Origin of the sequence: Streptomyces sp. AC550_RSS872 (assembly GCF_019049285.1) — a bacterium.
Taxonomy (GTDB): Bacteria; Actinomycetota; Actinomycetes; order Streptomycetales; family Streptomycetaceae; genus Streptomyces.
In genome coordinates, this window is record NZ_JAGMUL010000128.1 from 57,394 (window position 1) to 113,345 (window position 55,952).

The 55,952-nt window shown below is 70.4% G+C and carries 54 protein-coding genes and 6 pseudogenes (1 of these 60 running past the window's edge); 28 read left to right on the top strand and 32 right to left on the bottom strand.

From position 1 onward, the window contains the following. The first annotated feature begins 115 nt into the window (after positions 1-115). From KUM44_RS35325 to KUM44_RS35340, 4 genes are all read left to right on the top strand, one after another. Entirely contained in the window at positions 116-574 is a 459-nt protein-coding gene (locus tag KUM44_RS35325; RefSeq protein WP_217213848.1) for a hypothetical protein, read from the top strand. A 178-nt stretch (positions 575-752) separates the two neighbouring features. Then, positions 753-1,184, top strand: coding sequence for a hypothetical protein (locus KUM44_RS35330; RefSeq protein ID WP_308402798.1), 432 nt, complete (start codon positions 753-755; stop codon positions 1,182-1,184). A 138-nt stretch (positions 1,185-1,322) separates the two neighbouring features. Continuing rightward, on the top strand, positions 1,323-2,450 hold the full coding sequence (locus tag KUM44_RS35335) for a PLP-dependent cysteine synthase family protein (protein ID WP_217213849.1): 1,128 nt from the start codon (positions 1,323-1,325) through the stop codon (positions 2,448-2,450). After that, a complete protein-coding gene (locus KUM44_RS35340; protein WP_217213850.1) occupies positions 2,447-3,748 on the top strand; it encodes an MFS transporter in 1,302 nt (433 codons plus the stop codon). The genes KUM44_RS35335 and KUM44_RS35340 overlap by 4 nt, the downstream gene beginning before the upstream one ends. Positions 3,749-3,896: 148 nt before the next feature. On the opposite strand, the gene KUM44_RS35345 is transcribed toward KUM44_RS35340, so the two are convergent. Next, positions 3,897-4,109, bottom strand: coding sequence for a CbtA family protein (locus KUM44_RS35345; RefSeq protein ID WP_217213946.1), 213 nt, complete (start codon positions 4,107-4,109; stop codon positions 3,897-3,899). After that, complete coding sequence (locus KUM44_RS47380) at positions 4,097-4,540, bottom strand: tyrosinase family protein (RefSeq protein WP_374202110.1); 444 nt, start codon at positions 4,538-4,540, stop codon at positions 4,097-4,099. The genes KUM44_RS35345 and KUM44_RS47380 overlap by 13 nt, the downstream gene beginning before the upstream one ends. Between KUM44_RS47380 and KUM44_RS47770 the strand changes: the two are divergent. The 5 genes and pseudogenes from KUM44_RS47770 to KUM44_RS35370 form a co-directional block, all read left to right on the top strand. Continuing rightward, positions 4,540-4,677: pseudogene (locus KUM44_RS47770) on the top strand (sensor protein KdpD); the annotation flags it as partial. The gene KUM44_RS47380 and the pseudogene KUM44_RS47770 overlap by 1 nt on opposite strands. A gap of 254 nt (positions 4,678-4,931) precedes the next feature. Beyond that, on the top strand, positions 4,932-5,450 hold the full coding sequence (locus KUM44_RS35355; RefSeq protein WP_217213852.1) for a toxin-antitoxin system HicB family antitoxin: 519 nt from the start codon (positions 4,932-4,934) through the stop codon (positions 5,448-5,450). A gap of 95 nt (positions 5,451-5,545) precedes the next feature. Further along, positions 5,546-6,388 (top strand): DUF4097 family beta strand repeat-containing protein, encoded by an 843-nt coding sequence (locus tag KUM44_RS35360; protein WP_217213853.1) that lies wholly within the window; start codon positions 5,546-5,548, stop codon positions 6,386-6,388. A 59-nt stretch (positions 6,389-6,447) separates the two neighbouring features. Beyond that, positions 6,448-7,449, top strand: a complete 1,002-nt coding sequence (locus KUM44_RS35365; protein WP_254390582.1) for an ATP-binding cassette domain-containing protein — start codon at positions 6,448-6,450, stop codon at positions 7,447-7,449. After that, positions 7,446-8,237: an ABC transporter permease gene (locus KUM44_RS35370; protein WP_217213854.1), complete on the top strand. Its 792-nt coding sequence runs from the start codon at positions 7,446-7,448 to the stop codon at positions 8,235-8,237. The genes KUM44_RS35365 and KUM44_RS35370 overlap by 4 nt, the downstream gene beginning before the upstream one ends. 15 nt (positions 8,238-8,252) lie before the next feature. Here KUM44_RS35370 and KUM44_RS35375 read toward each other — a convergent pair whose 3' ends face one another. Next, positions 8,253-9,011: a hypothetical protein gene (locus KUM44_RS35375; protein WP_254390583.1), complete on the bottom strand. Its 759-nt coding sequence runs from the start codon at positions 9,009-9,011 to the stop codon at positions 8,253-8,255. Between the two features lie 85 nt (positions 9,012-9,096). Between KUM44_RS35375 and KUM44_RS35380 the strand changes: the two genes are divergently transcribed. Then, complete coding sequence (locus KUM44_RS35380; protein WP_217213855.1) at positions 9,097-10,056, top strand: helix-turn-helix transcriptional regulator; 960 nt, start codon at positions 9,097-9,099, stop codon at positions 10,054-10,056. Positions 10,057-10,089: 33 nt separating this feature from the next. Here the strand turns inward: KUM44_RS35380 and KUM44_RS47775 are convergent. Together KUM44_RS47775 and KUM44_RS46205 are read right to left on the bottom strand one after the other, a co-directional pair. Continuing rightward, positions 10,090-10,820 (bottom strand): annotated as a pseudogene (locus KUM44_RS47775) (Tn3 family transposase); the annotation flags it as partial. Positions 10,821-10,822: 2 nt separating this feature from the next. Next, a pseudogene (locus KUM44_RS46205) lies at positions 10,823-11,332 on the bottom strand (IS5 family transposase); the annotation flags it as partial. 182 nt (positions 11,333-11,514) lie between these two features. Between KUM44_RS46205 and KUM44_RS35400 the strand changes: the two are divergent. Further along, a complete protein-coding gene (locus KUM44_RS35400) occupies positions 11,515-11,892 on the top strand; it encodes a nuclear transport factor 2 family protein (RefSeq protein WP_217213936.1) in 378 nt (125 codons plus the stop codon). A gap of 202 nt (positions 11,893-12,094) precedes the next feature. Here the strand turns inward: KUM44_RS35400 and KUM44_RS35405 are convergent, their stop codons facing one another. The 4 genes from KUM44_RS35405 to KUM44_RS35420 all read right to left on the bottom strand — a co-directional run bounded on the left by KUM44_RS35405 (position 12,095) and on the right by KUM44_RS35420 (position 14,642). Beyond that, a complete protein-coding gene (locus KUM44_RS35405) occupies positions 12,095-12,607 on the bottom strand; it encodes a hypothetical protein (RefSeq protein ID WP_217213859.1) in 513 nt (170 codons plus the stop codon). Between the two features lie 63 nt (positions 12,608-12,670). Then, complete coding sequence (locus KUM44_RS47780; protein ID WP_217213860.1) at positions 12,671-12,982, bottom strand: hypothetical protein; 312 nt, start codon at positions 12,980-12,982, stop codon at positions 12,671-12,673. After that, positions 12,979-14,478, bottom strand: coding sequence for an ISL3 family transposase (locus tag KUM44_RS47785; RefSeq protein ID WP_374202108.1), 1,500 nt, complete (start codon positions 14,476-14,478; stop codon positions 12,979-12,981). Before KUM44_RS47785 ends, KUM44_RS47780 begins: the two co-directional genes overlap by 4 nt. Further along, complete coding sequence (locus KUM44_RS35420) at positions 14,475-14,642, bottom strand: hypothetical protein (RefSeq protein ID WP_217213862.1); 168 nt, start codon at positions 14,640-14,642, stop codon at positions 14,475-14,477. Before KUM44_RS35420 ends, KUM44_RS47785 begins: the two co-directional genes overlap by 4 nt. Before the next feature lie 449 nt (positions 14,643-15,091). Here KUM44_RS35420 and KUM44_RS35425 point away from each other — a divergent pair, with 449 nt between their 5' ends. Further along, positions 15,092-15,799, top strand: coding sequence for a hypothetical protein (locus KUM44_RS35425; protein ID WP_217213863.1), 708 nt, complete (start codon positions 15,092-15,094; stop codon positions 15,797-15,799). Positions 15,800-15,886: 87 nt separating this feature from the next. On the opposite strand, the gene KUM44_RS47385 is transcribed toward KUM44_RS35425, so the two are convergent. Continuing rightward, entirely contained in the window at positions 15,887-16,345 is a 459-nt protein-coding gene (locus tag KUM44_RS47385; protein ID WP_217213937.1) for an Lrp/AsnC family transcriptional regulator, read from the bottom strand. 210 nt (positions 16,346-16,555) lie between these two features. Between KUM44_RS47385 and KUM44_RS35435 the strand changes: the two genes are divergently transcribed. Next, positions 16,556-17,029 (top strand): hypothetical protein, encoded by a 474-nt coding sequence (locus KUM44_RS35435; protein ID WP_254390585.1) that lies wholly within the window; start codon positions 16,556-16,558, stop codon positions 17,027-17,029. A gap of 136 nt (positions 17,030-17,165) precedes the next feature. Here KUM44_RS35435 and KUM44_RS35440 read toward each other — a convergent pair whose 3' ends face one another. After that, a complete protein-coding gene (locus tag KUM44_RS35440) occupies positions 17,166-17,459 on the bottom strand; it encodes a hypothetical protein (RefSeq protein ID WP_217213864.1) in 294 nt (97 codons plus the stop codon). A 180-nt stretch (positions 17,460-17,639) separates the two neighbouring features. Beyond that, on the bottom strand, positions 17,640-18,053 hold the full coding sequence (locus tag KUM44_RS35445) for a hypothetical protein (RefSeq protein WP_217213947.1): 414 nt from the start codon (positions 18,051-18,053) through the stop codon (positions 17,640-17,642). A gap of 670 nt (positions 18,054-18,723) precedes the next feature. On the opposite strand from KUM44_RS35445, the gene KUM44_RS35450 reads away from it, so the two are divergent. Both KUM44_RS35450 and KUM44_RS35455 read left to right on the top strand, forming a co-directional pair. Continuing rightward, positions 18,724-18,975 carry a hypothetical protein gene (locus tag KUM44_RS35450; RefSeq protein ID WP_217213948.1) on the top strand — a complete coding sequence of 84 codons (252 nt, stop codon included), beginning with the start codon at positions 18,724-18,726 and terminating at the stop codon, positions 18,973-18,975. A 97-nt stretch (positions 18,976-19,072) separates the two neighbouring features. Further along, the gene (locus tag KUM44_RS35455) at positions 19,073-19,222 is read left to right on the top strand and encodes an integrase (protein ID WP_254390586.1); all 150 of its coding nucleotides are present in this window, start codon (positions 19,073-19,075) and stop codon (positions 19,220-19,222) included. A 160-nt stretch (positions 19,223-19,382) separates the two neighbouring features. Here KUM44_RS35455 and adh read toward each other — a convergent pair whose 3' ends face one another. The 5 genes from adh to xylB form a co-directional block, all read right to left on the bottom strand. Continuing rightward, positions 19,383-20,906, bottom strand: coding sequence for an aldehyde dehydrogenase (gene adh / locus KUM44_RS35460; protein WP_217213865.1), 1,524 nt, complete (start codon positions 20,904-20,906; stop codon positions 19,383-19,385). A gap of 105 nt (positions 20,907-21,011) precedes the next feature. Further along, a complete protein-coding gene (locus tag KUM44_RS35465; RefSeq protein WP_217213866.1) occupies positions 21,012-22,328 on the bottom strand; it encodes a GAF domain-containing protein in 1,317 nt (438 codons plus the stop codon). A gap of 93 nt (positions 22,329-22,421) precedes the next feature. Then, a complete protein-coding gene (locus KUM44_RS35470; RefSeq protein WP_217213867.1) occupies positions 22,422-23,021 on the bottom strand; it encodes an N-acetylmuramoyl-L-alanine amidase in 600 nt (199 codons plus the stop codon). 255 nt (positions 23,022-23,276) lie between these two features. Then, entirely contained in the window at positions 23,277-24,485 is a 1,209-nt protein-coding gene (locus KUM44_RS35475; RefSeq protein ID WP_217213868.1) for an ROK family transcriptional regulator, read from the bottom strand. A gap of 14 nt (positions 24,486-24,499) precedes the next feature. After that, on the bottom strand, positions 24,500-25,945 hold the full coding sequence (gene xylB, locus KUM44_RS35480) for a xylulokinase (protein ID WP_217213869.1): 1,446 nt from the start codon (positions 25,943-25,945) through the stop codon (positions 24,500-24,502). A 201-nt stretch (positions 25,946-26,146) separates the two neighbouring features. Here xylB and xylA point away from each other — a divergent pair, with 201 nt between their 5' ends. After that, positions 26,147-27,313 (top strand): xylose isomerase, encoded by a 1,167-nt coding sequence (gene xylA / locus KUM44_RS35485; RefSeq protein ID WP_217213870.1) that lies wholly within the window; start codon positions 26,147-26,149, stop codon positions 27,311-27,313. Between the two features lie 402 nt (positions 27,314-27,715). After that, complete coding sequence (locus tag KUM44_RS35490; protein WP_217213871.1) at positions 27,716-27,985, top strand: hypothetical protein; 270 nt, start codon at positions 27,716-27,718, stop codon at positions 27,983-27,985. A 6-nt stretch (positions 27,986-27,991) separates the two neighbouring features. Here the strand turns inward: KUM44_RS35490 and KUM44_RS35495 are convergent. The 3 genes and pseudogenes from KUM44_RS35495 to KUM44_RS35505 form a co-directional block, all read right to left on the bottom strand. After that, positions 27,992-29,339 (bottom strand): annotated as a pseudogene (locus KUM44_RS35495) (esterase-like activity of phytase family protein). Between the two features lie 127 nt (positions 29,340-29,466). Further along, complete coding sequence (locus KUM44_RS35500) at positions 29,467-30,753, bottom strand: SWF or SNF family helicase (RefSeq protein ID WP_217213872.1); 1,287 nt, start codon at positions 30,751-30,753, stop codon at positions 29,467-29,469. After that, positions 30,750-33,614: a DEAD/DEAH box helicase gene (locus tag KUM44_RS35505; RefSeq protein ID WP_217213873.1), complete on the bottom strand. Its 2,865-nt coding sequence runs from the start codon at positions 33,612-33,614 to the stop codon at positions 30,750-30,752. The genes KUM44_RS35500 and KUM44_RS35505 overlap by 4 nt, the downstream gene beginning before the upstream one ends. A gap of 289 nt (positions 33,615-33,903) precedes the next feature. Here KUM44_RS35505 and KUM44_RS35510 point away from each other — a divergent pair, with 289 nt between their 5' ends. Then, positions 33,904-34,086, top strand: coding sequence for a hypothetical protein (locus KUM44_RS35510; protein ID WP_086731275.1), 183 nt, complete (start codon positions 33,904-33,906; stop codon positions 34,084-34,086). 5 nt (positions 34,087-34,091) lie between these two features. Here the strand turns inward: KUM44_RS35510 and KUM44_RS35515 are convergent. From KUM44_RS35515 to KUM44_RS35530, 5 genes and pseudogenes are all read right to left on the bottom strand, one after another. Continuing rightward, positions 34,092-35,485: pseudogene (locus KUM44_RS35515) on the bottom strand (tannase/feruloyl esterase family alpha/beta hydrolase). A gap of 181 nt (positions 35,486-35,666) precedes the next feature. Next, entirely contained in the window at positions 35,667-36,542 is an 876-nt protein-coding gene (locus KUM44_RS35520; protein ID WP_217213874.1) for a hypothetical protein, read from the bottom strand. A gap of 135 nt (positions 36,543-36,677) precedes the next feature. After that, complete coding sequence (locus tag KUM44_RS35525; RefSeq protein ID WP_217213875.1) at positions 36,678-36,992, bottom strand: hypothetical protein; 315 nt, start codon at positions 36,990-36,992, stop codon at positions 36,678-36,680. A gap of 114 nt (positions 36,993-37,106) precedes the next feature. Next, positions 37,107-37,199: pseudogene (locus tag KUM44_RS46210) on the bottom strand (PadR family transcriptional regulator); the annotation flags it as partial. A 38-nt stretch (positions 37,200-37,237) separates the two neighbouring features. Further along, the gene (locus KUM44_RS35530; RefSeq protein ID WP_217213876.1) at positions 37,238-37,846 is read right to left on the bottom strand and encodes a class I SAM-dependent methyltransferase; all 609 of its coding nucleotides are present in this window, start codon (positions 37,844-37,846) and stop codon (positions 37,238-37,240) included. 143 nt (positions 37,847-37,989) lie between these two features. On the opposite strand from KUM44_RS35530, the gene KUM44_RS35535 reads away from it, so the two are divergent. From KUM44_RS35535 to KUM44_RS35555, 5 genes are all read left to right on the top strand, one after another. Further along, positions 37,990-38,763 (top strand): MHYT domain-containing protein, encoded by a 774-nt coding sequence (locus tag KUM44_RS35535; protein ID WP_217213877.1) that lies wholly within the window; start codon positions 37,990-37,992, stop codon positions 38,761-38,763. A gap of 64 nt (positions 38,764-38,827) precedes the next feature. Beyond that, positions 38,828-41,350 (top strand): nitrate- and nitrite sensing domain-containing protein, encoded by a 2,523-nt coding sequence (locus KUM44_RS35540; RefSeq protein ID WP_217213878.1) that lies wholly within the window; start codon positions 38,828-38,830, stop codon positions 41,348-41,350. Next, positions 41,347-41,820: a roadblock/LC7 domain-containing protein gene (locus KUM44_RS35545; RefSeq protein ID WP_374202109.1), complete on the top strand. Its 474-nt coding sequence runs from the start codon at positions 41,347-41,349 to the stop codon at positions 41,818-41,820. The genes KUM44_RS35540 and KUM44_RS35545 overlap by 4 nt, the downstream gene beginning before the upstream one ends. Before the next feature lie 22 nt (positions 41,821-41,842). Continuing rightward, the gene (locus tag KUM44_RS35550) at positions 41,843-42,256 is read left to right on the top strand and encodes a DUF742 domain-containing protein (protein ID WP_217213879.1); all 414 of its coding nucleotides are present in this window, start codon (positions 41,843-41,845) and stop codon (positions 42,254-42,256) included. 119 nt (positions 42,257-42,375) lie between these two features. Further along, positions 42,376-42,981 (top strand): ATP/GTP-binding protein, encoded by a 606-nt coding sequence (locus tag KUM44_RS35555; RefSeq protein WP_062725136.1) that lies wholly within the window; start codon positions 42,376-42,378, stop codon positions 42,979-42,981. An 18-nt stretch (positions 42,982-42,999) separates the two neighbouring features. On the opposite strand, the gene KUM44_RS35560 is transcribed toward KUM44_RS35555, so the two are convergent. Then, entirely contained in the window at positions 43,000-43,428 is a 429-nt protein-coding gene (locus tag KUM44_RS35560; protein ID WP_217213880.1) for a PPOX class F420-dependent oxidoreductase, read from the bottom strand. A 96-nt stretch (positions 43,429-43,524) separates the two neighbouring features. On the opposite strand from KUM44_RS35560, the gene KUM44_RS35565 reads away from it, so the two are divergent. Both KUM44_RS35565 and KUM44_RS35570 read left to right on the top strand, forming a co-directional pair. Next, a complete protein-coding gene (locus KUM44_RS35565) occupies positions 43,525-43,938 on the top strand; it encodes a roadblock/LC7 domain-containing protein (RefSeq protein WP_217213881.1) in 414 nt (137 codons plus the stop codon). A gap of 123 nt (positions 43,939-44,061) precedes the next feature. Further along, entirely contained in the window at positions 44,062-45,027 is a 966-nt protein-coding gene (locus KUM44_RS35570; RefSeq protein ID WP_217213939.1) for a DUF6397 family protein, read from the top strand. On the opposite strand, the gene KUM44_RS35575 is transcribed toward KUM44_RS35570, so the two are convergent. Both KUM44_RS35575 and KUM44_RS35580 read right to left on the bottom strand, forming a co-directional pair. After that, a complete protein-coding gene (locus KUM44_RS35575) occupies positions 45,014-45,883 on the bottom strand; it encodes an acyl-CoA thioesterase II (RefSeq protein ID WP_217213882.1) in 870 nt (289 codons plus the stop codon). The two genes, KUM44_RS35570 and KUM44_RS35575, sit on opposite strands and share 14 nt — an antisense overlap. A gap of 28 nt (positions 45,884-45,911) precedes the next feature. Continuing rightward, complete coding sequence (locus KUM44_RS35580) at positions 45,912-48,425, bottom strand: DEAD/DEAH box helicase (protein ID WP_217213883.1); 2,514 nt, start codon at positions 48,423-48,425, stop codon at positions 45,912-45,914. A gap of 145 nt (positions 48,426-48,570) precedes the next feature. Between KUM44_RS35580 and KUM44_RS35585 the strand changes: the two genes are divergently transcribed. Beyond that, a complete protein-coding gene (locus tag KUM44_RS35585) occupies positions 48,571-49,365 on the top strand; it encodes a metal-dependent hydrolase (protein ID WP_217213884.1) in 795 nt (264 codons plus the stop codon). A 167-nt stretch (positions 49,366-49,532) separates the two neighbouring features. On the opposite strand, the gene KUM44_RS35590 is transcribed toward KUM44_RS35585, so the two are convergent. The 4 genes from KUM44_RS35590 to KUM44_RS35605 all read right to left on the bottom strand — a co-directional run bounded on the left by KUM44_RS35590 (position 49,533) and on the right by KUM44_RS35605 (position 54,613). Further along, positions 49,533-49,793, bottom strand: coding sequence for a type B 50S ribosomal protein L31 (locus KUM44_RS35590; RefSeq protein WP_217213885.1), 261 nt, complete (start codon positions 49,791-49,793; stop codon positions 49,533-49,535). Between the two features lie 123 nt (positions 49,794-49,916). Then, positions 49,917-50,387, bottom strand: coding sequence for a DUF5709 domain-containing protein (locus tag KUM44_RS35595; protein ID WP_217213886.1), 471 nt, complete (start codon positions 50,385-50,387; stop codon positions 49,917-49,919). A gap of 648 nt (positions 50,388-51,035) precedes the next feature. Beyond that, positions 51,036-52,823, bottom strand: coding sequence for an ABC transporter ATP-binding protein (locus KUM44_RS35600; RefSeq protein ID WP_217213887.1), 1,788 nt, complete (start codon positions 52,821-52,823; stop codon positions 51,036-51,038). Then, complete coding sequence (locus KUM44_RS35605; protein WP_217213888.1) at positions 52,820-54,613, bottom strand: ABC transporter ATP-binding protein; 1,794 nt, start codon at positions 54,611-54,613, stop codon at positions 52,820-52,822. The genes KUM44_RS35600 and KUM44_RS35605 overlap by 4 nt, the downstream gene beginning before the upstream one ends. A gap of 200 nt (positions 54,614-54,813) precedes the next feature. Here KUM44_RS35605 and KUM44_RS35610 point away from each other — a divergent pair, with 200 nt between their 5' ends. Further along, a complete protein-coding gene (locus KUM44_RS35610) occupies positions 54,814-55,605 on the top strand; it encodes a L,D-transpeptidase family protein (RefSeq protein ID WP_217213889.1) in 792 nt (263 codons plus the stop codon). Positions 55,606-55,656: 51 nt separating this feature from the next. Further along, on the top strand, positions 55,657-55,952 hold the 5' end (the start) of the coding sequence (locus tag KUM44_RS35615) for a peptide-N4-asparagine amidase (protein ID WP_217213890.1). The gene runs 1,357 nt beyond the window's last position; 296 of the gene's 1,653 nt are visible here — the first part of the coding sequence; the start codon lies at positions 55,657-55,659; its stop codon lies off the right edge, out of view.

The window sequence follows — 55,952 nt, forward strand, 5'->3', positions numbered from 1 at the left end:
TTCTGGGGGCCGCGCGGAACACTCGCCGCAGCAAACAAGCCATTAATCTGACGAGTTAACCCAGTGTTTCGGGACTGGTGGTCGATCACAGCCGGCGAGCCGCTAGGATCACGGCATGGTTACGGCTTGGTCGCCCTGGCGCATCGTCAGGACCCGCTCCGGTGCGGGTCCGCTGCTGCGCGTGCTGGCCTTGGCCGTGCTCCTGTCCGGCTTTCTCGTGACGCACGGCATCCACGTGGAGAGTGTCCAGGGACACCTCTCCACCAGCGCAACCACTCCCGCCGCACTGCCGGTCGATGGCGTTCACCGCGCAGCCGACGAGCCCGCGCGGCTGTTGACCACCGACGCCGACGATCACCATGGCGGCCACGAGACGCCACACCCTGGCGAGCACTGCGCATCCGGGCAGCCTCAGCAGGGTTCTGCCCTGGTGTCGCCCTGCTTTGCAGCGTCGGTTCGCGAATCGGCCAGTTCCTACGACGCCTCGATCGTGCGCGGGCCGACCGCTGGTAGGCCCATGGACGGTGCTTCTCCCGTGGCTCTGAGAGCGGCCTCCGTGGTGCAGCAGGTCTAGGAGTACGGACTCCTCCAACTGGCCTGCCGACTGTCACCGGTTCGGCTGGTATCGCGCGACGAGCGTCCTTTCCCGTGCTCATGATGGGTCGTCACGTTCGTCGAAGCCGTCCTGCCCCCACCCATGTCTGTGCCTCACTCCGTCCTTGCCGGAGACGTGGCAGCAGCACGGAGGACCTGTGCCGACACACTCCCGTACGCACGCGCACGCCCCATGGGCCCCCTGCGCCGCACCCTCATGGCGCCGACTGGTCTCGGCGATCCGCGGCGCCTTCGTGATGGCGCTCATTCTGTGCGCCGTCCTGCATGGCGCCTCTGAGGAGACGTACGCGTCAGTGTCCGTCACGGCCGGATTCTCGGTGATGGCGGCAGGCGAGGACCCTCATGGCCCCCACGCTCCCCACGGGGCCGAGGACTGTGCGGCGGACGTGATCGTGCGTACCGCGGCTCAGTCGAGTGAGGACCTTCCCCTCGGCGCGCTGGCCGTCGCCGTACTTCTTGCCGTGTCCCTGTCGCCGGGACGCCCCCTCGTACGGCAGGAACGCCGTAGACGTCGCAGCGCACGCAGTGGCCGCGTGGCGCTCGTCGTCACGTCGCGCTGGCGGATCTAGGCCGCTCGCTCGCAGCCGACTGACTTCGCGGCTGCCGCGTGCCCATGCCTGAGCGCGGACTCTTGGTCTGCCTTATGGCCATGACACGCGAGATGAACCCGCACCCGGTATTCATCGAGCGAGAGTGAACACACAGACATGCAGTCATTGACCAAGGCCGCGGTCGACCCGGGCCGGTCCGCCCTGTCCAGCCTGGTGGGCAACACCCCTCTGCTGCGGGTCTCGGAGCCGCTGGCCCCTGCCGGACGTGGCTTCTGGGCCAAGCTCGAGGGGTTCAACCCCGGTGGCATCAAGGACCGTCCGGCGCTGCACATGGTGGAGCGGGCCCGGGCCCGGGGCGACCTGCGGCCCGGCGGACGGATCATCGAGTCCACCAGCGGCACCCTCGGCCTGGGGCTGGCCCTGGCCGGGATGGTGTACGGCCACCCGGTCACCCTGGTCACCGATCCGGGCCTGGAGTTGTCCATGACCCGGCTGCTGACGGCGTACGGCGCCCAGGTCAACGTTGTCTCCGAGCCGCATCCCACGGGCGGCTGGCAGCAGGCCCGCCGCGAACGCGTGCAGCGGCTGCTGGAGCAGCACCCGGACTCCTGGTGCCCGGACCAGTACAGCAACCCCGACAACGTCGCCGCCTACACCCCACTGGCCCTCGAACTCGGCTCCGAGATGGGCCACATCGACGTGCTGGTGTGCAGTGTCGGCACCGGGGGCCACTCGGCCGGCGTCTCCCGCGTGCTGCGTCAGCTCTACCCGGAGCTGACCGTCGTCGGCGTGGACACGACCGGTTCGACGATCTTCGGCCAGCCTGCCCGGCCCCGCCTTATGCGCGGCCTCGGCTCCAGCATCTACCCCCGCAACGTCGCCTACGAGAACTTCTCCGAGGTGCACTGGGTCGCCCCGTCCGAGGCGGTGTGGACGTGCCGTCAACTGGCCTCCTCCCACTATGCCACCGGCGGTTGGAGTGTCGGCGCGGTCGCGATGGTGGCCGGCTGGCTGGCCCGGACGATGTCGGCGGACGCACGGATCGTCGCGATCTTCCCCGATGGCCCGCAGCGGTACCTGGGGACGGTCTACGACGACGACTACTGCGCCGCCCACGGCCTGCTGGACGCCCCACCGGCGCCCGAACCGGAGCTGCTCGGCCGCCTGGACGAGAAGGAGGTCACCCGCTGGACCCGGTGCACCACCGTCGTCGATCCCCTCACTCTGCAAGGCGCTCAGGGCGCATCCGACGTCGAGTCCCACGCTGCGGAGGAGGACCGGTGAAGGGGCTGCTCACCCAGGTTCGGTCGTACGAACGCAGCGTCCAGCTGTTGATGGTGAACCAGTTCACCATCAACCTCGGCTTCTACATGCTGATGCCGTACCTGGCCGCTCACCTGTCCGGCACGCTGGGCCTGGCCGGATGGATCGTCGGACTCGTCCTCGGCGTACGGAACTTCAGCCAGCAGGGCATGTTCCTGGTCGGCGGCACGCTCGCCGACCGGCTCGGCTATAAGCCGATGATCGTCGCCGGATGTGTGCTGCGAACCCTCGGCTTCGCGACCCTAGGGCTGGTGGACTCCCTGCCCGCGCTGCTCGCCGCCTCGGCGGCCACCGGGCTGGCCGGGGCGCTGTTCAACCCGGCGGTACGGGCGTACCTCGCGGCCGAGGCGGGGGAGCGCAGGGTCGAGGCGTTCGCCCTGTTCAACGTCTTCTACCAAGCCGGCATCCTGCTGGGCCCCCTCATCGGCATGGTCCTGACCGGGGTCGACTTCCGCGTCACCTGCCTGGTGGCGGCCGGGATCTTCGCGGTGCTGAGCGTTGTACAGATCCGCGCGCTGCCCGCCCGGCGGGCCGAGGACGCCAAACAGCGGGAGAGCGATGGCGGCGAAGGTGTGCTGGCCCAGTGGCGCGGCATCCTCGCCAACCGGCCGTTCCTGCTCTTCTCCGTGGCCATGATCGGGTCGTACGTCCTGTCCTTCCAGGTCTATTTGGCGCTGCCACTGGAGGTGCGCCGGCTCGGCGGGGACGGGAACTTCGGCACGGGGGTGGTGGCGGTGCTCTTCGCCGTCTCCGGGCTGAGCACGATCCTCGGTCAGACGCGGGTGACGGCGTGGTGCAAGGCGCGGTACGAGCCCGGGCAGGCGCTCGTGCGGGGGCTGGCGGCGATGGGCGTGGCCTTCGTGCCCCTGCTGCTGGCCACCGCCGTACCTGTGCCGGAGGCCGGAGTCGGGCTGTGGCTGCTCGCGGTGGCTCCGCCGACGCTCGCCGCGCTGCTGCTGGCCATCGGCACGATGATCGCCTACCCGTTCGAGATGGACACCATCGTCCGCCTCTCCGGTGACCGGCTCGTCGCCACCCACTACGGGCTTTACAACACGATCTGCGGCCTCGGCATCACCGCCGGGAACCTGGGCACGGGCGCCGCGCTCGACGCCGCCCGCGCGGCCGGGATGCCCGCGCTGCCGTGGATCGCGCTGATGATGCTCGGCCTGGCGTGCGCCGTCGCTCTGTACGGCCTGCATCGCACCGGCCGACTGGCAGCACGGCCCGCTTCCGAGCCGCTGGCCGCGAGCGTCTGACCATCGTCCCCAGGACCAGGGGCGGGGCACCACACGGTGGCCCGCCCCTGCCGTGCCCTTTCTCAAGTCGGCCCTGACCGGACGGGCGGTGTCCGCCGGTGTCAGGCAGGAGTGTCGCGGGCGTCGGCTGCGGGCTCTGTTTGGTGGATCAGGCCATTGGTGCCGGCACTCGATTCGTCACCGGGGTGGGGGCGAGGACGCGTTCGGCCAAGTACCCGAAGCACAGCCCGAATCCGGCCCACAGCACCGCCTGGAACCCGATCGACGCGAGCCGGAACTCCCACAGGTCCGAGGCCGGGAAGCCCTTGGGGATGCTGGCCCCGGTCGGCAGGAACACCATGGCCACAGTCACTGCTGCCACATCCTGTCCTCCAGGCGATGCCCGGGAGGCGCCGGCTTGAGGTCGAACGGCGAAAGCTCCGTCGGCGGCGGATAGTGATCTCGCGACTTGGAGCCCGGCACGGTGGAGAGGCGCCGGGCCCGCCAGTTCGCCCATAGGCGGTCCACGTTGGCGTGATGGAGCCAGAAGATGGGGTCGTTGGGTGAGAAGGTCTGGGACATGTGGCCGCCGACGAAGTTGCGCCCGCTGTTATGGGTCGGTACGAACTCCGCCGAGCCGCCCTCACCAGGGACGAGGAAGCCCTCTTCCAGAGCCGTCCAGAAGTACCAGAAGGGATGGACTCCCGGCTGTTGGAGAACGAACTGTTCCAGTAGCGCGATGTGCGTCCGGCCGGGCGGCCACTGTTCTCCTGCGTCTCCTCTGACCAGGGTTGTGCCGAAGGACTCCTCCAGCGCAGGGTGGAACCCGGATCGCCGAGGACACGCCCGGCGGCGGCCTCACGATGGTGCTCAGTGTGCCCATGGCACCGCAACGCCGGCAGGAGCCGAGCCCGGATCTGCCGGACCTTTCGGCCACGGCCACCTCCTGACGGGCGAGACCCGGGGACCTCGGTCTCCGGGTACAGGGCACCGACTGGCGCCACTTGGCGCCATGTGGTGCCACTCGGCGCCATCCAGTGCTCCCGGGGGAGCGGCCGGGTGCGCGTGGCGTGACAATAATGCGCTCAGCCTCTTCATGTTTCCGCAGCTCAGGGCAGCTACCCTTCAACTCCCCTCCGGCTGGAGCCATGTGTGACGCCATCGAGGGTTGCGAGTGGCGCCACTGTGGTGCCATGATGGCGTCATGGACCTCACGCCGTATGTCGACACCCTCCGCCGCGAACTCGCGGTGGCCGCCGAAGCCGGCGGCGAAGAAGCCCGCGAGCTGGCCGAGCGGCTCACCGCTCCTCTGGAGTCGGCGACCCGACTGACCATGCTCAACGTGCTCTCCGCCGCGATGGACGAGATCACCCGTGAACTCGCCCCCGGCTCGGTCGACGTACGGCTGCGCGGGCTCGACCCCGACTTCGTGGTGACGCTGCCGCCCACCTACGGCGGCGCTCCCGCGGAGCCGGCCGCGACCGTCGAACCGTTCAGGGCCCCCGCCCCGGCCGAGGGTGACGAAGGTGCCACCGCCCGGATCAACCTGCGTCTGCCGGCCCACCTCAAGGCTCGCGCCGAGGAGGCTGCGAGCCGCGAGGGCCTGTCGGTCAACGCATGGCTGGTGCGTGCCGTTTCGGCCGCGGTCGACGGCGGCACCCAGCCGCGTACGACGGAGAAGAGCCAGACCGTCGGACAGAGCTTCACGGGCTGGGTGCGCTAGCCGCGCCCCGCCCGCACCACTACACCCGCACCACTACACCCGCACCACGTCCCACCAGCAGGGACGCCCCAACGACTCAAGAGGACGGGACAGTCATGCCTTCTTTCGACACTCCTGAAGCAATCGCGGTCACGGCGCGCGTGGAGGCCGGTTCCATTCAGTTCACCGCGGGCGACCGCGCCGACACCGTCGTGGAGGTGCGGCCCCGCGACCCGAAGAAGGACCTGGACGTGCGGACGGCCGACCAGACCGAGGTCAGTTACACCAGCGGTCTACTGACCGTCAGGACACCCAAGTCCAATCTGTTCGGCCGCACCGGCACCGTCGACGTGACGGTCGAACTGCCGACGGACTCGTGCATCGACATGACCGGAGCCTGGGCCCAGGTGCTCGGCGAGGGCCGACTCGGCGAGGTCCGCGTGAAGACCTCGTCCGGCGACGCCCGTTTCGACACGACCGGCCCACTGCATCTGACCGCGTCGCACGGCTCGATCACCGTGGACCGGGTCGAGGGCACGGCCGAGATCACCACCAGCTCCGGCAGCCTGCGCGTCGGTCTCGTCGACGGCCCCGCCGTCCTGAAGAACTCGCACGGCACCACGACCATCGACGCCGCGACCGGTGAGCTGCGGGTGAGTGGCGCCAACGGTGACATCGAGATCCGGCGAGCCGAGGACTCGGTCAGCGCGACCACCGCCCACGGCACCCTGCGCGTCGACGAAGTGGCCTGCGGCACCGTCCAGTTGGAGACCAGCTACGGCGCCATCGACGTCGGCGTCCGCGAGGGCACCGCCGCCTGGCTCGACGTCCACTCGGGCTCCGGCCAGGTGCGCAACGCGCTCACCGCCTCCGAGGCCCCGGAGGCGTCCGAGGACACCGTCAAGATCCGCGCCCGCACCCGCTTCGGCAACATCGACATCCGCCGGGCCCGCGCCTAGCGTCCGCGCCTCCAGCTCGCCCACACCCCACCCACTCAGCTTTCGAACGGGAGGGCTCCATGCCTTCATCTGTCATGGCCACGACCAGGCTGGCCGCCGGCCAACAGTCGCCCGCCGCCGTCTCCGCCGTCGGTCTGCGCAAGTCGTACGGCGACAAGACCGTCCTCGACGGCATAGATCTGCGCATCCCGGCCGGGTCCGTGTTCGCGCTGCTCGGGCCGAACGGTGCCGGCAAGACCACCGCCGTGAAGATCCTTTCCACACTCATCTCCGCCGACGGCGGACAGGCCCAGGTCGCGGGCCACGACGTCGCCGCGTCAGCGGACGGAGTGCGCGCCGCGATCGGCGTCACCGGGCAGTTCTCCGCCGTCGACGGGCTGATCACCGGCGAGGAGAACATGCTCCTCATGGCGGACCTGCACCACCTCTCCAGGCGCGAGGGACGGCGCGTCACCGCCGCACTGCTGGAGCGCTTCGACCTCACCGAGGCCGCGAAGAAGCCCGCCTCCACCTACTCCGGCGGCATGAAGCGCCGCCTCGACATCGCCATGACCCTGGTCGGTAACCCGCGGATCATCTTCCTCGACGAGCCGACGACCGGCCTTGACCCGCGCTCCCGGCACAACATGTGGGGAATCATCCGCGAGCTGGTCTCGGACGGCGTCACCGTCTTCCTCACCACCCAGTACCTGGAGGAGGCCGACGAACTCGCTGACCGTATCGCGGTGTTGAACGACGGCAAGATCGCGGCCGAGGGCACCGCCGACGAGCTGAAGCGGATGATCCCCGGCGGCCATGTCCGGCTCCGCTTCACGGACCCGGCCGCGTACCAGAGCGCCGCCTCCGCCCTGCGCGAGACCACCGCGGACGACGAATCCCTCGCTTTGCAGATCCCCAGCGACGGCAGCCAGCGAGAACTGCGCGCCATCCTGGACTGGCTGGACGCGGCCGGGGTGGAGGCCGACGAGCTGACCGTGCACACCCCCGACCTCGACGACGTCTTCTTCGCCCTGACCAGCGGCGCCAACCAGCCGAACTCGTCCAAGGAGGCGGCCCGATGAGCTCCCTGTCCCTCGCCGTGCGCGACTCCTCCACGATGTTGCGCCGCAACCTGCTGCACGTGCGCCGCTACCCGTCGCTCACCTTGAACCTGCTGCTTTCACCGGTCGTCCTGCTGCTGCTCTTCGTCTACATCTTCGGCGATGTGATGGGCGCCGGCCTCAACGCCGGCGGGGCGGACCGCTCCGAGTACCTCTCCTACATCCTCCCGGGCATCCTGCTGCTGACCATCGGCGGCACCACGATCGGGACGGCCGTGTCCGTGGCCATGGACATGACCGAGGGCATCATCGCCCGCTTCCGCACGATGGCCGTCCACCGCGGGTCGGTGCTCATCGGTCACGTCATCGGCAGCGTGTTGCAGTGCCTGATGAGCGTGGTCCTCGTGGGAGCTGTCGCCGTGGCCATCGGCTTCCGCTCCACGGATGCCACCGCCCTGGAGTGGAGCCTGGCGGTCGGGCTGCTGACGCTGGTCTCCCTGGCGCTCACCTGGATCGCGGTCGGCATGGGCCTGATCAGCCCGAACCCCGAGGGGGCCAGCAACAACGCCATGCCCCTGATGGTCCTGCCGCTCATCTCCAGCGCCTTCGTGCCGGTGGACGCGATGCCGGGCTGGTTCCAGCCGATCGCCGAGTACCAGCCGTTCACCCCGGCCATCGAGACCCTGCGCGGCCTGCTCCTCGGCACCGAGATCGGCCACAACGGGTGGCTGGCCGTGGCCTGGTGCGTGGGGCTGGCGGTGCTCGGCTACGTCTGGTCCAAGTCGCTGTTCAACCGCGAGCCGAAGTAGCGGGAGAAAAACCGGTCAGCAGCTTGTGAGCCGCCGCCCACAGCTCTTCCCGCCCCAGGGCGGCGTACTCCGATACCCCGTCGGCGTACGCCGCCCACAGCGTTCTTTGCCTATAAGGGCTGTGCCGAGCGCTGGAGTCAGTCCCCGAAGAGGCTGTCCTGGACGTACTCGACGGGTGTCCACCATCGTGCGGAAGGTCGCCGGGTCCGGCGGTCCGATCAGGACGGTCGTCCGCAATCCGGTGGGCAGCTCCACCTGAGAAGCGTCACCGGGGTGGTCGACGAGGACGACCACTCGGCCGTGGCTCGCCAGGTCCTCGGCGAGGGTTGTGCCGAGCGTGCGGGAGTCACCGCCGCCGGGTGAGTACACCAGCACCGGCCGCCGCCCGGGCAGCGGCGGCGCGCCCACGTACCCGTGGGTGAGGACCGCGCCCCAGTCCACCACTCCCGGCTCCGGCAGCCCCGGATGGCGACCCGGGGCGTACTCGGCGAACACCGCGGCCTCGTCCGGGGTGAGCTGTGGGGCCCGTGAAAAGCCGCGCACTGATCGGGCCGGGTACAGGACGGTCAGCATCAACTCCCGCACGCCGCCCACCCACGGGTCGGTACGGGCGGGGTCCGTCAGATGGACCTTCTGCATGCCGACGGGGTACGGGCCGGCGGGCGCGGGCAGCTGGAGGATCGAGCCGCCACCGGAGGCGGACGCAGCGGTGGGCAGCAGGGCGGCGGCACTCCCGAATAGGGTGCCTTTCAGAAGAGTGCGTCGAGAAGTCATACGAACATCGTTAAGGCCGGGGCCGTCACGATGCGAAGGTTCAGGTCCTGGCCGAAAGGCTGGCCCAGGACGAGGAGTTGTGAGGGTGCTGCGAATCCACTTCACCGCGCAGGACTTCGCCCGGATCCGTTTCGCACCCCGCCCGGCGCCGCTCCAGGAGCTGCACGCCGCTCTGACGACAGCCGTGACCCGGCGTGGCGGGCCTCTGTTCGCGCCGTGGCGCGGCCGTGTCCTGCGCTCCCTCCCGGCCGCAACCGACCCGCTCGCCGACCTGGTTCCGGCCGGCCGTCCGCCTTCCTTCATCGACGTCCTCGGCGACACCATGGCCGGCGGCTTCGAACAGATCCGCGCCGCCAACCCCGGCCTCGTCCGCTCCGAGCTGGAGCGGGTCTACGGGGCGGTGCCCGCCCCTCGCTGGATCCGCGGCCTGCACGCGGGCGACGAGACGGCCTGGCGCACCCTGCACCGCGCCCAGCGGGCCGCATACGAGACGGTTCTCGCCCCGGTCTGGTCCGTCGTACAGGATCTGCACCGTGAGGAGTTCACCCGCTACGCCTTGACGGTCGCCGAGCACGGCGTGGCCGCCACGCTGACCGGCCTGGCCCCGGGCAACCGACTCCACGAGGGTGTATGGGAATGGCCCGGCGCAGCGCCGGCCCGCGACGTCCGCCTCGACGGGCGCGGCCTGGTTCTGCTTCCCACCTTCCACCACCCGGCGGGCCCACTTCTTCAGGACACCCCGGGCCATTCTGCAGTCCTGACGTACCCAGCCGGCCCCGGGCTCCCGCCCACTGCGGGGCGCCCGGTCGTTCCCGCAGCCGAGACCCTGGCCGCCGTCCTGGGCCGCACCCGTCTGGACGCCCTGCGCCTTCTCGCCGAGCCTCACACCACGACATCTCTGGCCCGCGCCCTCCACGTCAGCAACGCGACAGCCTCATCCCACGCGGCGGCGCTCAGATCGGCAGGCATGGCGACCACGACCCGCACAGGCCGCTCGGTCACCCACCAGCGCACGGCCCTCGGCACGCTGGTTGCAGGCGCCTGACCGCCGTGGTTCGCCGCAAGACGGCCCGCAAGCTCATCCCGCCCTGGTCTGCCACCCTTGGTCCTGCCCGCTCCCGTCGTCGTCCTCGTCCAGCTCGGGCGCGTCCGGGGCGCGCAGCGGGCGCAGGGCGTCGGCGGCCGGCGTCGAGGCGGTGAAGCTGTAACGGCCAGCAGGTTCAGGTTGCGGTGCTTGAGCGGGGAAAGCCGGGCGATGTCCTCGTCCCGAATCCCGTGGCCCTCGGCCTTCAGCTGGGCAACGGCGGTGTCGCGCGCCGAGCTGGTCCTCCGTCCTGTCGCGGTACGCCTGGTGGATGGTGCCGCGCTTTCCGTGGCACCCGTCGCGGGCGAGCCTGTGGCGGGACTCCTGCACGGTGAGCTGCCGGTTTATCTGCCGGCGGTAGGTGTCGTCGACCGGGTCGACCACCCGCAGCAGGTGTTGGGGTGTCTGGTCTTGGCGATCCGCCCGTACTCCGCGAACGCCGCGCCCAGTGGAGTCGGGCGCCCCTCCCGGCCGAACATGCGCAGCAGGTTGTAGGCGCGGACCTGGTTGGTGACCAGGGAACCGGCGACCTTCAGCATGTCCGGCCAGTGCGTGATCACCTTGTTCAGGTTTAAGCGGTTGCGGGCCAGGTCCTCCACCGCGCCGTACGTGCCCGTCTCCACGCCGGGCATCGTGGCCCGCCAGAACCGCTGGTCGTCCAGGTCGCGGAACCGGGGGCTGAAGTTGTAGCCGAAGATCTTGAACAGGCCGAACACTATGTCGGAGTTTATGTGGACAGTTCAAGTAGGTGGAGTCCTGCGAGGTAGCTGGTGGCGGTCATGTCGTAGCGGGTGGCCAGGCCCCGCCACTCCTTGATCTTGTTGATGCAGTGCTCGACGGCGTTGCGGTCCTTGTGCAGGTCCGGATGGTGACCGACCGGGCGGCCGCCGCGAGAACCCTTCTTCTTGCGGCTGGCGGCCTGGTCGGCCTTCTCCGGGATGACACCCGTGGATGCGGCGTCGCCGCAGGTAAGCGCGGTTGGCGCGGGAGGAGTACGCCTTGTCCGCGGTGACGGCGCCGGGCCGGGTGTGCGGGTGGCCGACCGGGCCACCCTGATGCCCTCCAGTACCGGGACGAAGCGGGGGCTGTCAGCGGTCTGTCCCGGGGTGAGGACGAACGACAGCGGCCGACACCGGCGTTCGGCCGCGAGGTGGGTCTTGGTTGTCGGCCCACCCCGGGAACGGCCCAGTTCAGCTGCACGGAGCCGGGCTCTGCGCCGCCGTAAGCGCCGCCGTTCCTCACGCACCACGTCGTCGCCGCCCTCGTCCGGCGGAGCTACCGGCGTGCTTTCACCTTCAACGGCACGATCATCGTGACCGGCACCGACTCCTACCGCCTCGCCGGCACCCGCGCATGAACCGAGGAACCGGCCCAGGGCGGCTGACCGCCACTGTCAGTGGTGCCATGCACGATGTGGTCATGGAACCTTCAATGAGCATTCAGATGCTCTGGGCCCGTATGCAGGCCCGGGACTGGGCAGGCGTCGGCGAGCTGCTGGCGGACGATGTGATTGTGGAATGGCCGGTCAGCGGTGAACGCATCTGCGGCCGGGAGAACTATGTACGCATCAACGCGGAGTATCCGGAGGGCTGGTCGATCAAGGTCCTTCGCATCCTGCCGTCCGGGAACGAGGTGGTTTCCGAGGTTGAGGTTCCTCACGACACGATGGGCATCCACCGGGTGGCGTCCTTCTGGACTGTCCACAACGGCCTGATCACCAGGGGCCGCGAATACTGGACGGAGCTAGGAGCGGACCCCTCTCCGGCGTGGCGGGCTCCATACGTTGAGCGCCTCTGAAGGGCAGGCCCTTCAACTTGCGGCCCGCTGCCCTCACGGGCGGCGGGCCGCCTGCATCGCATGCGGAGTGCCTTCGTTTTCCGTGGACACTCAACCACCCCAAGATCGGCAACTGCTGGCCGAACCGATGCACATTCGCTGTCATGTGAAGGGTTCTGACTCGCTTTCCGTGAACCGGTCACGGTGGGTCATGCGACGTAGCTCAAAAGCTGTGGTTCTGGTGCGCTTCTGTGGCGAGAAAGTCTCGCGCCGCGGAGGTGACCCGGTCGCGAATGTGCTGCTGGTCCGGACGTTGATCGTTCGGCAGGTCGAGTGCTCTCGCCAGATCAACGATGGGTTGCAGCGCGTCGGGGTAGTCGAGTTCGGCCGCAGCTTCCTCATGGATCAGCTTCGCTCCGTGCGCGGGATCGAGTTGGCACGCCACGATCTGGCCGGCCCACCACTGGGCCGCTGTCCATCGCGCCTTGGCAAGATCTTCCGAGATCACAGGCAGCAGACCCAACTCTTCCAGCACAAGGTCGAACAGCTCGCGGGCCTGGGGATACTCACCACGAGCGAGGCCGGCCAGCAGGGGCAGCGAGGGAGCCTCAATGTCGGCCATCAGGGCGTCCAGGCCCAACTGGACCAGGAAAGCGTCCGAGGGGCGCTGCCAGGGTTCCATGGCCAAGTCCGCAGCGGCCATGCGGATCAGGCTGATCGCTATTACTGCGTCCACGCTGCCGCCTTCTCATCGTCTTTCCGTAGAGGGAAGTCCTATCACCGAGAGCCGGGTGGCTGATCAGATGGCGAGCAATACGCGCTTGCGTAGCAGGCTGAAACCGGTTCGGCCGAACATCTGGCGCTTGAGCATCTTGATCCTGTTGACGTGTCCTTCGACGACGCCAGAGTTCCAGGGCAGGGTGAGGCCGGCGATGACGGCGTCGAGCCACTGCGGGAGTCGTTCTTCCTGCCGCTCGGTGAGCATTTGGGCGAAGGACCGGACATGACCGGTCAGGGCGTCGAGTTCAGGGCAGTTGGCAAGGACGGCCTTGAGCCGGAGCTGTTCGATCTCGGTCAGCGTCTCGGGTCGGCTGAGGATCCATCTCGTCACCACGCGGGGTGCCGGCGGTTGCGCGGTGACCGGCCGTGGCGAGGTGCGCTTCTCTCGCAGGTAGGCGCTGACCGGCCGTAGCTGCTGCCGCGATAGCCCAAGGGAACGATCTCCTCCCAGAGCTTCCAGGCGTTGGTGCAGCCCTCGTCCCAGCGTTCGTCCAGGTAGGGCTTGTACTCATCGAGGACGGAGGTCCTGTCGTGCTGCCACTGGCCGCGAAAGAGATCCTCCGGCTTCGCAGCGTCGGCGAGGCTCTTGACGGTGCGGTGGGTCATCTGGAGCTGACGCCCGATGGAACGGCGGCTATGGCCGGCTTCCAGCAGCGCGTGGACCGTCGCGTGCCGGGCTCGGACGCGGTTGGCGAATCGCTCGCTCCGCCATGGAGAGTTCGCCTTCTCCTCGGGCGACGCCGGTTCGTCCGCCTTCGCCTCGCGATCGGGGACCAGGACGCGAAGGCACTGACGATGGCGGGCGACAGCACGCTCGGCGGCCTCCCCGAGGTTGTGCCACAAATGCCAGCGGTCGGCGACCTGCGTCGCCTGTGGTGCCCCGGCTGTGGCGCCTTCCGCGAAGAACGGCGCGCGGTCCCGGCAGACGATCTCGATCCCGGGTCGCTTCGCCAGCCATGCGGCCAGGCTGGACGCCTCTCGGTCGGGCAGCAGACCCACCGGCGGGCGGGTCTCGACGTCGATGAGCACTGTGCCGTAGACCCGTCCTTTGCGCGCGGCGTACTCATCAATCCCCACCACTCGCGGGGCCGGGACTGCGGGTTCGGGCGATGCATGGAGCAGCCGCAACACCGCGCTGCGGCTGATGGACACCCCGAACGCCTGGGCCACCCGGGCGCCGGCCCGGCCGGCGAGGGCGAGACCCAAAGCGGCGAGAGCCGGCCGTAACCGCTCCGTCCACCTGCTGTGCCGCCGGGGCAGTCCCGGCATCTGCTCAGCGAACGTGCGCCGAGCACACGAAGGTTCCGGACAGAAGAACCGCCGGACTCGCAGTTGCAGGACCACCAAACGTCCCCCGCTCGGCACGTCCGCTGGAAACCGCAGGCAAGAGCTGTGCACCCGGGTCGACATGTGACGGCTGAGGTGGACAAGGGCTACCGGGGACTGGCAGGCGAGTTCCCCGGACAGATCAGCGCGCCGCCGAAGAAACCGAAGGGCGAAGAGACCCCGCTCGGCGAGCAGTACGCCTGGCGCGAGCAGCGCCGCCGCCAGTCCTCGCGCCGGATCTGTGCTGAACACGCCAACGCCGAGCATGAGCAATGGCGTCCGCTGCAACGCTTCCTCGGACGTCGCGAGCACTACCCTGCCACCCACCGCGCCATCGCCGGCCTCGTCTCGGGCCGGGGGCGGGCGGATTCGCCGGCCAGCTCCCCGGGCCGCCCAACGCGCCACCCGACTCAAGCCCAGCACCGAGCTCGTCCTCGCCAGCTCGATGGCCAGCTGAATCACCCACCAGCCGAACCCCAGGCCAGCACACCCCGAGCTCATTCGCTCACAACCTCGTTAACGACAGCCAGATCGGTCTGCGGCTGCACAAGATCGGCATTCGACCCCAACAGGACCGCTCCACAGACCTGTTCACCCTCGCCGCCGAACTGCCCGCCGCCATCCTCACCCGAATGCTCGGCGTCCACATCCAAGTCGCCGTTCAATGACAGAAGGCATCCGGAGGCGACTGGGCCGCCTACGCCGCCGACGTCAACAGCCGCAGCCACAACCATGAACACCCCACCGGCAAATCGCGGTGACGGTGTCTGGACAACGTGCATCGGAGGCGCCCACGCTCTGTCTCAGCAGAAAATCGTCAGTGCGAGGGGAAAGGTGTCGCTTGGAACCCCTGCATTTCCCAGGCGTCGTCAGCGTCACACGTGCCGCCATCAGGGCGGGCAGGTACCACGAATTGCGTGACCTGTGTGGCAGGGAGGCCATCCACCAGCTTTCCCGCCTGCTGCGCGAGTTGGCCGGCCAGGACACGATCTTCCGCCGGGAGATGGACCAAGCCCCGGTGCTACGACCGACGGAGTTCGGAAGAACCTGGCACGACTTCTCGGAGGAGTTGCAGCACTACCTGGCTCGCTCCTCCCGCGTTCCGTATCAAGGGGTGTACTTCGGCCACCCACACGACCGGGTGAGTCGAGGCCGAACCCCCTTCCTCGCCGAGGCGTTCCGTGCTCTCGACATGTACACGGGGGACACGCTTGATCTCTATTTCTCACCGGCAGATCTCACCGCTCCCGGTGAAGTCACCGAGGGCCAGCCGATGTACGACCATTTCGCAGACCTACTCGGCACCCGCATGCCACCCTCACTCGACACCCTGTACGTGTGGAAGACACCGGACCCAGCCCAGCGCGATCCGCGTTTCCATTCTGAACGCCTGCGACTCGGCCACTTTCACCGGGATGCACGCATCGGAGCCGTCGCGAAACTCGCCCTGCTCCTGGAGTGCGGGGTTCCGCTGGCCGAGGCCGTACAAGAAGCCTGGGAGCGGCCTGTTGTCCTTGAAGCCGGCGACCTGGGAGGCCTGCTGCCAGGAAGCTCCCTCCGGTACAGGAAGGCGGCCAGGATCTGGGCCCGGGCATACGCGGCCCGTTACGACGGCCGGGAGGGAGCCGAGACCGCGGCGAGGATCATCGCCGATCTGCGGGCACCATCACGGGAACGGCGGGTGACCGCGAGTGCCGCGATCGCTGCCGTCCTCACGGTCACAGGAGTACTCGGTGCGCCCCACGTGTTGACCAACGACCTACCCGAGACGTACACCGTCATCCACGATCTCTACCGGGATATCACAGAGGGCCGTCGCTAATGGCGCGTTCGTTGTGAGGGGGGCCTTGGGTGTGACTGGGGTATTCCGACAGTTACAACACCCGACTCCACCGTTGGCTGTTGCGGGTCAGGACGTTGTTGACGGTGCCATTGGCAACGACTTGGGCGGGTAGCTGCGCAGGACGAGTGAGGTGGTGACGGGTCCGTAACGGGCGAGGGAGTCCACGACCTGTTCAAGGCGTTCGGCGTGAGAACAGTGCACGTCGAGCAGCAGGCAGTCTTCGCCGGTCACGCGGAGGGTCGAGACGACCTCGGGAGTCTGGGCGGCAAGGATGAGTGCTTGGGACAGCTGCGCGTGGGTGGTGCGTAGCCGGACGATGGCGTGGATGTTCAATCCGACTGCGGCTGGAGCGACTACGGCACGGTAGCTGGTGATGATCCCGTTCTTCTCCAGGCGTTGGATGCGGGCGCTGGCTGCTGGCTGGGACAGCCCGACTCGGCGTCCGACCTCGGCTCCGGTGAGCCGGCCATCGGTCTGGAGCAGTTCCAAGTTGGCACGGTCGATCTCGTCGAGTGCCCCCGCGATGTGTGGGGACCACGATTGGAAGGGTGGTAGGCAATGGTCGCGTACGTCATCATCCCTGGGATTGACGGTTCGGATGAGCGGCACTGGCAGAGCTTGTGGGGGAGCGATGGGATCCCTCAGCGGTCCGGATCGCACCGGCCTCGTGGGGCAGGCCGGACTTGCCGGACTGGGTTGCCGCAATCCAGACTGCCCACGAGATCGCTTCCCGGCGTGACACCCAGGTGGCGTTGGCGGCTCACAGTCGTCGGCAACGTGCTGCGCGACGAGACCGGTCACCCGAAGGTCATCGACCTCGATGGCTTCGTGACCGGACCGCGCGGGTGGGACCTCATGCAGACCGCGATGTACTACGACAGCTTCGGCTGGCATACGAAGCACGTGTACGAGGACTTCGCGGAGGGGTATGGATTCGACGTCCGGGAGTGGTCGGGCTACCCGGTCCTACGCCGGATCCGCGAACTGCTGATGGTCACCTGGTTGTCGCAGAATGCGGGCAACGGCACGGACCCCAGTGCCGCCGAAGAAGTTGAGAAGCGGGTGCAGACGCTCAAGACGGGTGCCTCGCGCCGCGACTGGGCCCTGTTCCAGCGGTCCCTTGACCGTCGCGCGCCCGTCATCCGCGGCCGTGTCCGTTCAACGGGATCAAGGTCTCCAGATGGGCGCCCTCACCCAGGAGCCGAGTAGGTCGCGGTGCAGCCCCATTGGGGTCGAGGTCAGGGTGTCCACCACTCAGGGGGAGGCTCCGGGCTCCCGGGTGATACTCGCGGGCCGGGAGTGCCAACGTGACACTCCGGGCCGCTGCGAGATCGCGTGAGTGCCCTCAGCAGGACTTCATGCCCTCGAAGGTGGCCCAGCGGAAGGGCCTTTCAACCTCATGGGAATGCCCCGGCCTGAAGATGTAGCACGGACTGTCCGGTGCGGCGCCCCACACGAATTTCCGGTAGAGCTTCGCGCTGCACACGTTCTTCGCCCACGCCACGTCGCCGATGATTCCGGAACGGACGTCGCAGGCCGCGGAGGCCGGGGAGGCGGTGGTCAGGCCCAGACCCGCGCTGGACAGAAGAATCGCAGCTGACATCAGGCCGATATTCATTCGGCGGGTACGGATGCGCATGTTTTCCCCTTCGTAGGGCTCAGATGGCGTCGTTGCGTCTGCTCAAGAATGGGCAGACGGTTTGCGGAAACCTTGCGCGAACCTTGACCACAGTCTGCGCAGCGGTAACTCTCGACTGTGAGGCTTTCTGGCGATCACTAGAGGAGGGTCGCCGAAAAGTCTCAACAGGGCGTGCGGATCTCAGTCGGCGTACTGGCCGTTTGCCTCGTGGCTGAGTCCGAAGCGGAAGCGGTACTTGGTACCGTCGAGCACGTCCGTGGCGATCACGGTCCAGTTGGAGCCGACCCGCTTCCAGTCATCCTGGCAGTCCTCGCCACCGGAGCTCGGGTAGAAGCACACCTTGACGTTGCGCGAACCACCGTTGGTGTACCGCAGGTTGATGTCGTTGCAGTTGGCGCTGGTTGTGAGCCGACCGGTGGGGCTGGTCGGGTAGTAGTAGTTATCCGCGGCCTTGGTGAAGCTGACGTCCCCGTCGTGGCAAGCGGCCCGGACCCCCCGCTCGGCCGCACCGGCGTTCCCCGCCCCTCCGACGAGAAGCCCGGCGGTCATGGCGAGGCCACTGGCCAAGGCGGCGAGTTTCCTGGACGAAGTCATGTGTGCCCCATCTGTTTCGTCTGTCGCTCTCGTCATCGCAGCCCGGGACCGGCCCCGACGGCTCGCCCGCCTGACGGAAGCTCTCTCCGGCACGGCGAGCGGAACGGTCCATCCCCGCCCCCGCTCACTGTGCCCCACTGCCGTACCCGCCGGACCCTAGAAGGTTCCAGGTACCGCCTGGCTCGCGGCGCTCCATACCGTTCCCGGGCATGCGCGCAACGCCGCAGTGCCTCAGGTCGGTTGAGACAGGACACGATCGTTCGCGGCGACAGTGGCGGCGAGGAAGTCGGCGATCTCTTGGCAGCGGACGTTCAGTGAGCTTCTTCGAGGTGGGCATCGATCAGGTGATGACCAACGAGGCCCCCGAGCAGCGTGATTGAGACGTCAGACATATCCATCAACAGCCCGGGGGCCTCGCTCGTTCCGCCTCGCGGACCGTCACCAGATCGGTGGCCAGACCGAAGAAGCTCACTGAAGAGGCTCATTGACCCCAACGGCGAGACCAACCGCGAACCACGGAAGATCACCGCCCGCCGCCCCGGACACATGGTCCACATCGACGTCAAGAAGGTCGGCCGCATCCCCGACGGCGGCGGCTGGCGCGCCCACGGGCGAGGCAGCGGACAAGAACATCTACCGAGAACTGCGCAGGATCGCTGCGACGGCTGGCGTGAGCGCCCCGATCGGCGGCAAGCCGTTTATGGTCCGGTGGACGGTCAACGGGCGCGAAAAATCGGAGTCATTCATGACCGTCGGGCTCGCCGACAGCAGGCTCTCAAAGCTGATGACCGCGGCGCGCGATGGTGAGCCCTTCGATGAGCACACAGGGCTGCCAGCGTCCGAGCTGCGAGCCATCAAGCAGCGGACGGCATGGTACGACCATATGGCACAACGTGGGCGCGGGCACAAAAGTACGTCCTGACCCGTACAGAACTCGCCTCCAAGCTGGCCAAGCGGCCCTACGATCTCCGGCACGCCGGGATCTCGTTCTGGCTGTACTCCGGTGTGGACCCCGCCGAGTGCGCTCGTCGCGCGGCCAGAGCATTGAGGTCCTCTTCCGCCACTACGCCAAGTTCCTCGACGGCGTCCGAGAGCAGGCCAACCGGCTCATCGAGCAGTCCATGCAGGAGTGGGACCGCGTCAGCCAGGGTGCGGGGGCTGAAGGGTGAGTCGGGGTTTGGTCCGTGACTGGTCCGGATGTATTGGTCAGGAGCGGGACAGCGGTGGGAGGAACTGGGAGTTATGGCGTAAGTCGGTCCTTGCTCTGGGCCGGTCGAGGGGAAGGCGCCTGGCGGGCAAAGCCCAGGTCAGGCGCCCTTTTTCGTGCCTCTAGAAGAAGCCCAGCTTCTTCGGCGAGTAGCTCACCAGCAGGTTCTTCGTCTGCTGATAGTGCTCCAGCATCATCTTGTGCGTCTCACGGCCGATGCCCGAGCCCTTGTAGCCGCCGAACGCCGCATGGGCCGGGTATGCGTGGTAGCAGTTGGTCCACACTCGGCCCGCCTGGATGGCGCGGCCCGCGCGGTACGCCGTGTTGACGTCCCGTGTCCACACGCCCGCGCCGAGCCCGTACAGCGTGTCGTTGGCGATCTTGATCGCGTCGTCGAAGTCGTCGAAGGACGTCACCGAGACGACCGGGCCGAAGATCTCCTCCTGGAAGATCCGCATGCGGTTGTCGCCCTCGAAGATCGTCGGCTGGACGTAGTAGCCGCCCTTCAACTCGCCGTCGTGCTCGATGCGTTCGCCACCCGTGAGGACGCGGGCGCCCTCCTGCCGGCCGATGTCGAGGTAGGAGAGGATCTTCTCCAACTGGTCGTTGGAGGCCTGCGCGCCGATCATCGTGTCCGTGTCCAGCGGGTGGCCGGTCTTGATCTGCTCGGTGCGGGCGACCGCCGCCTCCATGAAGTCGGCGTACTGGCCGCGCTGCACCAGCGCCCGCGACGGGCACGTGCACACCTCGCCTTGGTTGAGCGCGAACATGGTGAAGCCTTCGAGGGCCTTGTCCCGGAAGTCGTCGTTCGCGGCCCAGACGTCGTCGAAGAAGATGTTCGGGGACTTGCCGCCGAGTTCGAGGGTGACCGGGGTGATGTTCTCCGAGGCGTACTGCATGATCAGCCGACCGGTCGTCGTCTCGCCGGTGAACGCCACTTTGGCCACCCGGGCGCTGGACGCCAGCGGCTTGCCCGCTTCCACGCCGAAGCCGTTGACGATGTTCACGACGCCCGGTGGCAGCAGGTCGGCGACCAGGCTCAGCCAGTAGTGGATCGACGCCGGGGTCTGCTCGGCCGGCTTGAGCACGACCGCGTTGCCCGCGGCCAACGCCGGCGCGAGCTTCCACGTCGCCATGAGGATCGGGAAGTTCCACGGGATGATCTGCGCGACCACGCCGAGCGGCTCGTGGAAGTGGTACGCCACCGTGTCGTCGTCGACCTCGCCGAGCGAGCCCTCCTGCGCCCTGATCGCCCCCGCGAAGTAGCGGAAGTGGTCGATGGCGAGCGGGATGTCGGCCGCCAGCGTCTCGCGCACCGGTTTGCCGTTCTCCCAGCTCTCGGCGACGGCCAGCTTCTCCAGGTTCGCCTCCATCCGGTCGGCGATCTTCCGCAGGATGTCGGCGCGCTCGGTCACCGAGGCCCGGCCCCATGCGGGGGCGGCCGCGTGCGCCGCGTCGAGCGCCCGCTCCACGTCCTCCGCCGTGCCGCGCGCGATCTCGGTGAACGGCTGCCCGTTCACCGGCGACGAGTTCTCGAAGTACTGCCCCCGGATCGGCGCCACGTACTCACCGCCGATGAAGTGGTCGTAGCGCGCCTGGTAGGAGACGATCGCACCCTCGGTGCCGGGCGCCGCGTAACGGGTCATACTGCTCTGCCTCCCGAAGAAGTGCTGCCCGCCGTTGGGCAGCTCTCGCCGCGAGGCTAGGAACGGCGAGGTTGCAAGTACGTTGCGCGGGCCGGGGGCTGGCGGTCAGTGCGCCGGACGGTGCCGCCGGGCGGGCGGCGGTGCCGACAGCTCCCACTCCAGCGCCGCGAGCCGCGAGCGCACCGCCGGCGTGGGGCGTACGGCGGCGAGTGCCCGCCATGCGTCGAGGTCGTCCTCGCCCCACGGGGCGTGCGCCCAGTCAGCCAGCAGGTCGGGATCGCGACGGGCGACCAGCGCCGTACGCAGACCGTCGGCGAGGCGCAGCCTGAGCCGCACCACCGCCGGTGCCTGGGAGCCGGGCAGCAGCGGGCCGGTGTAGGCCATGGCCGCCCCGGTGATCGCACCGGCCTCCAGGCGACGTTCGACGACCGCCACGTCCGACTCGACCGGCACCGTGAGCCGGTACGGCCGCGATCCGAACAGCCCGGGGCCCAGGATCCGGCGCAGCCGGGCCAGCTCCGCCCGCAGGGTCACGGGCGTCACCGTCTCGTCCTCGTACAGGGCGCACAACAGCTCGTCACCGGTCAGGCCCTCCGGGTGGCGGGCCAGCAGCACCAGGATCTCGCTGTGCCGGCGACTGAGTCTGACCCTGCGGCCGCCGATGAGCAGCTGCGCCTCGTCGCGGCCCAGCGCGCACAGCTCGGGCGCGTCGGCGCCCGGCGACTGCGGGGCGAGCAGCGCCAGATGGGACTCCGCGGCACGCGCGACCGCCTGCACGAACCCCAGGCTGTGCGGATGCGCGAGGCCGTCCCCACCGGTGATGTCCACCGCCCCGAGCACCCGCCCGGTACGCGGATCGTGCACCGGCGCCGCCGCACAGGTCCAGGGCTGCACCCGGCGGATGAAGTGCTCGGCCGCGAACACCTGCACCGGCCGGTCCACGGCCACCGCCGTACCCGGCGCGTTCGTCCCGACCGCGGTCTCCGCCCACCGCGCACCCGGCACGAAGTTCATCCCTCCCGCCCTTCGCCGGGTCGTCGGATGGCCCTCGACCCACAGCAGCCTGCCTTGTGCGTCGCACACCGCGAGCAGATGCTCGCCGTCGGCAGCGAACGTGCCCAGCAACTCCCGGAACAGCGGCATCACCCGCGCCAGCGGATGCTCCGCGCGATAGGCGCCGAGATCGCTGTCCGCGAGCTCCACGCTCGCCGTCCCGTCCGGGCCGACCCCGGCCCGAGCGGAACGCCGCCACGAGTCAGCCACCACGGCACGCACCGGCTTGGGCACGGTGCCCACCTCGGTGAACGTCTCATGCGCACGACGCAGTACCCGTACCCGCTCGGCAGCGTCGGCCCCCGGCTCCAGGGCCACCCATGGATCGCTCAACTCGGCCTCCCAGGAAGGCGATGCGGCTGGGGACATCGTCACTCCGGGTGCGCACCCGGACAACCTTTTCGACCCGGCCCACCCGAACGATGCGCACCCCTGGGTGGGCCGTGCGAACCGGGCGAGTCCTCATACGCCGTTGACCAGTCGTATGTAGTGCGCCCAGTCCCAGTTCGGCCCGGGGTCGGTGTGGTCCGTGCCCGGCACCTCGTAGTGTCCGATGATGTGCGCGCGGTCCTTCGGTATGCCGTGTCTGGTGCAGATGGCCGCCGTGAGCCGGGCGGACGTCTCGTACATGACGGCGGTGAAGTAGCCGGACCGGTCCACCCAGCCTTCGTGCTCGATGCCGATGCTCCGCGTGTTGTGGTCCCAGTCCCCGGCGTGCCAGGCGATGTCCGACTCGCGAACGCACTGGGACGTGTGCCCGTCGGCGGATCGGACGACGTAGTGGGCGGAGACCTTCTTCTTGGGGTTCTCGAAGAGGAACAGGGTTTTGGTGTACGTGGTCTGTGTCATGTGGATGATCACTCGATCGACGGGATGGGTCACAGGGCGGTTCGCCGCCGTGTAGTTCGCGGCGCTCGCCGGCCGCCATTCGGCGAGCGGGTGGTCCGGTCCGGGAACATGCGCACCGGCCTGCCATTCGGGGAGCAGGACGTAGGGGAGGGCGGCGAGGGCGGTGCCCTGGAGGAGCTGACGTCGGCTGGGGCGTGGACTTTTGCGGTTCAAGAGGGGGGCTGCCTTTCGGAGTTGAGCTCGGCTGGAGGACCGGGCCCGTCGAGATGACCTCGTGCCCCGTCGCCGTGCCACGACGGCTGCTCCTCGCGTGAATCACGGTACGGCGCCCACGGGTTGGGCAGAAGAGCGAGCCTGGGTTCCGTGGACAGGCGCGTGATTGTGGATAACTTGCCCACCCTCACGAGGGACCTCGGACTGGAACAGGCGATTTTCTCGCCCGGAACCAGACTCGCCCCACACCCGGATTCAGCCCCGTTCCGCGACCGCCACCGGATCGTCCAGCACGCTGCGCACCACCGAGTGAGCGGCCCCCAGCAACGGCCCCTCGGGACCCAGCCCCGACACGGACACCGGACAGGCAGGCCCGGCGGTGCGCCGGTCCAGCTCGGCCTCCAGCGCGGGCAGCAGCCATGGCGCGAGCCCGGCCAGCGCACCGCCCAGCACCACACTCTCCGGGTCCAGCAGATTGACCGCGCCCGTCAGCGCGATACCGAGCGCCGTTCCCGCGTCGCGCAGGGCGCGCCGTACGTCCTCGTCGCCCTCGGCCGCACGCCCTGCGAGCAGCCCGACGCGGTCCTCGCCCGGTTCCAGTCCGGCCGCGCGCAGCACCGCCTCCTCACCGGCGTACTGCTCCAGGCACCCGCGTCCCCCGCAGGGACAACCGGGTCCGTCCGGCTGGACCGGCACATGCCCCAACTCGCCCGCGAAACCGTGCGTTCCACGCAGCAGTCCGCCGTCCACGACGACCGCCGCACCGATGCCGATCTCCGCCGACACGTGCAGGAAGTCACGCGGAGTCCCCTCACCGAGCCAGAGTTCGGCGAGGGCACCGAAGTTGGCCTCGTTGCCCACGGTCAGCGGGAAGTCCGCCGGGAGCAGGTCGCCGAGGTCCCGGTCGCGCCAGTCGAGGTTCGGGGCGCGTACGACCGTGCGGCCGTCGCGTGCCACCAGACCCGGCACGGCGACCGCCAGGCCGGCGGGCCACAGCCCTTCACGCTCGGCCTCGGCGACGACCTGGCGTATCAACTCGCCGAGTTCCTCGATCACCGGCTCGGGGTCCCGGCCACGGTTCGCGCCGTGCCGCACCGCCCTGGAGCGCACTTCGCCGCGCAGATCGACCGCGCAGACGGCGAGATGGTCGACGCCGACCTCCGCCCCGATCCCGGCCGGGCCGCGCCCGCTGACGGCCAGCGCCGACCCGGGACGGCCCACCCGGCCGGGCCGCTCGGGACCGAGTTCCTCCAGGAGTCCCGAGCGGATCAGTTCGTCGACGAGGGTGGACACGGCCGCGCGGGTCAGCCCGATGCGGGAGGCGACGGCGGCACGGGAGAGGGGGCCCTCGGCGCTGACGGTGTGCATCACCTTGGCGAGGTTGCGGCGGCGCATCCCCTGCTGGGTGTTGGGCAGCGCGCGCCCCACGCCGGTCGGGTGGGCCTCGTGCAGCGGTGCGGTCATGCCTCCGTCAGTCCTCAATGCGCCTCGGGGCTCCGCTCCAGCAGCGGGGCCGCGTCGGAGAGTACCCCGCTGATCCTGGCCAGCGTTTCGTCGTCGCGCTCCACGGCGTCGAGCACGGGCCCCCGGGTGGTGTTCCAGCGCCGGGCCACCGCCGCCGGATCCTCGCCGGTCAGCAGGCCGGCCGCCTGGGCCGCGGCGCCCAGCGCGACCAGCTCCTTGGCCTCGGGGACCTGTACCGGACGTCCCGACAGCCGCCGTACGGTCTGCTGCCAGGCCGTGCCCCGGGCGCCGCCGCCGATCAGAAGCAGTGGCGCCGAACGGTCCGCGTCCTCGTCCAGGACCAGGTCCAGGGCGCCGAGCAGCGCGTGGACGGCACCGTCGTAGGCGGCCTGGAGGAGCTGGCCGGCGGTCGTGTCGTGGCGCAGCCCGTGTAGGAGGCCGGAGGCGTTCGGCAGGTTCGGGGTGCGTTCGCCGTCCAGGTAGGGCAGCAGTGTGAGGCCGGTGGTGGGTTCCACGGCCTCGCGGTCGAGGCCCAGCAGGGTCGCGAGGCGGTCGACGGCGAGCGTGCAGTTAAGGGTGCACGCCAGCGGCAGCCAGTCGCCGTGGGCGTCGGCGAAGCCCGCCACGGTGCCGGTCGGGTCGGCGGGGCGCCGCTTCGACACGGCGTACACCGTGCCCGACGTGCCGAGGCTCAGCACCGGCATGCCGGGACGCAGGCCGAGACCCAGCGCTGCGGCGGCGTTGTCGCCGGTGCCGGGCGCGACCAGGGTGCCCTTGGAGAACGGCAGGTCATGGCTGTCGCGCACGGTCCCCGCCACCTCGCCGGACCGGACCACGCGGGGCAGCATCGCCGGGTCGAGCCCCACGCGCGCGAGGATCTCCTCGTCGTACGACTCCGTCCCCGACGCCCACCATCCGGTACCGGAGGCGTCGCCGCGGTCGGTGGTGCCCTGCCCGGTGAGCCGTTCGGTCAGGTAGTCGTGGGGGAGGCGTACGGCCTTGGTGGCCCTCACGGACTCCGGCTCGTTCTCGGCCAGCCAGGCCCACTTCGTCACGGTGAAGGAGGCTGCCGGGACGGAGCCGGTGCGCTCGGCCCAGAACTTCGCGCCGCCCAGCTCCTCGGTCAGCCGGCGGGCCTGAGGCGCCGAGCGCACGTCGTTCCACAGCAGGGCCGGACGCACCGGCTCGCCCCGGTCGTCCAGGGTGACCAGGCCGTGCTGCTGCCCGCCGATCGACACCGCGGCGGCCTCGTGCGCCGCGTCGCCGCACTGGCGCAGCGCCTCGCGCAGGGCGTCCCACCACTGGCGAGGGTCGCTCTCGCGGCCGGCTCCGGAGGACACCGTGTGCGGTGCCTGGCCGCTCGCGACGACCCGGCCCGTCGACGCGTCGACGACCAGCGCCTTGGTGGACTGCGTGGACGTGTCCACGCCGACTACGAGCGGACCCTCGGCTGCTGACATCGGGCTCTCCCTTTTCCGCGGCTCTACGGGATCTGACCTGCTGTTTCGAGGGTGCCCGGAGTGTCACGACCCGGACCTCACCCCTTCGGGGACATCTTGTCCCTTCCCAGGGACGCGTGGGCATACTAATTTGTAAAGCGCCATGACGAAATAGTCGTAGCGAGTCGTGCAAGCAGTCGTCAGCAAGCAAGGAGCCGCGGCATGAGCTACCAGCCCACCCCCGAGGACAGGTTCACCTTCGGCCTGTGGACCGTCGGCTGGCAGGGGCGGGACCCCTTCGGCGACGCCACCCGCCGTGCCCTCGACCCGGTCGAGACGGTGCAGCGCCTGGCCGAGCTCGGCGCCCACGGCGTCACCTTCCACGACGACGACCTGATCCCCTTCGGGTCCTCGGACAGCGAGCGCGAGGCGCACATCAAGCGTTTCCGCGAGGTCCTCGACGTCACCGGCATGAAGGTGCCCATGGCCACCACCAACCTCTTCACGCACCCCGTCTTCAAGGACGGCGCGTTCACCGCCAACGACCGCGACGTGCGCCGCTACGCCCTGCGCAAGACGATCCGCAACATCGACCTCGCGGCCGAGCTGGGCGCGGAGACATACGTCGCCTGGGGCGGCCGTGAGGGCGCCGAGTCCGGCGCCGCCAAGGACGTACGCGTCGCCCTGGACCGCATGAAGGAGGCCTTCGACCTCCTCGGCGAGTACGTGACCTCCCAGGGCTACGACCTGAGGTTCGCGATCGAGCCCAAGCCGAACGAGCCGCGCGGCGACATCCTGCTGCCCACCGTCGGCCACGCCCTGGCGTTCATCGAGCGCCTGGAGCGTCCCGAGCTGTACGGCGTCAACCCCGAGGTCGGCCACGAGCAGATGGCCGGGCTCAACTTCCCGCACGGCATCGCACAGGCGCTGTGGGCGGGCAAGCTCTTCCACATCGACCTCAACGGCCAGTCCGGCATCAAGTACGACCAGGACCTGCGCTTCGGCGCCGGGGACCTGCGCTCCGCCTTCTGGCTGGTCGACCTCCTGGAGAGCGCCGGTTACACCGGACCGCGGCACTTCGACTTCAAGCCGCCGCGGACGGAGGACCTCGACGGCGTGTGGGCGTCGGCTGCCGGCTGCATGCGCAACTACCTCATCCTCAAGGAGCGTTCGGCCGCCTTCCGGGCCGACCCGGAGGTCCAGGAGGCCCTGCGTGCCTCACGCCTGGACGAGCTTGCGCAACCCACGGCGGCGGACGGCCTCAAGGCGCTGCTCGCCGACCGCACGGCCTTCGAGGAGTTCGACGTCGAGGCGGCCGCCGCGCGCGGGATGGCCTTCGAGCGTCTCGACCAGCTGGCCATGGACCACCTGCTGGGCGTCCGCGGCTGAGGCCACGCGCGCGTACCCGACCGCGTGTGACCCCCCGCCGCCTCGGGCGCCGAGGATCCCGTCACACGCGGTGCGGGCAGTTGACCGATTTTCGCGCGTAATGTTCCGGAACCATGCGATCCATGGCATGGGCCCGTATCAACTCCCGCGCGAGGGTCGCGTGCCGGCCGCCACGGGCCGACCCTTGACGGTATGGCCATGCCGCCCGTACCGCCTCAGCCGCCGGGACCGCCGGGTGACACGCCGCCTGCGGGCGGCGGATTCGGACCGCCTCCCGGAGGCTACGGACCCCCTCCGGGAGACAGCGGGCCGCCCCCGTACGGTGGCTGGCCTCCGCAGGAGCCTCCTGGCGGAGGCGGCCGACCGGGGCGGCGGCGTAGTGCGCTGGTCATCCTGATCGTCGTGATCGTCGCCGTCGGAGCCGTCGTGGCCGTGGTCCTGATGGCCTCGGGCAGCGGCGACTCACCCGGCGAGAAATCGCCCGCCGAGAGCACGAGCAGCTCGCCCAGGCCGTCCTTCAGCATCCCTACCGAGCTCCCCAGCAAGCTACCGAGCGAACTGCCGACATCGCTCCCGTCCGGATTCCCCACGGAACTGCCCAGCGACCTTCCCAGCGACCTTCCCAGCGACCTCGAGTCGCTGCTCCCGTCGTTGGCGGACGAGCTGCCGTAACCGCGGTCAGATCCCGCGAGGCAACCGCACGTAGACCACGGAAGTCTCCACCCGGCTGTCGACCAGCCTGCCCTGGCCGTCGAACGCGCCCTCGCCGTCCGTCATCCCGAAGTCGTTGTCGTTGATGAGCGCCAGGGTGTCGTGGTCCACGCGCGCGATGCCCTCGATCTTCCCGGGCACACCGGCGACCGCGCCCAGGTCGACGACCAGCTTCTTGGCAAGCACCGGCACACCCGAGGCCGCCGGGTCGTCGAGCTGCTCCAGCGACGGAGACGTCGTGTCGTCGTCCCAGGGACCGCCGGGGATGCCGGCGGAGCGGTCCGGACGCACCAGATGCAGTCGAGCGGCGTTGTCGGTGCGCTCCTCGACCAGCAGCCGGTTCCCGCCCACCGCGACGAGGGACGAGATCTTCAGCTCAGAGGTGTCGTCCTCGCTCGGCTCCACCACGTTCACCGGGTCGAAGCGGTACGCGTACTCCGCGGTGACCGCCTTCTTCTTCGGCGAGAAGCGCAGCAGCCGCGTGGTGCGCGACGTCTCCCCGGCATCCGTGTCCGGCAGCGACAACGGGCTCTGGACGGCCAGCACCAGGTCACCACCGGGCAGTTGGGCCAGTCCCTCGAAGCCGCGGTTGATCTTCCGGTGGAGCAGGACGGAGGGCTGTGCCTCCACCACCGGGTAGGCCGTGCCGGTGGGGCCGAGCCCCTCCGGCACGTAGCGCGCGAGGACCCTCCCGCGCGCGGAGACATGCACCAGGGACGGCCCGTATTCGTCGACGAGCCAGAAACTCCCGTCCGCGGCCCGCACGATGCGCTCGGTGTCCAGCCCGTTCGGGTCGTACGACAGAGGAGTACGCGCGTCATAGGAGTACGGGGCCTCGTCGCGCCCCTTCTGGTTCGACAATCCGGTGACGGGCTTCCCGGAAGCGGTCGTGATCGGGATCGCGTCCAGCACGCGCACGGTGCCTCCGGACACCCGGATCTTCACGATCGCGGGGTCGAAGCCCGGTACGGGGAACGTACGGCGCTTCGTGCCGTCAATCTTGAGCTGGCCGTTGGGGCCGCGGTCCGTGACCGTCCAGAACTCGTCCTGACGGCCCCGCAGGATGGATGTCGCTCCCGATGCCGCCGAGGTCCACACCCCGGTCGTCGTCCACGGTGCCGGGCAGCAACCTGTTGCTGAGGGCGCCGAGCGGGATGTCGCCGAGCGTCGCCGTGCGCACGACGCGTGCGTGGCCCTCCCGGTCCCCGGCGCCGACGGCGGATCCGGCGGCCGTGAGCGCCCCGATCACGGCGAGGGGCACGCCCCCGGCGATGAAACGGTGGGCACGGCGCCGGCCGGTGCGGTGCGGGGACATCGGGCCCCCAGAGGACCAAGTTCACTGACAGCGGCCAGATTTGGAGCCCACGCGGAACGCCGCACGACAACGGAGCGAACGCGGGACGACGGGCGCTCGGCGAGCCGACGTCGCCGCCCCGCAGGCCTCACTCCTGCTCCTCCGCGGCCGCGACGTCCGCCGAGGCCAGTGCGGTCGCCGGATCCTGCGCGGGGCCTCCTGCGGGCACCCAGTGGCTCCGTTCCCTGCGGTACGGCCACCACCGTCCGTCCCGCCCCAGGCGCAGTTGCCTCTGTGCGCCGACGACCGTCCACCGGTTGCCCCTCGCCCGCAGCGACGGCCGTTCGTCCTCGTCCCAGGCAGCCTCCAGAGCGGCACGCGCGCGTGCGAGCGTCTCGCCCTCGACGGTCCACTCCTCGTCCAGCACGGACAACGCGGCGACACCTCCCAGATGCCAGGCGCGTACGGCGATCTCCAGTCCTTCGCGGCCGCGTCCCGATCCGTCGGCCAACCGCTCCGCCACGCCGGCGACGGGGGAGCCGACGGCGAGGCGTACCGCGTCCTGGCCGAGCGTCAACTTCGCTTCGACGCCGCGATGTCCCGAACCCGTACGCAGGATTTCCACGAGCATGCGGTGTGCTTCCGTGGCGGTCCGGGCGGCCAGGAACTCCAGGGCGGCCGGGTCGACGCCGGGCCCGGGAGGCGTCTCGGTGTCCAGGGACGGCGTTGGTCCCGGTTCGGCCGGCAGCTCGGGCAGCGCGGGAAGCGGCGGCAGGATCTCGCCGGTCGCGTACGCCTCCGCGGCGTCCACGCCGTCCGGCTCGGACGACGCTGACCGTTCGGACGGTGTGTCGGCGGGTGTCGCGCCGCGGGCCTGGAGGTCGTCCAGGAGGTCGCGTTCGCCCCGTCCGCGCATCAGCAGCAGCACGAAGGGGTCCTGGTCCAGGAGACGTGCCATCTGGTAGCAGAGGGCCGCCGTGTGCCCGCAGTGGTCCCAGGCTCCGCAGCCGCACTCCGGCTCCAGATCGCCCATGCCCGGCAGCAGTTCGATGCCCGTGGCCGCCGCGTCCTCCACCAGGTGCGGTGGCATCTCGCGGTCCAGCAGTGCCGCGACGTGCCCGGTCCGCTCGACGGCCATGTCCAGGAAGCGGTCCCACTGCTCGCCGGTCAGCTCCTCCAGCAGCACGTCGGCCCGGTGCGCCGTACGGTCGCGGCCCTGCACGACAGCCGTGATACGCCCCGGGCGCACCGACACCGCGCCGACCGCTCCCGCGCGCGCGAGCCCGCGGCCCGCCTTGAGCTGCCCGGAGTCCAGCGCCGTCTCCTCCAGCGCCTTCAACCAGGCCTGACCCCACCAGGTCTGTGCGAACCCGCGCCCGTGTGCGGGCGGCAGCGCGGCGAACGTGCGCTCCATGTCACCGTCGTGTCGAGTCATCGGGCGCCCCCTCGCAGTTCCACCAGATCGGCCAGCTCCGCGTCCGTCAGCTCGGTGAGCGCCGACTCGCCGGCGCCGAGCACAGCGTCGGCCAGCTCCCGCTTACGGCTCAGCATGTCGGCGATACGGTCCTCGATGGTTCCCTCGGCGATCAGCCGGTGCACCTGCACGGGCCGGGTCTGGCCGATGCGGTAGGCGCGGTCGGTGGCCTGAGCCTCGACGGCGGGGTTCCACCAACGGTCGTAGTGCACGACATGTTCGGCCCGGGTGAGGTTCAGGCCGGTACCGGCTGCCTTCAACGACAGCAGGAAGACGGGCACTTCACCGTCCTGGAAGCGCCGCACCAAGGCCTCGCGTTCGGTCACCGGTGTCCCGCCGTGCAGGAACTGCGAGGGCATGCCGCGAGCCGCCAGGTGTTGTTCGATGAGGCGTCCCATCTGCACGTACTGCGTGAAGACCAGAACGCTCGCCCCCTCGGAGAGGATCGTGTCGAGCAACTCGTCCAGCAGCTCCAGCTTCCCGGAGCGCCCGATGATCCTCGGCCGCTCCTCCTTGAGGAACTGCGCCGGATGGTTGCAGATCTGCTTCAGGCCCGTCAGGAGCTTCACGATCAGACCGCGCCGCGCCATGCTGTCGGCGCCTGCGATCTCCGTGAGCGTCTCGCGGACCACCGCCTCGTACAGACCCGCCTGCTCGGTGGTGAGGGACACGGCACGATCGGTCTCCGTCTTCGGCGGGAGCTCCGGTGCGATCCCCGGGTCCGACTTGCGCCGGCGCAGCAGGAAAGGACGTACGAGTCGCGTGAGGCGCTCGGCGGCGGCCGGGTCCTGTCCGCCCTCGACGGCCTGGGCATAACGTGTGCGGAAGGTGCCGAGGCGGCCCAGCAGGCCGGGGGTCGTCCAGTCGAGGATCGCCCACAGTTCGGACAGGTTGTTCTCGACGGGGGTGCCGGTGAGCGCCACGCGTGCGCGTGCGTCGATGGAGCGCAGCTCCCGCGCGGTCGCCGAGTAGGGGTTCTTCACGTGCTGGGCCTCGTCCGCCACGACCATGCCCCAGGGCACCTCGGCGAGGCGGCGCGCGTCCATGCGCATCGTGCCGTATGTGGTGAGCACGAACTCCCCGTCCGCCACCGAGCCCAGATCGCGCCGTGAGCCGTGAAAGCGGCGCGCGCGCGTGCCAGGAGCGAACCTCTCGATCTCGCGCTGCCAGTTGCCCATCAGGGACGTCGGACACACCACCAGCGTCGGGCCGGCCGACGAGGCGTCGGACTGCCGGTGCAGATGCAGCGCGATCAGCGTGATCGTCTTGCCGAGGCCCATGTCGTCGGCGAGACAGCAGCCCAGGCCCAGGGACGTCATCCGGGCCAGCCAGTTCAAGCCGCGCCGCTGGTAGTCCCGCAGCGTGGCGTCAAGGGCGGCCGGCTGGCCCACCGGCTCCTGGCCCTCCGGGTTCTCGAGCCGCTCGCGCAGCGCCGCCAGCCAGCCCGTGGCCCGGACCTCGACCTGGCGGCCGTCGACCTCCGTGGAGCCGGTCAGAGCGGCGCCGAGCGCGTCGATGGGCGTCACCTTGTGGTCCTGCTGCGCGTGGGCGCGACGTACTTCGTGAGGATCGACGAGGACCCACTGGTCGCGCAGCCGCACCACGGGGCGGTTCGCCTCGGCGAGACGGTCCAGTTCCTCGCGCGTGAGCCGCTGGTCGCCCACGGCGAACCACCAGTTGAAGGCCAGCAGCGCGTCGGCGGACAGGAACGACGGCGTGTCGGTGAAGACCCTGCCGGGCGCCGCCTCGTCGTCCGGTGGACCGATCACCGCGCGGGCGGTCAGCCTGTGGGCCAGCTCCTTGGGCCAGTGCACGTCGATGCCTGCTCCGGCGAGGGTCCGAGCGCCTTCTTGAAGGAGGTCGGTCACCTCGTCGTCGGCCAGTTCCACCGCGTTCGGGACGGCTGCGGCGAGCAGCGGTGTGAGCGGTGCCCACACGCGGGCCGCGCGGCGCAGTGCCAGCAGGGCGTCCATCCGCGCGCGTGGGCCGAAGGCACCGACGTCCGCCCAGACGTCGGCGGCGTCCGCGACCAGCGTCGGATCGCTGACGCTGTGCACTTGCGGCACCGCCCGGAACGACAGTGCCGCGTCATCCGAGGTCGCCGTGCGGAGGCCGGGGACCTCTAGCCGCAGGGACACCCGTACGCCCGCGTCGTGGCCGGCGGCGACATCCGCGGCCCACGCACGCTGATCGGGCACGTGCTGCGGCTCCTGCACGGCGTAGGCGGGCCCGCCCGTCACGAGCGCCGCCGCGGGCGAGCGGGGAAGCGCATCGGCGATCGCGTCCAGGAAGGCCCGCAACAGCCGCTCCGGGTCCGGCAACCGCAGGGGCCGCACGCCGTCCAACGGCAGGGCGTGCGCCTCGGGAGGCATCGCGGCGGCAAGTGCGCGCACCTGCTCGACGTCCTCGGGCCGCAGAGGTCCGGCGCGCCAGGCGTCGTGGTCGTCCGCCGAGAGGCCGGGCAGCAGCAGCCCACGTGCCACGAACTGAAGCGCCAGTACGGCGGCCGCACCCCAGAAGACGCATGCCCGGGGCGACCGCACGGACGTACGCGCACGCGTGAGGACCGGCAGGGCGTCACGCACCGGAAGCAGAACAGCCGGCACGGTCACCAGTTCCACACCGTCGTCGCCAGGCAGCGCGACGGCCAGCTCTTCGACGGATCCAGACGCGACGAGCGGTACGGCGCCGCCGTCCGCACGCCAGAAGGCGATCCGGCCGGTGCGAGCCGGATCGCCGGGCACGAAGACGGCACAGCAGCAGGCCAGTTCGGAGATGTCTTCGGAGATGTCTGACGGTGTTGCGTCGGGAAGCCTCGGCACAGCTCTGCGACACTCCTCAAATTTGACTACCCAGTCGAGTGGCCGAGGGTACAGCAGTCGGGCGCCTGCCGGACAAGCTGGAGAAGTGATCTGGGTCACTGTCTTGTCGACGGGGTATCTCCCTCGTGCGGAGCCCGGCACGTTGATCGCGCATCGGTCGGTACCGGAACTCCGTGACCAGTAGGGGCCGCACCTCAGGGTCGTCTCAGGGTCGCGGTTCGGAACCGCTGGAAGCGCGGACCCGTTTTCAGGTCAGAGAGCGGCAGTGGCCGCGAAGGAGGCGACGCACATGTCGAAGAACGCGAAGATCGCCGCGGGAGGTGTGGCGGCCGGTCTCATCCTGTTGATCTGGCTGCCCTGGTGGGCCGCGCTGCTGATAGTCCTGGGAGTCCCGGCCGCCGCGTACCTCACGCTCGACCCGTCACAGCGGCGCAGGCTGCGCCGTGTCACACGCAAGGAACTCGGTCGCTGACCCCCTCACCTGGCCGGCCGCTTGGCCGGGACGGACAGCGGGCAGGAGTTGAGTACGTCGCCGCTCGCGGGCCTGCCGACGGTGTGGTCCGCGGGCGGTCGGGTGCCCAGCTCCACCCATGAGACCAGCGCGTCGAAGGCCGACCGGTGGCAAGGCAGGATCGGCCGGAGCTTGTCCGGGTAGGTGTCGTACAGGCCGTCGACATGAGTGCCGCCCGCGATCGTGTAATAGCGGTGCAGCGGGCCGCGACCGCCGGCGTCGACCATGCGCGCGTAGACGTCCGAGTCGGCCGCCTTGGGCAGCAGCGTGTCCAGATCGCCGTGCAGCGTGAGCAGTGGCCTGCCGATGCGCCCGGTCAGTGCGACGCGGGCCACGGCGCGACGGACGGATGCCGGGCGCGACGCGTAGTCGTACGAGGCATCGGACGCGCAGGGTGCCAGGATCCGCTCCGGCGTGGTCCCGGCGGAGGGGCCGGGGCAGTCGGGGTCGTATGCGGGGTCGAACTCGGCGCGGTAGGTCTTCTGAGTGACTCCCCAGTAGGCCTGCTCGTGGTACGGCCACAGAAATTCGGAGCCGCGTGCGAAGCCGACCGAGTGCAGATCCTCGTCCCGCGCGGAGCCGAGCATGCGTGCGACCGCCATGGGCAGGGAGGTGAGCAGGTTGGGGCCGTTCGTGGTCCACAGTGCGCCCTCCCAGTCCACGCCGCCGTCGTACAGCTCGGGGTGGTTCTCCAACTGCCAGCGGGTGAGATAGCCGCCGTTGGAGATGCCCGTCATGTACGTACGCCGGGGAGCGTGCCCGTAGCGCTGGGCCACCGCTTTGCGGGCGGCTCGGGTCAGCTGAGTGGTCCGCGTGTTCCACTCGGCGACCGCGTCGCCGGGCCGCCTGCCGTCGCGGTAGAAGTCGGCGCCGCTGTTGCCCTTGTCGGTCGCGGCGTAGGCGTAACCGAGTGCGAGTACCTGGTCGGAGATCGCCGTGTCCGTCGCGTACTGCCTGCGGGTGCCGGGGGCTCCGGTGACGACCAGTCGGCCGTTCCATCGGTCCGGCAACCGGATCACGAACTGTGCGTCATGACGCCAGCCGTGAGTGGCATTGAAGTGGGAGGAGTCCGGGAAGTAACCGTCGATCTGCATCCCCGCCACCCCGGCCGGGTTCCGGGTGCCCCGGGCCGTCAGCCCTGCCTGGTCGGCCATGTCGGTGTGGGCGTGCCGGCGAGTCCGGCCGTGGTCAGATCCGCAAGGCAGGCACTCTGCTGGAAGGCAGCGCCGGGCACCCCTACGCCTTCCTGCCGAGCGCACTGCTGCTCGTCAACTGCCGTGGCCGCTGCCGGAGTCGGCCGGCTGAGGACGCCGGCCAGCAGCACGGCGGCGATGAACGGAACACCTCGGGACAGGCACATGACGGCCTCCTGACAGCGGGGACGGGCACATGAGGGAGCGAAGCCGTGAAGGCTGCCTCATGGTGCGGTCCTGGCTCCGTGCCATCCATGGGTCGGGACCACATGGAACGCCATCGCGAGGTGGGGTCATCTAACACCGACCGGTCCGTCCAGGCCGCTGCCGTGCCGTCCGGCGCGTGGCTCAGCTGGGACGTACGGCCATGTTGTCGAGTGCCTCCAGCAGCCCGGGCAGCTCCGGCCCGCGACCCACCGGCAGGACCTCGCCGGGCTCGTCGTCGAGGAGTACGAACGCGATGTCGTCGGTCCTGGCGACGAGCGACCAGCCGGGACCGTCCGCACGCAGGGTCCGCGCGTCACCCGGGGCGAACGAGGACCGGACGCGGCCGAGGGGCGGCGGCGAGTCCACGTAGGCGCGAGCCTCCGCGAGGACCCGGCGGATGCCGGGGTGGCCACCCCGGGCCTCGCCCTCGTCGCCCTTCTCGCCCCCTTCGCCTTCCTGCTCGCTCGCGTCCGCTGCCTCGGCGGCGTCTGCTGCCCCGCCGCCCGGTGTCGCGAAGTCGGTGTCGCCGATCTGCTCGCGCCAGATCGCCCACTGCAAGGCGATCTCGTCGGCGCCCAGGCGCCGCTGGGCCGGCCCCCACACGCTCGTGTCCGGCGGCGCCAACGGCGGACCGTCCACGACCTCCGGGTCGGGATCGTGCGGATCCGGCACGTTGGGGGCGGCGACGGCGACCGCCAGCGGCCACCCTGGCAGCGCGGCGACGACCGTACGTTCGTCGGGTGACAGGTCGTACTCCATGCCGCAGTCCCAGGACGCGATGGCGACGGCGACCAGGGAGACGTCGTCGATGACGACCGTCCACCGGGCTCCGTCGCCGTCCTGGCCGAGGACGAGGCCGTACCCGTCGGCGAGCGGCGCGAGGCCGAGCGCCGCGCAGGCCTCCGGGTAGTCGTCGCCCAGCACGCTCGGGAACTTCGCCGGCGTCAGCAACACCGCCGTGAGCACATAGAGCGCATCGTCCGCGGCGGCGACGGCCTCCTCGTCCGTCCCGGCCATCCCAGCCTCCCCATCGGTTCGTCCATCGGCGCGCACCCTAGTGCGACCGGAAGCCGCTTGTCACGACCCCCCCGGCGCACCCGAGCTGCAGCTTTCCGACCGGTCGGGGCGAATCGACCGAGAACGTCCACGGTGTCAGGCCGCCGGTAGGCCGAGCAGGGTCCGGGCGACGGTCTGCGGCGACTCGTCGCGCTCCCGGGCGAGCGCGATGACGGCCCGGCACGCCAGCTCGCTCACCCCGAACGACAGCGCCTCCGGAGAGACCCATCCGGAGGCCTCGTCGATCTGATCCTGGTCGTCCTCCGCGCGGGCCGACACGTACACGGCGGCGGCCTCGAAGAGATTGTGCGTGCGCTTCTCCTGGTGCGTGCGATCTTCCCGGTTGCTGTCCTCCTCCGTGTGAGGGGAACGGAAGAGTCTCGCCCTCGCCTTGCGCACCCTGTCCCACATGGTGACCGCCTTCCCCCTGTGTGGCTGATCCGACCGATCTTCCATCTTCCACTGTTCAACCTAGAGTTGGAGCCCCGGCGACAGAAGGGGGACGGCGTTGTGAAGCGCTTTCCGTCAGCTGTCGAGTGAGGTGATCGTCTGACACAGCCAGGTGAGTTCGGCCCGCGAGGCGGCCCGCGCGATGGTCAGCGGGCCGCGCCGGAAGGGCGCCTTCGTGGCTGCCGTCGCCGTGCAGGGCTGAGACGTCAGGAATCCCGGACGGCCAGCGCCAGGAAGCGGTCGTCCTCGTCGACGTACGACGTCATACGCCATCCGGAACCGGCCAGCAGTGACCGGAGATTGGGTTCGGCCCGCAGATCACCCGGCGTGATCTGCCGGCCCTGGCGTGCCGCGAGAGCCGCCCTGCCGATCGGGTGGAACAGCGCGAGCATGCCGCCGCGGCGCACCACGCGGGCCAACTCCCGCAGGTTCTCTGCCGGGTCGGGCAGATGCGCGATGAGGCCGGACGCGAACACGGCGTCGAGCGATTCCGGCCGCAAGGGCAGCGCGGCCACGTCGGCGAGCAGCAACTGCCCGTGCGCGCCGCGCCCCGCCCGCACGGCGGCCTCCAGCATGGCCGGGGTCAGATCGGCACCCAGAACCACCCCCGAGGGCCCCACGGCGGCACGCAGCGGTGGCAGGGCGCGCCCCGTGCCGCAGCCCGCGTCGAGCACGCGGTCCCCCTGGCGCAGCCCGAGCACGGCGACCGCGGCCGCGAAGGCGGGTCCGTCGTCGGGGAACCTGCTGTCCCAGTCGGCGGCGCGGGCCGTGAAGAACTCCTGCACATGCGTGTGGTCGTCGCTCATGTTCCGCATGATCCCTCACCGGCACGGATGACACCGCTGTGCACACGTTCGAGCGTGACGCGATCGTTCCGCTGCATCTCTGTGTCATATTCCAACAGCTTTCGAACTGCGCCCCCCTCGCGCGCCCCTGCCCCGACTAGCGTCCCGGGTCCATGGGACACCTGGACCACGCCGCCCTCGGCTGGCTGACCCCCGTGCTGTCGTACGTGATGGCGTGCATAGGCGCCGCGCTCGGGCTGCGCTGCACCGTCCGCGCGCTCGGCGCCACCGGCCGGTCGCGCCGCAACTGGCTCATCACCGCCGCCTCGGCGATCGGCACCGGCATCTGGACCATGCACTTCGTGGCCATGCTGGGCTTCAGCGTCACCGGCACCGACATCCGCTACGACGTGCCGCTCACCATCGTGAGCCTCCTCGTCGCCATGGCCGTCGTCTGCGGCGGCGTCTTCGCCGTCGGGTACAGCCGCGACCGCACCCGCGCGCTCTTCCTCGGCGGCCTCACCACCGGGCTCGGCGTGGCGAGCATGCACTACCTGGGCATGGCCGCCGTACGACTGCACGGCGACGTCACCTACGACCCCGCTCTCGTAGGGCTCTCCGTCCTGATCGCCATCGTCGCGGCGACGGCGGCCCTGTGGGCTGCGCTCAACATTAAGTCGCCCGTCGCCGTCACCATCGCCTCACTGATCATGGGCGCGGCGGTCAGCAGCATGCACTACACCGGGATGTTCGCCGTGAGCGTGGACGTCACACCGGCCGGCGCGGTCCTGCCCGGGGCCACGGCGATGCAGTTCATCTTCCCCCTCGCCGTCGGCCTCGGGTCCTACCTCTTCCTGACCTCGGCCTTCGTCGCGCTGTCGCCCACCACGGGGGAGCGCGCGGCATCCGCGTCGGCCCAGGGATCGGTCGAGAGCGTCGCCGGCTAGCGGCGGTCCGGGCCGACGACGGCCCGGAACAGCACGCCCCGAAGCACTTCCGAGCGAGGAGGCCATGCGTACACCCCGTAGGACCACCGCAGTCGGCGCCCAGACGCCGTCCCAGCCGCTCGTGCGCGGCCGCCGCGCCCACGCCGGACCGCCGGCCGACGAAGGGCCCGAGGAGCCCCTGGGCGGGCCGCCCGAGGGCCCACCCCCGCGCGCGGATCGCTGGCACATGCGGCCGCGCACCGTCCGCGCCAAGATCGTCTGCCTGCTGATGGTGCCCGTCGTCTCGCTGCTGGCCCTGTGGGCCTACGCCACCGTCAGCACCGCGCAGGACGTCTCCAGGCTCCGTCAGTTGCAGCGGGTGGACACCGAGATCAGGTCCCCTGTCGCGGCCGCCGTCGCCGCCATCCAAGCCGAACGCGAGGCCGCGGTGCGCTACGCGACCGACCCGTCCGCGGGACCGAGCGACGACTACAAGAAGCTCGCGGAGTACACGGACAAGGCGGTGGCGCGGCTACGGCTCGGCGACCGCAACACCGTCGCCGACGGCGAGGAACTCCCCGCCGGAGTGGCCCGTCGGCTGGAGGCCTTCGTCACCGGTGCCGAGCGGCTGAGCACCGTACGGACCGCCGTGCTCGACCGTCGCTCGGGCTGGGACGAGGCGTACGGGCGGTACACCAAGACCATCGCGAGCGCGTTCTCGGTGGGCGGTGCGCTCACCGGCATCCAGGATGCCGAGCTCGGCTCCGACGCGCGCGTGCTGCTCGAGTTCGCCCGCGCGGGCGAGGCGCTGGCCCAGGAGGACGTGGTGCTGGACAGTGCACGCCTCGCCGGGCGTCTCGACGGAGCGCGGCTGCGGCTGTTCACCGGGGCTGTCGACACCCGCCGTACCCTCACCGATTCCGCCGTGGCCGACCTGCGCGGCCCGGAACGCGCGGCCTGGCAGAACCTTGCCCGGGGCGGCGACTACGCGACCGTCACCGCCGTCGAGGACAAGGTCCTCGCCACCGCACCGGGCGCACGGGCGATCGACGCCGCGGCCGAAGCCACCTGGAGCAAGGCACACGCACGCGTGCAGGACGCGATGCGGACGATCGAGCAGGACGCCGGGCGCGATGTCGCGGACCGCGCCGATCCGTTCACCCGTGGGCTGCTCACCCCGGCCGGGGCCGCCGTCCTCTTCGGCCTCGCCGCCGTCGCCGCCTCACTGGTGATCTCCGTACGCATCGGCCGCGGCCTGGTCGTCGAGCTGGTCAGTCTGCGCAACAGCGCCCTGGAGATCGCCCGGCGCAAACTTCCCGAGGCCATGCGCAAACTGCGCGCCGGTGAGGAGATCGACGTCGAGGCCGAGGCACCGGCCGGACCGCCGGCCGAGGACGAGACCGGTCAGGTCGGCGAGGCCCTGGGCACGGTCCACCGGGCCGCCCTTCGTGCCGCCGTGGAGCGAGCCGAGCTCGCCAGTGGCATCTCCGGCGTCTTCGTCAACCTCGCTCGCCGCAGCCAGGTCCTCGTACACCGCCAACTGAGCCTGCTGGACAGCATGGAGCGACGCTCCGACGACCCGAACGAACTGAGCGACCTGTTCCGGCTCGACCACCTCACCACGCGCATGCGCCGCCACGCCGAGAGCCTGATCATCCTCTCCGGGGCGGCGCCCGGGCGGGCCTGGCGGATGCCGGTCTCCCTGACCGACGTGGTCCGCGCGGCTGTCTCCGAAGTCGAGGACTACGCGCGCGTGGAGGTACGGCAGCTCCCCGAGACGTCCGTCATCGGAGCGGCCGTCGCCGACCTCACCCACCTCCTGGCCGAGATCATCGAGAACGCCGCCCAGTTCTCACCGCCGCACACGCGCGTGCGCGTCACCGGCGAGCCGGTCGGCAACGGCTACGCCGTCGAGGTCGAGGACCGCGGCCTCGGCATGGGCAAGGAGGCGCTCACCGAGGCCAACCGGCGCATCGAGCAGTCCGAGGCGCTCGACCTGTTCGACAGCGACCGGCTCGGCCTGTTCGTCGTCAGCAGGCTCGCGTCCCGGCACGGCATCAAGCTGCACCTGCGCGCCTCGCCCTACGGGGGCACCACCGCGGTCGTCCTGCTGCCCACGGCCCTGCTGCACAACGCCACGGCGGAACGTTCCCGCGAGCAGAGGACGGACGCCGGACGGCCCGCCGAACGCGAGTACGCGCGCGTGCCCGTCGCCGACCGGCACCAGGAGCCCGTCCACGCCGTCGCCGACCGGCCCGCGCTGGTGGCTTCCGCCCCGGCCGCCGCGGAGCCCCGAACGGACAACCCACCCCCCGGAGTCACCACCTTGCGACTGCATCGCCCCCCGGACGACTCCGAAGCCTCCGACGACCTCCCGCGCCGCGTACGCCAGGCGAGTCTCGCCCCCCAACTGCGCGAGGGGCGCCACGACGAACAGCCGGCGACGGCCACCACCCGCGACGACGACCGGCGCACCCCCGACCTCGTCAGGGACCGCATGGCGGCCTACCGCGACGGCTGGGCGCGCGGCGGCGGCAGGCAGCCCGGCCGCGGTGACACACCCGATTCCGCAGAGCACAGCGACGGCAGCGAAGGAGACCTCGCATGATCCAGGATCCGAGCATGAGGACCGGCATGGGGGTCCCCCCGCTCGAAGGAAGCCGAGAGTGGGGGAGGTCCGGTGAACTCGACTGGCTGCTGGACGACCTGGTGCTACGGGTGAGCGAGGTCCGGCACGCCGTCGTTCTGTCCAACGACGGGCTCGCCGTCGGCGCCTCGACGGACCTGCGCCGCGAGGACGCCGAGCACCTCGCGGCGGTCGCCTCCGGCTTCCACAGCCTGGCCAAGGGCGCGGGCCGGCACTTCGGCGCCGGCGGCGTGCGGCAGACCATGGTGGAGATGGACGACGCCTTCCTGTTCGTGGCGGCCGCCGGCGACGGCTCATGCCTGGCCGTCCTCACCGCCGTCACCGCCGACATCGGACTGGTGGCGTACGAGATGGCACGGCTGGTCAAGCGCGTCGGCGAGCACCTCCGCACGGCCCCGCGCGCCACCGCGCGCCCGCCCGCCGCGGGATGAGCCGGATGGGCGGGCCGCGCAGATGACCGAGGACACGACGGACGCCCCGCGTGAGCCGGGCAGCCAGTGGTACGACAACGAGGCCGGGCCCCTCGTCCGCCCGTACGCCATGACGGGCGGACGCACCCGACCCGGTCCCGCCGGGGTCCGGTTCGACCTGATCGCCCTTGTCACGCTCGACGCCGCCGCACCCGGCGCCGACGACGACACCGCGCTCGGGCCGGAGCACCGGGCCCTCATCGAACTGTGCCGACCCGAGACACAGTCGGTCGCGGAACTCGCCGCGGGTGCCGATCTGCCCGTAGGGGTCGTCAGGGTGCTCCTCGGTGACCTCCTGGAACTGGGCTGCGTCACCGTCAGCCGTCCGGTACCGCCCGCGCAGCTTCCTGACGAACGGATTCTGCGCGAGGTGATCGAAGGATTGCGGGCGCTGTAGACGTCCTTTCAGAACCAGCCAAAAGCGGTCCAACCCCACGAACGGAAGCCGCAGTTGTCATGATGCTGACTTCGCACCGTGACGTCGACCGATGCCGGTACTCCCGAGAGAAGTGATCGATGGTCTCCGAGCACCCCGACGCCTCCGACGGCGAGACCGCCGCGCTGGCGTTGAAGATACTTGTCGCCGGCGGATTCGGCGTCGGCAAGACCACCCTGGTGGGCGCGGTCAGCGAGATCAGGCCGCTGCGCACCGAGGAACTGCTCAGCGAAGCAGGGCAGTTGGTGGACGACACCGACGGCGTGGACCAGAAGGTCACCACGACGGTCGCCATGGACTTCGGGCGCATCACCATCCGCTCCGGCCTGTCCCTCTACCTCTTCGGCACCCCCGGCCAGGACCGGTTCTGGTTCCTGTGGGACGAGCTCTCGCAGGGAGCGCTGGGCGCCGTGGTCCTCGCGGACACCCGGCGCCTGGAGGACTGCTTCCCGGCGGTGGACTACTTCGAGCACCGGCACATCCCGTTCGTCGTGGCCGTCAACTGCTTCGCGGGCGCACGGACGTACGGCGCCCAGGATGTCTCGCGCGCCCTCGACCTCGACCAGGGGACACCGGTCGTGCTGTGCGACGCCCGGGACCGCGACTCGGGCAAGGAGGTACTGATCCGACTCGTCGAGTACGCCGGGCGCATGCACACCGCCCGGCTGCTGGACTCCGTGGGCTGACCGGCGTTCGGCCCGCTGTCACTCGGCGACGCCCTTCTCCGCCAGCACCTTGTCGATCGTGACGCGGACGAGGAGTTCACCCGGCACACCGTTACGCGCCCCGAACTCCTCCGCGCGCTCCTCGCCCATGTAACGCGCCCCGATGCGACCGGCCCAGTGCCTCAACTCGGCAAGATCCTCCGAAAGCACGGCCCGCCCCCGCAACACCACGAAGTCGTACGGCGGCCGGTCGTCGTCCACGCACAACGCCACCCGGCCGTCCCGGGCCAGATTCCGGCCCTTCACGCTCGACTTGCCGGTGTTGAACACCAAGTCGTGCCCGTCGAGCACGAACCAGATCGGCGTCACATGGGGACTCCCGTCGGCCCGCACGGTCGCGAGTTTCGCGGTGCGGGTGCCCTGCGAGACGAACGCCCGCCATTCCTCATCGGTCATCTTCTGCGCCATGCCCCCATCCTCCTTGCCCATGGGCCGGATCGTCGGGAAGGGTGGCGAAGAGATCCTCCGGCGCAGGGGGAGACATCTACACGGGGAGACCGGATCATGGCGCAGAACCAGGGACTTGGCTGGCTCCTGGACGACCTGACAGAACGCGTAGAGCATGTGCGGCACGCATTGGTGCTGTCCAACGACGGTCTGGTGACGGGCGCGAGCACGGGACTGCGACGCGAGGACGCAGAGCACCTCGCCGCGGTCTCGTCCGGACTGCACAGCCTGGCCAAGGGCTCGGGACGGCACTTCGGCGCGGGGAGAGTCCGCCAGACGATGGTCGAGTTCGACGACGCCGTGCTGTTCGTGACCGCGGCGGGCACCGGCAGCTGTCTGTGCGTGCTCAGCGCGGCGGAAGCCGACATCGGCCAGATCGCCTACGAGATGACCCTGCTCGTCAACCGGGTCGGCGAGCACCTCGACGTGGACGCCCGACAGCCCGAACGGAAACCGGCCACAGACCTCTGACCTGCTGGTTCGTCATCCCCCGTGGAGTTATCCACAGGCCCGCCACGAGATCCGGCGCAGCGGCTACGGTTTTGTCACGGCGAACGCACAGAGCGTGAGCCACCGACTCCACGGGGGAGACCGATCATGTCCGACACCATCACGACACCGCACCGTCTGTCCCTCACGCCGAGCCGCGCGGCCCGGGAACTGGGACTGAAACGAGGCGAGTTGGACCTCGCCGTCCACCTCGGACTGATCCGGACCGTGCCTGACGAAGGAGGCGGAGGCAGGCGCGTCCCACGGACCGAGATCGAGCGTGTGCGTACGGGGGAGGGGTTTCCCGAGTCGTTGCAGCACCGCGTACAGGTGGTGGGTACGACGGAGGGCGCGGACGTCATGGGCGTACCCGCCGGCAGGTTCACGCGCCTCGCACGCCTGGGCCTGGTGGTGCCGGTGAAGTGGTATCTCAACCGCTACCGAGCCGTGGTCTGGCTGTATCTCGCCGAAGAACTGAAGCAGTTCGTCGCCGACGAGAAGGACGCCCCTCTGCTGAACGCCCGCCGCATGCCCGAAGGGCCGCGCGGTCTGCTCGACGCCGGCCTGGATCTGCGTCCGCGCAACTGGCGTGGACGCCATCGGGGATTCCTGCTGCGACTGGCCGAAGACCCGTGGGAGAGTGCCGGCGCCCTGGCCGCCTTCCTCGATCCCGTCCAGATCGCGGAGATCGTCCCCGACCCCTACGAACGCTCCCACCTGAACCGCTTCCGGCCAGGGCCACCGGACTCCGGTGCGCCGGGTTCGCCCGCCTCGCTGATCGCCGAGCGGATCATGACGGCGGACGCCCCGGACGAGATCAGCCTGCTGCGGGCCGACCTGGCGGCGGTTCTGGAGGAGGCACGCGAGAGGCGGCCCGCCCCGCGGCCCACGGCGAAACGGGCCCCGACGTCCACGCATCCAGCGCACGTCGGATCGCCGGGGCCCAAGCAGCCGGAATGGCCCGAGCAGCGGGAACGGACCGAGCAGCCGGGACGGCCCGATGAGCCGCAACCGCCACGCGGCTTGCTGAGCCGGTTCCGTCGCAGAGGCCGCCGGGCTACAACGACCTGAACAGACCCTCCTGGACGACGGACACCAGCAGTCGTCCCTCCAGGTCATAGATCCGCCCACGGGCAAGACCACGTCCCCCGGTCGCGATCGGTGACTCCTGGTCGTACAGAAACCACTCGTCCGCGCGGAAGGGCCGGTGGAACCACATGGCGTGGTCAAGCGACGCGATGTCGAAGCTACGTGGGCCCCACAGCGGTTCGACGGGGATGCGGACCGCGTCCAGGAGCGTCATATCGCTGGCGTAGGTCAGCGCGCAGGTGTGCACGACCGGGTCGTCGCCCAGCGGTCCGACCGCGCGCATCCACACCGCGCTGCGCGGTTCGGCGTCCTTGACCTCCTCTTCGGTCCAGCGCAGCCGGTCGACATAGCGGATGTCGAAGGGCTGGCGCCGGGCCATCCGTTCCAACTGCTCCGGCAGCGTGCCCAGATGCTCCCGGATCTCGTCGGTGACCGTCGGCAGCGACTCCGGGTCCGGGACCTTGCGGGCCGGCGGCAGCTGATGCTCGAAGCTCCCCTGTTCAGGCTTGTGAAAGGAGGCGGTGAGATTGAAGATCGTGCGGCCCTGCTGCACCGCGGTGACCCGACGGGTCGTGAACGACCTGCCGTCCCGCACCCGTTCGACCTGGTACACGATCGGCACACCCGGCCGCCCCGGGCGCAGGAAGTACGCGTGCAAGGAGTGCACAGGGCGGTCGCCGTCGGTGGTGCGCGCGGCGGCGACCAGTGCCTGGCCTGCCACCTGGCCGCCGAAGACCCGTTGCAGGGACTCCTGCGGGCTGCGGCCACGGAAGATGTTGACCTCGATCTGCTCCAGGTCGAGCAGGTCGACGAGCCTCTCGGCCGGATTCGTCGTCATGGGTGAGATTCTCCTGTGCTCACAACGCTCACAGCTGGCCTACGTCGGTGACGCGGACCACGGCGCGGCCCTCCGCGTCGGAGGCGGTGAGGTCGATCTCCGCGCTGATGCCCCAGTCATGGTCGCCGTTGGGATCGTCGAAGATCTGACGGACCCGCCACAGACGGTTCGCCGGTTCCTCCTCGATCACGAGCAGCTTCGGGCCGCGGGCGTCGGGGCCGGTGCCGAGGTCCTCGTACTCGTCCCAGTACTTGTCCATCGCCTCGCCCCAGGCGTCGGCGTCCCAGCCGGCCTCGGCGTCCATCTCGCCGAGCTCCTCGACCTGGTCGAGAGCGGCGAGTTCGACGCGGCGGAACATGGCGTTGCGGACGAGGACGCGGAAGGCGCGCGCGTTCGTGGTGACGGGCTTGACCTCGTCGGCCTTCTCCTGGGCCTCCTCAGCGGTCATCTCCTCCGGGTTGGCGAGCTGTTCCCACTCGTCGAGAAGACTGGAGTCGACCTGGCGCACCATCTCGCCGAGCCACTCGATCAGGTCCTGGAGGTCCTCGGACTTGAGGTCGTCCGGGATGTTGTGGTCGAGGGTCTTGTAGGCGCCGGCGAGGTAGCGCAGCACGATGCCCTCGGTGCGGGCCAGTTCGTAGAAGGACACCAACTCCGTGAAGGACATGGCCCGTTCGTACATGTCCCGGATGACGGACTTCGGCGACAGGGGGTGGTCGCCGACCCAAGGGTGGCTCTTGCGGTACGTGTTGTACGCGTGGAAGAGCAGCTCTTCCAGGGGCTTCGGGTAGCTGATGTCCTGGAGACGCTCCATGCGCTCCTCGTACTCGACACCGTCCGCCTTCATCGCGGCGACGGCCTCGCCCTTCGCCTTGTTCAACTGGGCGACGAGGATCTGCCGGGGGTCGTCCAGGGTGGACTCGACGACGGACACCATGTCCAGGGCGTAGGACGGCGACTCCGGGTCCAGCAGCTCGAACGCGGCCAGCGCGAAGGTCGACAGCGGCTGGTTGAGGGCGAAGTCCTGCTGAAGGTCGACGGTGAGGCGGACGACGCGACCCGTGGCGTCCGGCTCGTCGAGCTTCTCGACGATGCCGCCGTCCAGCAGCGAGCGGTAGATGGCGATGGCGCGCCGGATGTGCCGCAACTGCTGCTTGCGCGGCTCGTGGTTGTCCTCCAGCAGGTGCCGCATCGCATCGAAGGCGTTACCGGGCCGGGCGATCACCGACAGCAGCATGGTGTGCGTCACCCGGAAACGGGAGGTCAACGGCTCCGGTTCGGAGGCGATGAGCTTCTCGAAGGTGTTCTCCGTCCATGCGACGAAGCCCTCGGGCGCCTTCTTGCGGACGACCTTGCGACGCTTCTTCGGATCGTCGCCGGCCTTGGCGAGCGCCTTCTCGTTCTCGATGACATGCTCGGGCGCCTGGGCGACGACGAAGCCCGCCGTGTCGAAGCCCGCCCGCCCGGCGCGACCGGCGATCTGGTGGAACTCGCGGGCGCGCAGCGTACGGACGCGGTTGCCGTCGTACTTGGTCAGGGCGGTGAACAGCACTGTGCGGATGGGGACGTTGACGCCCACGCCCAGTGTGTCCGTGCCGCAGATGACCTTCAGCAGACCGGCCTGCGCGAGCTTCTCCACCAGCCGCCGGTACTTCGGCAGCATGCCGGCGTGATGGACGCCGATGCCGTGCCGAACGTAACGGGAGAGGTTGCGGCCGAACTTGGTGGTGAAGCGGAAGTTGCCGATCAGCTCGGCGATCTGGTCCTTCTCCTCACGCGAGCACATATTGATGCTCATCAGCGCCTGTGCCCGCTCCACGGCCTGCGCCTGTGTGAAGTGCACGATGTAGACCGGCGCCTGCTTGGTTTCCAGCAGTTCGGTCAGCGTCTCGGTGAGCGGGGTGAGTTTGTACTCGTAGGACAGGGGCACGGGGCGGGTGGCCGAGCGGACCACCGTCGTGGGGCGACCAGTGCGCCGGGTGAGGTCCTCCTCGAACATCGAGACGTCGCCGAGCGTGGCCGACATCAGGATGAACTGCGCCTGCGGCAGCTCCAGGATCGGGATCTGCCAGGCCCAGCCCCGGTCCCCCTCCGCGTAGAAGTGGAACTCGTCCATGACGACCTGGCCGACGTCCGCGTCCTTGCCGTCGCGCAGCGCGATCGACGCGAGCACCTCGGCAGTACAGCAGATGACGGGGGCGTCGGCGTTGACGGACGCGTCACCGGTCAGCATGCCGACGTTCTCGGTACCGAAGATCTTGCACAGCTCGAAGAACTTCTCCGAGACCAGCGCCTTGATCGGAGCCGTGTAGAAGGTGACCTCGTCACGGGCCAGCGCGGCGAAGTGGGCACCCGCGGCGATCATGCTCTTGCCGGAGCCGGTGGGCGTCGACACGATCACGTTCGCGCCGGAAACCGCCTCGATCAGCGCCTCCTCCTGGTGCGGGTAGAGAGTCAGACCGCGCTCCTCGGCCCACGACTCGAAGGCTTCGTAGAGGGCGTCGGGGTCGGCGTTCGGCGGCAGCTGATCGATGAGGGTCACCCACCCATCTTGCCCGCCCTCCTCCCTCACAGGGGAATCGGCTGCGAGCACGAAGATCGCGAACGCTACGCTGTGTCGCCGACTACAGGTCAGCGAACCCGGTCAACTGGACAGCGGTACACGAGAAATGGGGCGGGCAACGGCGATGATGGGACCAGCACACTCACTGTCGGGCGCTGCCGCCTGGCTCGGCGTCGGAGCGGCGACGGCCGCTGCCGGGCACGGAATGCCCTGGCCGGTCCTCCTCGCCGGGGCGCTGATCTGCGCCGGGGCCGCCCTCGCCCCGGACCTCGATCACAAGGCGGCCACCATCTCGCGCGCCTTCGGACCGCTGTCGCGCTGGCTGTGCGAGATCGTCGACAAACTGTCGTACGCCGTCTACAAGGCCACCAAGAAGCAGGGCGACCCGCGTCGCTCCGGTGGACACCGCACGCTCACGCACACCTGGGTGTGGGCGGTCATGATCGGCGGGGGCGCCTCCGTCCTGGCGATCACCGGCGGCCGCTGGGCCGTGCTCGCGATCCTCTTCGCGCACCTGGTGCTGGCCATCGAGGGCCTGCTGTGGCGTGCGACCCGCGGCGCCAGTGCCGATGTCCTGGTGTGGCTGCTGGCCGCGACCAGCTCGTGGATCCTGGCCGGCGTCCTGGACAAGCCGGGCAACGGTTCGGACTGGCTGTTCACGGCGCCGGGCCAGGAGTACCTGTGGCTGGGTCTGCCCATCGTGCTGGGTGCGCTGGTGCACGACATCGGGGACGCGCTGACGGTGTCCGGCTGCCCGATCCTGTGGCCGATCCCGGTGGGCCGCAAGCGCTGGTACCCCCTGGGCCCGCCCAAGGCCATGCGGTTCCGGGCGGGCAGCTGGGTCGAGCTCAAGGTGCTGATGCCGGTGTTCATGGTGCTGGGCGGAGTGGGCTGCGCCGCGGCGCTCAACGTGATCTGAGCGCGTGGGGGCTGCCACATGGCCGCGCGAGGGATGCGCACTCCCGTGTTCCTCGTGCCCCTGATCCGCACTCCCGCGAGTTGCACTCCCGCGAGTCGCACGCCGGTGATCCGCCCGCGGCACCCCGTGGCGGGGCGGCGCCAGGGGGCTCCGGTCCGCTTCGCGGATCAGCCGCCCTGGCCCGCCTCGCCGCCGTAGCGCCGTTCGAAGGCCGCGATGCGGCCCTCGGAGTCCACCGTTCGTGCCTTGCCGGTGTGGAAGGGGTGGCTCTCCGAGGAGATCTCGACGTCCACGACCGGGTAGGTCTCGCCGTCGTCCCACTCGATGGTCTGGTCGCTGGTCGCGGTGGACCGGGTCAGGAAGGCGTAGCCGGCGGCACGGTCGCGGAAGACGACCGCGTGGTAATCGGGGTGCTTGTCCTGCTGCATGCGAGCTCCTCGGGTGCGGTGGCCTCGATGGCAGCCGTCGGCAGGGGCCGACGGCATGACGCCGAAGGCGCGGGGACTGCGGCACAGGGGCCGCGGGCATCAGCCGTACCGGGATCGCGACGGTCAGCCGTACAGGGCGTCCTCGTCGACGATGTGCATGGCGGCCTCCTCGGCGGACGCCGCCGCACCGTCGATGCCCACGTCCGTCGCGACAAGGGCGCTCTCCTCGTCCTCGTGGGCGCCTTCGTCGGGTGCCACGAGGCGGCCGGAGCGCAGGGCGCCGACCTCGTTGTCGAGGAGTTCCCCGTCGGTGCCGTCGGCGTCGCCGAGACCGTCGCCGTCGGGGGCGACGAGGTCGGGCTGCTCTTCGGCGAGCCGCTGGTCGAGTGTCTCGCCCTGATGGCGCTCGGCGGCCGTGACACCACTGTGCTCCACCGCCAGCGGCCTGTCCGGAGGGGACCAGCCCCGGTCCAACGGGTCGTCGACGCCGTCGTTCTCCAGAGTGTCCTCCGCGTCGAGCAACCCTGTGTCCTCACGTTGATCGGATGCGTCGGGCTGGTAGACGTCGTCACCCCATCCGTCGGCGCTGTTCACGGGTACCTCCAGGTGGTGGGGACGGGCCCGAACTCACCGCGGTCGGCGGCGGGCCGCCACTGCGCGGGGCACAGGCCGCACCCGGCGCGAAACGCGTGGTTCCCGGGTGCTCCCCGAACCGGTGCCGCTATCCAGCCTTCCACCCCTTTTCGCCCCTGCGCAACGGCACGGGTGCCCTCCGGTACGAGAGCAGGGGGCGGCGGCGAGGGCTCGGGATCTCCGGGCCGGGAGCCGGGCGAGCCCGACCCGTGGGTGACGGCGGGCGAGCCGCTCGATCCGGCCCATCGCACTGAGCCGCTCCAGCCAGCCCATCGCACCGGGCCCCGCCGGCCGGGCCCACCCGCGCACCCCATCGGGTCCCCCTCCGCACCGATCGCCGACAGCCGTGCGTCGCGGGCTGCGCGGCTGCGGCAGCAAGCGCCGCTGTGCACCGACCCGCGTTCCGGGCCGTGGTCGGCACGGTGCTCCCGCCCTGGGGCGACCGTGCTCACGGCCGAGACGGCCTCGTTCTCTCCCGCCTGCGCCCACGGCCTAGGAGGGTCCCGGTCCTGCCCGACGGTGCTTCCGTCGCTTCCGTCGCTTCCGTCGCTTCCGTCGGCGTCGGCCGAGGCTCCCGGCGCCCCCGGCCCCGCGCCCTGCCGGCCCCACTCACCCGTGCCACGACCGCCACAGCGCCGCGTAAGCCCCCTCCGCCCTGACCAGCTCGTCGTGGCTGCCCAGCTCGCTGATCCGGCCGTTCTCGACAACGGCGATGACGTCCGCGTCGTGGGCGGTGTGGAGGCGGTGGGCGATGGCGACGACGGTGCGGCCGTCGAGGACACGGGCCAGGGATCGTTCCAGGTGGCGGGCGGCGCGGGGGTCGAGGAGCGAGGTCGCCTCGTCCAGGACCAGCGTGTGCGGGTCGGCCAGGACCAGGCGGGCCAGCGCGATCTGCTGGGCCTGGGCCGGGGTGAGGGCGAACCCGCCCGAGCCGACCTCGGTGTCCAGGCTGTCGTCGAGCGCACGGGCCCAGTCGTCCGCGTCGACCGCGCCCAGCGCCGCCCACAGCTCGGCGTCGGTCGCGTCGGTGCGGGCCAGCAGGAGGTTGTCGCGCAGGGAGCCCACGAAGACGTGGTGCTCCTGGTTGACCAGGGCCACGTGCGAGCGGACCCGTTCTGCGGTCATCCGGGACAGTTCGGCACCACCGAGGGTGATCCGGCCGTCCCGGGGCGCGTAGATGCCGGCCAGCAGCCTGCCCAGGGTCGACTTGCCGGCGCCCGAGGGGCCGACCAGCGCCAGACGGGTGCCGGGGGCGACCTCCAGGGAGACCTTGCGCAGCACGTCCACGCCCTCCAAGTAGCCGAAGTGCACCTGGTCGGCGTGCACGTCACGGCCGTCGGGCGCCAGCCCGGAGTCTCCGGCGTCCGGCTCGATGTCCCGGACCCCGACCAGCCGGGCCAGCGACACCTGGGCCACCTGGAGCTCGTCGTACCAGCGCAGGATCAGCCCCACCGGGTCGACCAGCATCTGCGCGATGAGGGCACCGGTCGTCAGCTGACCGACCCCGATCCAGCCCTGGAGGACGAACACACCGCCGACGATCAGGACCGAGGCGAGGATCATCACATGGGTGACGTTGATGAACGGGAAGAGCACCGACCGCAGCCAGAGCGTGTAGCGCTCCCAGGCCGTCCACTCCTTGATCCGCCGCTCCGACAGTTCGACGCGGCGCTCGCCGAGGCGGTGGGCCTCGACGGTGTGCCCGGCGTCCACGGTCTCGGCGAGCGCGGCGGCCACGGCGGCGTACCCGGCCGTCTCCGAGCGGTAGGCGGAAGGCGCCCGCTTGAAGTACCAGCGGCAGCCGATCACCAGCAGCGGCACGGCCAGCAGCACAGCGGCGGCCAGCGGCGGTGCGGTGACGACGAGCCCGCCGAGCAGCAGGATCACCCACACCACGCCGATCGCCAGCTGGGGCACTGCCTCGCGCATCGCGTTGGCCAGCCGGTCGATGTCCGTCGTGATCCGGGAGAGCAGGTCGCCGGTCCCGGCCCGTTCCAGGACACCGGGCGGCAGCCCGACCGAGCGGATGAGGAAGTCCTCGCGCAGATCGGCCAGCATCCGCTCGCCGAGCATCGCGCCGCGCAGCCGGACCTGCCGTACGAACACGGCCTGCACGACGAGAGCGGTCACGAACAGTCCGACGGTGAGTTCCAGATGGAGCTCCCGGTCGCCGACGCCGTCCGACACCCGCTCCACCAGGCCGCCCAGCAGCCAGGGTCCCGCCATCGAGGCCACCACGGCGGCCGTGTTGACGGTGATGAGGAGGAGGAAGGCACGGCGGTGCCGACGGAACAACTCGACCACGTAGGCGCGTACGGTCGCGGGGGCGCCGACCGGCAGGGTGTTCGCCGTCGTCGGGGCCGCCGGGTCGTACGCCGGGGGCGCGACGCCGATCATGCTGACTCCTCGATCTCTTGCAGTTCCTTGACACCGTGGTTGAGGGCGGCCTCGTCGTCGGTCTCCCGGGTCACCACGGCCCGGTACCGCGGCTCGGTGTGCACCAGTTCGCGGTGCGCACCGACCGCCGTGACCTCGCCCTCATGGACGAGCACGACGCGGTCGGCGCGGTCCAGGAGCAGGGGCGAGGAGGTGAACACCACCGTCGTGCGCCCCGCCCGCAGGTCCCGTACGCCCTCGGCGATCCGGGCCTCCGTGTGCGAGTCGACGGCCGACGTCGGCTCGTCGAGGACGAGCACCTCCGGGTCCGTGACCAGCGACCGGGCGAGCGCGAGACGCTGGCGCTGGCCGCCGGACAGGGACCGGCCGCGTTCGGTGATGCGGGCGTCCAACGGGTCGTCGGCGTCGATCGACCCCTGGACCAGTGCGGCCAGGACGTCCGCGCACTGCGCGGCCGCCAGCGCCGCCTCGGCACCGACGTCGCCGGACCTGGGCACGTCGAGAAGTTCACGCAGGGTGCCGGAGAGGAGCACCGGGTCCTTGTCCTGTACGAGGACGGCCGTACGGGCGTTGTCGAGCGGCAGCTCGTCGAGCGGGACGCCGCCGAGGAGCACCGAGGTAGCGCCCCCTTCCGAGGGGTGTCCGCCCAGCCGTTCGGCCAGCCGCCCCGCCGCGTCCGGGTCACCGCAGACCACGGCGGTGAGCCGGCCGGCGGGTGCGAGCAGACCCGTGGCCGGGTCGTACAGATCTCCGGCGGGCAGCTCGGACCCTTCGCGCGTCCCGGTGGTGTCGGTGGCCCGCTCCAGCGACAGCACGCGCGCGGCTCGGCGCGCCGAGGGCCGGGAGAAGGAGTACGCCATCGCGATCTCTTCGAAGTGCCGGAGCGGATAGGTGAGGATCATGATCGAGCTGTAGACGGTGACGAGCTCGCCGACGGTGACGCGGCCCTGGCGGGCCAGGTGGACGCCGTACCAGACGACCGCGATCAGCAGCAGTCCCGGCAGCAGCACCTGGATCGCCGAGATCAGGGACCACATCCGGGCGCTGCGCACGGCGGCGTGGCGTACCTCCTGGGAGGCGCGGCGGTAGCGGCCGAGGAAGAGTTCCTCGCCGCCGATGCCGCGCAGGACGCGCAGTCCGGCGACGGTGTCGGAGGCCAGCTCGGTGGCACGGCCCGCCTTCTCGCGCTGGAGGTCGGCCCGTCGGGTCGCCGGGGGCAGCAGGGGCAGCACGGCGATCGCCAGGACGGGCAGGCCGACGGCGACGATCACACCGAGCGCGGGCTGGTAGACGACCAGGCCGCCGCAGACCACCACCAGGGTGACCGCCGCCGCCGTGAACCGTGACCAGGCCTCGACGAACCAGCCGATCTTCTCGACGTCACCCGTGGAGACGGCCACGACCTCACCGGCCGCGACACGCCGGGTCAGCGCCGAGCCCAACTGCGCGGTCTTGCGGGCCAGCACCTGCTGGACGCGGGCGGCGGCGGTGATCCAGTTGGTGATGGCGGTGCGGTGCAGAAAGGTGTCGCCGAGCGCGTTCCCGATGCAGCACAGGATCAGGAGCCCGCCCGCGAGGGCGAGTTGTGCACCGGAACGGTCGACGACGGCCTGCACGGCCACGCCGACACAGAACGGCAGCGCGGAAACGGACAGGAAGTGCAGCAGCCCCCAGGCCAGGGCCTTGAGCTGTCCGCCCACCTGGTTCCTGAAGAGCCACCACAGGAATCGGGGACCCGAGCGTGCGTCCGGCACACCTGGATCGGGATACGGAAGGTCTTGAATCTGCATGACGTCCCAGTGGCTCGTGTCAGTGGGGGGATCAGGGAGGAGGACGGGGTGTGAGTCGGGTACCGATGCGCGGAACGGTGCGGCGCACGGCAGCAGCAAACCGTGACAGGTTCGCGTCGCAGCGTGGCCGGACGCAAACGGTTTTCCACGGCGCCGTACAGATCCGGCTGCCGCGCCACGCGGGGTGCCACCATGGACCGATGCGGAACGGCGGAGTGCGCGGTGGACGCGGAGCGTGCGGAGTACGGCGTGCGACGGACGCGAGGCCGGCCCATGGATCCCTCCTGGCGGCCCTGACGACCTTGACCGCTCTGGTGACCCTGACCGCCTGCGGCGGCGCGGCGCCCGGCAGCGGCGCGGACGTCGGCAAGGGCGCCCGCACGGGCCCGGCCGCCACCATGGATCCGACGCGCATTCCGGGCATCGGCGACCGATGGCAGCGGCGCATTCCCGCGGACTCCCGCCAGGTCGTGGCGGTCTACGGCGACAGCAAGAACGCCTCGACCGCAACGGTCGTGCTCTACACCAGACATGGCTCCACCTGGGACCGCGTCCGCAGCTGGCCCGCGCACAACGGCAAGAAGGGTTGGACCACCAGCCACCACGAGGGCGACAACCGCAGCCCTGTGGGCGTGTTCACGCTCAGCGACGCGGGCGGTGTACTCAGGGATCCCGGGGCGAAGCTGCCGTACACGCGCTCCGCCGCCTTCGCCGCGCCGCGCTGGTGGGCGAAGTCGTACTGGCACGACTTCGACTACGTCATCGCCATCGACTACAACCGCGTCAAGGGCACCCCGCCCCACGACCCCACCCGGCCCGAGGGCGAAAGCAAGGGCGGTGGCATCTGGCTGCACATGGACCACGGCAGTGGCACCTCGGCCTGCGTCAGCCTGTCCGAATCGGCGATGGCGTATCTGCTGCGCACGCTCGATCCGGATCGGCATCCTGTGGTGGTGATGGGGGACAGGGCCGACCTGAAACGCTCGCGCTGACGCGGGAGGCCTCATTGCCGCGATGGCCCGACTCCCCGTAGAACACCGGCCATGAAGAGTCGAATCGTCATGTCCATGCTTGCCGGGGTGACCCTCCTGACGGGCTCCCTGTCCGGCGCGGCCCCCGCTCGATCGGCCGATGTGCCCGCCGAGTTCGGCACCGACTGGCACGACCCGGTCACGGCCGCCCCGCCCGTGGCCAAGCCGCCCGGCAAGTCCTGCCAAGTCACCGTCGCCGAGGCGCAGTTCCGCGACTTCACCCCGTACAAGGGCACCTACACACCGCCCGACGGCTGCGGTGAGCGCTGGAGCAAGGTCGTGCTGCGGATGGACGGCAAGGTCAAGGG

Bases quoted from the DNA above. Each gene is read 5' to 3' on its own strand.
- KUM44_RS35325 (WP_217213848.1), top strand. From the start codon at position 116: ATGGTTACGGCTTGGTCGCCCTGGCGCATCGTCAGGACCCGCTCCGGT.
- KUM44_RS35335 (WP_217213849.1), top strand. From the start codon at position 1,323: ATGCAGTCATTGACCAAGGCCGCGGTCGACCCGGGCCGGTCCGCCCTG.
- KUM44_RS35355 (WP_217213852.1), top strand. From the start codon at position 4,932: ATGGACCTCACGCCGTATGTCGACACCCTCCGCCGCGAACTCGCGGTG.
- KUM44_RS35360 (WP_217213853.1), top strand. From the start codon at position 5,546: ATGCCTTCTTTCGACACTCCTGAAGCAATCGCGGTCACGGCGCGCGTG.
- KUM44_RS35365 (WP_254390582.1), top strand. From the start codon at position 6,448: ATGCCTTCATCTGTCATGGCCACGACCAGGCTGGCCGCCGGCCAACAG.
- KUM44_RS35370 (WP_217213854.1), top strand. From the start codon at position 7,446: ATGAGCTCCCTGTCCCTCGCCGTGCGCGACTCCTCCACGATGTTGCGC.
- KUM44_RS35375 (WP_254390583.1), bottom strand. From the start codon at position 9,011: ATGACTTCTCGACGCACTCTTCTGAAAGGCACCCTATTCGGGAGTGCC.
- KUM44_RS35400 (WP_217213936.1), top strand. From the start codon at position 11,515: ATGGAACCTTCAATGAGCATTCAGATGCTCTGGGCCCGTATGCAGGCC.
- KUM44_RS47785 (WP_374202108.1), bottom strand. From the start codon at position 14,478: ATGAGCTCGGGGTGTGCTGGCCTGGGGTTCGGCTGGTGGGTGATTCAG.
- KUM44_RS35440 (WP_217213864.1), bottom strand. From the start codon at position 17,459: ATGCGCATCCGTACCCGCCGAATGAATATCGGCCTGATGTCAGCTGCG.
- KUM44_RS35445 (WP_217213947.1), bottom strand. From the start codon at position 18,053: ATGACTTCGTCCAGGAAACTCGCCGCCTTGGCCAGTGGCCTCGCCATG.
- adh (WP_217213865.1), bottom strand. From the start codon at position 20,906: ATGACCCGTTACGCGGCGCCCGGCACCGAGGGTGCGATCGTCTCCTAC.
- KUM44_RS35465 (WP_217213866.1), bottom strand. From the start codon at position 22,328: ATGTCCCCAGCCGCATCGCCTTCCTGGGAGGCCGAGTTGAGCGATCCA.
- KUM44_RS35475 (WP_217213868.1), bottom strand. From the start codon at position 24,485: ATGACCGCACCGCTGCACGAGGCCCACCCGACCGGCGTGGGGCGCGCG.
- xylB (WP_217213869.1), bottom strand. From the start codon at position 25,945: ATGTCAGCAGCCGAGGGTCCGCTCGTAGTCGGCGTGGACACGTCCACG.
- xylA (WP_217213870.1), top strand. From the start codon at position 26,147: ATGAGCTACCAGCCCACCCCCGAGGACAGGTTCACCTTCGGCCTGTGG.
- KUM44_RS35500 (WP_217213872.1), bottom strand. From the start codon at position 30,753: ATGACTCGACACGACGGTGACATGGAGCGCACGTTCGCCGCGCTGCCG.
- KUM44_RS35510 (WP_086731275.1), top strand. From the start codon at position 33,904: ATGTCGAAGAACGCGAAGATCGCCGCGGGAGGTGTGGCGGCCGGTCTC.
- KUM44_RS35520 (WP_217213874.1), bottom strand. From the start codon at position 36,542: ATGGCCGGGACGGACGAGGAGGCCGTCGCCGCCGCGGACGATGCGCTC.
- KUM44_RS35525 (WP_217213875.1), bottom strand. From the start codon at position 36,992: ATGTGGGACAGGGTGCGCAAGGCGAGGGCGAGACTCTTCCGTTCCCCT.
- KUM44_RS35530 (WP_217213876.1), bottom strand. From the start codon at position 37,846: ATGCGGAACATGAGCGACGACCACACGCATGTGCAGGAGTTCTTCACG.
- KUM44_RS35535 (WP_217213877.1), top strand. From the start codon at position 37,990: ATGGGACACCTGGACCACGCCGCCCTCGGCTGGCTGACCCCCGTGCTG.
- KUM44_RS35540 (WP_217213878.1), top strand. From the start codon at position 38,828: ATGCGTACACCCCGTAGGACCACCGCAGTCGGCGCCCAGACGCCGTCC.
- KUM44_RS35545 (WP_374202109.1), top strand. From the start codon at position 41,347: ATGATCCAGGATCCGAGCATGAGGACCGGCATGGGGGTCCCCCCGCTC.
- KUM44_RS35550 (WP_217213879.1), top strand. From the start codon at position 41,843: ATGACCGAGGACACGACGGACGCCCCGCGTGAGCCGGGCAGCCAGTGG.
- KUM44_RS35555 (WP_062725136.1), top strand. From the start codon at position 42,376: ATGGTCTCCGAGCACCCCGACGCCTCCGACGGCGAGACCGCCGCGCTG.
- KUM44_RS35560 (WP_217213880.1), bottom strand. From the start codon at position 43,428: ATGGCGCAGAAGATGACCGATGAGGAATGGCGGGCGTTCGTCTCGCAG.
- KUM44_RS35565 (WP_217213881.1), top strand. From the start codon at position 43,525: ATGGCGCAGAACCAGGGACTTGGCTGGCTCCTGGACGACCTGACAGAA.
- KUM44_RS35575 (WP_217213882.1), bottom strand. From the start codon at position 45,883: ATGACGACGAATCCGGCCGAGAGGCTCGTCGACCTGCTCGACCTGGAG.
- KUM44_RS35585 (WP_217213884.1), top strand. From the start codon at position 48,571: ATGATGGGACCAGCACACTCACTGTCGGGCGCTGCCGCCTGGCTCGGC.
- KUM44_RS35590 (WP_217213885.1), bottom strand. From the start codon at position 49,793: ATGCAGCAGGACAAGCACCCCGATTACCACGCGGTCGTCTTCCGCGAC.
- KUM44_RS35600 (WP_217213887.1), bottom strand. From the start codon at position 52,823: ATGATCGGCGTCGCGCCCCCGGCGTACGACCCGGCGGCCCCGACGACG.
- KUM44_RS35605 (WP_217213888.1), bottom strand. From the start codon at position 54,613: ATGCAGATTCAAGACCTTCCGTATCCCGATCCAGGTGTGCCGGACGCA.
- KUM44_RS35610 (WP_217213889.1), top strand. From the start codon at position 54,814: ATGCGGAACGGCGGAGTGCGCGGTGGACGCGGAGCGTGCGGAGTACGG.